Annotated in this window: 49 protein-coding genes and 1 pseudogene (1 of these 50 running past the window's edge); 23 read left to right on the top strand and 27 right to left on the bottom strand. The window is 62.2% G+C overall.

From position 1 onward, the window contains the following. From NTD82_RS29075 to rpsU, 4 genes are all read right to left on the bottom strand, one after another. On the bottom strand, nt 1–3,656 hold the 5' portion of the coding sequence (locus NTD82_RS29075) for a bifunctional diguanylate cyclase/phosphodiesterase (protein ID WP_262131219.1). Its footprint begins 88 nt before the window's first position; the window shows 3,656 of its 3,744 coding nt (coding positions 1–3,656); it begins with the start codon at nt 3,654–3,656; the stop codon falls past the left edge of the window. A gap of 124 nt (nt 3,657–3,780) precedes the next feature. Further along, nucleotides 3,781–5,631, bottom strand: coding sequence for an RNA polymerase sigma factor RpoD (rpoD, locus tag NTD82_RS29070; protein WP_095156168.1), 1,851 nt, complete (start codon nt 5,629–5,631; stop codon nt 3,781–3,783). A gap of 67 nt (nt 5,632–5,698) precedes the next feature. Continuing rightward, nucleotides 5,699–7,675, bottom strand: coding sequence for a DNA primase (gene dnaG, locus NTD82_RS29065; protein WP_262131218.1), 1,977 nt, complete (start codon nt 7,673–7,675; stop codon nt 5,699–5,701). Between the two features lie 324 nt (nt 7,676–7,999). Continuing rightward, on the bottom strand, nt 8,000–8,215 hold the full coding sequence (rpsU, locus tag NTD82_RS29060) for a 30S ribosomal protein S21 (protein WP_002551877.1): 216 nt from the start codon (nt 8,213–8,215) through the stop codon (nt 8,000–8,002). 201 nt (nt 8,216–8,416) lie between these two features. Between rpsU and tsaD the strand changes: the two genes are divergently transcribed. After that, nucleotides 8,417–9,442 carry a tRNA (adenosine(37)-N6)-threonylcarbamoyltransferase complex transferase subunit TsaD gene (tsaD, locus tag NTD82_RS29055; protein WP_095156166.1) on the top strand — a complete coding sequence of 342 codons (1,026 nt, stop codon included), beginning with the start codon at nt 8,417–8,419 and terminating at the stop codon, nt 9,440–9,442. Between the two features lie 26 nt (nt 9,443–9,468). Here tsaD and plsY read toward each other — a convergent pair whose 3' ends face one another. After that, complete coding sequence (gene plsY / locus NTD82_RS29050; RefSeq protein WP_262131217.1) at nt 9,469–10,038, bottom strand: glycerol-3-phosphate 1-O-acyltransferase PlsY; 570 nt, start codon at nt 10,036–10,038, stop codon at nt 9,469–9,471. A 74-nt stretch (nt 10,039–10,112) separates the two neighbouring features. Here plsY and folB point away from each other — a divergent pair, with 74 nt between their 5' ends. Beyond that, nucleotides 10,113–10,466, top strand: a complete 354-nt coding sequence (folB, locus tag NTD82_RS29045) for a dihydroneopterin aldolase (RefSeq protein ID WP_095156164.1) — start codon at nt 10,113–10,115, stop codon at nt 10,464–10,466. Further along, nucleotides 10,457–10,972 (top strand): 2-amino-4-hydroxy-6-hydroxymethyldihydropteridine diphosphokinase, encoded by a 516-nt coding sequence (folK, locus tag NTD82_RS29040; protein ID WP_262131216.1) that lies wholly within the window; start codon nt 10,457–10,459, stop codon nt 10,970–10,972. The genes folB and folK overlap by 10 nt, the downstream gene beginning before the upstream one ends. Nucleotides 10,973–10,987: 15 nt before the next feature. On the opposite strand, the gene NTD82_RS29035 is transcribed toward folK, so the two are convergent. The 11 genes from NTD82_RS29035 to NTD82_RS28985 form a co-directional block, all read right to left on the bottom strand. Next, nucleotides 10,988–12,217, bottom strand: coding sequence for a multifunctional CCA addition/repair protein (locus NTD82_RS29035; protein ID WP_262131215.1), 1,230 nt, complete (start codon nt 12,215–12,217; stop codon nt 10,988–10,990). A gap of 60 nt (nt 12,218–12,277) precedes the next feature. Continuing rightward, the gene (locus NTD82_RS29030) at nt 12,278–13,840 is read right to left on the bottom strand and encodes a SpoVR family protein (RefSeq protein ID WP_095156161.1); all 1,563 of its coding nucleotides are present in this window, start codon (nt 13,838–13,840) and stop codon (nt 12,278–12,280) included. Next, entirely contained in the window at nt 13,837–15,108 is a 1,272-nt protein-coding gene (locus tag NTD82_RS29025) for a YeaH/YhbH family protein (protein WP_095156160.1), read from the bottom strand. Before NTD82_RS29025 ends, NTD82_RS29030 begins: the two co-directional genes overlap by 4 nt. A gap of 136 nt (nt 15,109–15,244) precedes the next feature. Further along, nucleotides 15,245–17,167, bottom strand: a complete 1,923-nt coding sequence (locus NTD82_RS29020) for a PrkA family serine protein kinase (RefSeq protein WP_095156159.1) — start codon at nt 17,165–17,167, stop codon at nt 15,245–15,247. A gap of 281 nt (nt 17,168–17,448) precedes the next feature. After that, on the bottom strand, nt 17,449–17,778 hold the full coding sequence (glpE, locus tag NTD82_RS29015; protein ID WP_262131214.1) for a thiosulfate sulfurtransferase GlpE: 330 nt from the start codon (nt 17,776–17,778) through the stop codon (nt 17,449–17,451). 32 nt (nt 17,779–17,810) lie between these two features. Continuing rightward, nucleotides 17,811–18,668: a symmetrical bis(5'-nucleosyl)-tetraphosphatase gene (locus NTD82_RS29010; protein ID WP_095156157.1), complete on the bottom strand. Its 858-nt coding sequence runs from the start codon at nt 18,666–18,668 to the stop codon at nt 17,811–17,813. Next, nucleotides 18,668–19,048, bottom strand: coding sequence for a Co2+/Mg2+ efflux protein ApaG (gene apaG, locus NTD82_RS29005; RefSeq protein WP_095156156.1), 381 nt, complete (start codon nt 19,046–19,048; stop codon nt 18,668–18,670). The genes NTD82_RS29010 and apaG overlap by 1 nt, the downstream gene beginning before the upstream one ends. A 99-nt stretch (nt 19,049–19,147) precedes the next feature. Then, nucleotides 19,148–19,954, bottom strand: coding sequence for a 16S rRNA (adenine(1518)-N(6)/adenine(1519)-N(6))-dimethyltransferase RsmA (rsmA, locus tag NTD82_RS29000; RefSeq protein ID WP_262131213.1), 807 nt, complete (start codon nt 19,952–19,954; stop codon nt 19,148–19,150). Next, entirely contained in the window at nt 19,951–20,940 is a 990-nt protein-coding gene (gene pdxA / locus NTD82_RS28995) for a 4-hydroxythreonine-4-phosphate dehydrogenase PdxA (protein WP_095156154.1), read from the bottom strand. Before pdxA ends, rsmA begins: the two co-directional genes overlap by 4 nt. Next, entirely contained in the window at nt 20,937–22,253 is a 1,317-nt protein-coding gene (gene surA / locus NTD82_RS28990) for a peptidylprolyl isomerase SurA (protein WP_095156153.1), read from the bottom strand. Before surA ends, pdxA begins: the two co-directional genes overlap by 4 nt. Continuing rightward, complete coding sequence (locus NTD82_RS28985) at nt 22,234–25,038, bottom strand: LPS-assembly protein LptD (protein WP_262131212.1); 2,805 nt, start codon at nt 25,036–25,038, stop codon at nt 22,234–22,236. Before NTD82_RS28985 ends, surA begins: the two co-directional genes overlap by 20 nt. A gap of 285 nt (nt 25,039–25,323) precedes the next feature. Here NTD82_RS28985 and NTD82_RS28980 point away from each other — a divergent pair, with 285 nt between their 5' ends. From NTD82_RS28980 to NTD82_RS28970, 3 genes are read left to right on the top strand one after another with little or no spacing between them, the layout of a single operon-like run. After that, a complete protein-coding gene (locus NTD82_RS28980) occupies nt 25,324–26,349 on the top strand; it encodes an aminoglycoside phosphotransferase family protein (RefSeq protein WP_262131211.1) in 1,026 nt (341 codons plus the stop codon). After that, nucleotides 26,346–27,017, top strand: a complete 672-nt coding sequence (murU, locus tag NTD82_RS28975) for an N-acetylmuramate alpha-1-phosphate uridylyltransferase MurU (RefSeq protein ID WP_095156149.1) — start codon at nt 26,346–26,348, stop codon at nt 27,015–27,017. Before NTD82_RS28980 ends, murU begins: the two co-directional genes overlap by 4 nt. A 1-nt stretch (nt 27,018) precedes the next feature. Further along, nucleotides 27,019–27,780, top strand: a complete 762-nt coding sequence (locus NTD82_RS28970; RefSeq protein ID WP_095156148.1) for a DnaJ domain-containing protein — start codon at nt 27,019–27,021, stop codon at nt 27,778–27,780. On the opposite strand, the gene NTD82_RS28965 is transcribed toward NTD82_RS28970, so the two are convergent. Then, entirely contained in the window at nt 27,777–28,775 is a 999-nt protein-coding gene (locus NTD82_RS28965) for an alpha/beta hydrolase family protein (RefSeq protein WP_262131210.1), read from the bottom strand. The two genes, NTD82_RS28970 and NTD82_RS28965, sit on opposite strands and share 4 nt — an antisense overlap. A gap of 94 nt (nt 28,776–28,869) precedes the next feature. Between NTD82_RS28965 and NTD82_RS28960 the strand changes: the two genes are divergently transcribed. The 9 genes and pseudogenes from NTD82_RS28960 to trpE all read left to right on the top strand — a co-directional run bounded on the left by NTD82_RS28960 (nt 28,870) and on the right by trpE (nt 39,663). Then, nucleotides 28,870–31,254 (top strand): PAS domain S-box protein, encoded by a 2,385-nt coding sequence (locus NTD82_RS28960; RefSeq protein ID WP_262131209.1) that lies wholly within the window; start codon nt 28,870–28,872, stop codon nt 31,252–31,254. A 15-nt stretch (nt 31,255–31,269) separates the two neighbouring features. Further along, nucleotides 31,270–31,899, top strand: coding sequence for a response regulator transcription factor (locus NTD82_RS28955; RefSeq protein ID WP_262131208.1), 630 nt, complete (start codon nt 31,270–31,272; stop codon nt 31,897–31,899). Between the two features lie 244 nt (nt 31,900–32,143). Further along, nucleotides 32,144–33,268 carry an ABC transporter ATP-binding protein gene (locus tag NTD82_RS28950; RefSeq protein ID WP_262131207.1) on the top strand — a complete coding sequence of 375 codons (1,125 nt, stop codon included), beginning with the start codon at nt 32,144–32,146 and terminating at the stop codon, nt 33,266–33,268. Nucleotides 33,269–33,308: 40 nt separating this feature from the next. After that, nucleotides 33,309–34,343: an ABC transporter substrate-binding protein gene (locus NTD82_RS28945; protein WP_262131206.1), complete on the top strand. Its 1,035-nt coding sequence runs from the start codon at nt 33,309–33,311 to the stop codon at nt 34,341–34,343. Nucleotides 34,344–34,410: 67 nt separating this feature from the next. Next, nucleotides 34,411–35,658, top strand: a complete 1,248-nt coding sequence (locus tag NTD82_RS28940; protein WP_095156142.1) for an ABC transporter permease — start codon at nt 34,411–34,413, stop codon at nt 35,656–35,658. 11 nt (nt 35,659–35,669) lie between these two features. After that, a complete protein-coding gene (locus NTD82_RS28935) occupies nt 35,670–36,497 on the top strand; it encodes an ABC transporter permease (RefSeq protein ID WP_095156141.1) in 828 nt (275 codons plus the stop codon). Nucleotides 36,498–36,620: 123 nt separating this feature from the next. Beyond that, nucleotides 36,621–37,295, top strand: coding sequence for a ribulose-phosphate 3-epimerase (rpe, locus tag NTD82_RS28930; protein ID WP_095156140.1), 675 nt, complete (start codon nt 36,621–36,623; stop codon nt 37,293–37,295). Beyond that, nucleotides 37,292–38,109: pseudogene (locus tag NTD82_RS28925) on the top strand (phosphoglycolate phosphatase). Before rpe ends, NTD82_RS28925 begins: the two are co-directional and overlap by 4 nt. Before the next feature lie 72 nt (nt 38,110–38,181). After that, entirely contained in the window at nt 38,182–39,663 is a 1,482-nt protein-coding gene (trpE, locus tag NTD82_RS28920; protein WP_262131205.1) for an anthranilate synthase component I, read from the top strand. 79 nt (nt 39,664–39,742) lie between these two features. On the opposite strand, the gene estP is transcribed toward trpE, so the two are convergent. Next, on the bottom strand, nt 39,743–41,650 hold the full coding sequence (gene estP / locus NTD82_RS28915) for an esterase EstP (protein ID WP_262131204.1): 1,908 nt from the start codon (nt 41,648–41,650) through the stop codon (nt 39,743–39,745). 360 nt (nt 41,651–42,010) lie between these two features. Here estP and NTD82_RS28910 point away from each other — a divergent pair, with 360 nt between their 5' ends. The 4 genes from NTD82_RS28910 to NTD82_RS28895 are packed head-to-tail and all read left to right on the top strand — an operon-like array spanning nt 42,011 to nt 45,251. Beyond that, the gene (locus NTD82_RS28910; RefSeq protein ID WP_095156137.1) at nt 42,011–42,604 is read left to right on the top strand and encodes an aminodeoxychorismate/anthranilate synthase component II; all 594 of its coding nucleotides are present in this window, start codon (nt 42,011–42,013) and stop codon (nt 42,602–42,604) included. Between the two features lie 9 nt (nt 42,605–42,613). After that, nucleotides 42,614–43,663, top strand: coding sequence for an anthranilate phosphoribosyltransferase (gene trpD, locus NTD82_RS28905; RefSeq protein WP_095156136.1), 1,050 nt, complete (start codon nt 42,614–42,616; stop codon nt 43,661–43,663). Further along, nucleotides 43,660–44,493, top strand: coding sequence for an indole-3-glycerol phosphate synthase TrpC (gene trpC / locus NTD82_RS28900; RefSeq protein WP_095156135.1), 834 nt, complete (start codon nt 43,660–43,662; stop codon nt 44,491–44,493). Before trpD ends, trpC begins: the two co-directional genes overlap by 4 nt. Before the next feature lie 53 nt (nt 44,494–44,546). Beyond that, a complete protein-coding gene (locus NTD82_RS28895; protein WP_095156134.1) occupies nt 44,547–45,251 on the top strand; it encodes a biotin/lipoate A/B protein ligase family protein in 705 nt (234 codons plus the stop codon). Nucleotides 45,252–45,260: 9 nt separating this feature from the next. On the opposite strand, the gene crp is transcribed toward NTD82_RS28895, so the two are convergent. Beyond that, complete coding sequence (gene crp, locus NTD82_RS28890; RefSeq protein ID WP_095156133.1) at nt 45,261–45,905, bottom strand: cAMP-activated global transcriptional regulator CRP; 645 nt, start codon at nt 45,903–45,905, stop codon at nt 45,261–45,263. 191 nt (nt 45,906–46,096) lie between these two features. On the opposite strand from crp, the gene NTD82_RS28885 reads away from it, so the two are divergent. Continuing rightward, nucleotides 46,097–46,519 carry an OsmC family protein gene (locus NTD82_RS28885; RefSeq protein ID WP_262131203.1) on the top strand — a complete coding sequence of 141 codons (423 nt, stop codon included), beginning with the start codon at nt 46,097–46,099 and terminating at the stop codon, nt 46,517–46,519. 43 nt (nt 46,520–46,562) lie between these two features. Here the strand turns inward: NTD82_RS28885 and NTD82_RS28880 are convergent, their stop codons facing one another. The 6 genes from NTD82_RS28880 to hemJ all read right to left on the bottom strand — a co-directional run bounded on the left by NTD82_RS28880 (nt 46,563) and on the right by hemJ (nt 50,982). After that, nucleotides 46,563–47,603, bottom strand: a complete 1,041-nt coding sequence (locus NTD82_RS28880) for a DUF2157 domain-containing protein (protein ID WP_262131202.1) — start codon at nt 47,601–47,603, stop codon at nt 46,563–46,565. Between the two features lie 6 nt (nt 47,604–47,609). Beyond that, a complete protein-coding gene (gene coq7, locus NTD82_RS28875) occupies nt 47,610–48,257 on the bottom strand; it encodes a 2-polyprenyl-3-methyl-6-methoxy-1,4-benzoquinone monooxygenase (protein ID WP_262131201.1) in 648 nt (215 codons plus the stop codon). A 65-nt stretch (nt 48,258–48,322) separates the two neighbouring features. Further along, a complete protein-coding gene (locus NTD82_RS28870; protein WP_262131200.1) occupies nt 48,323–48,661 on the bottom strand; it encodes a histidine triad nucleotide-binding protein in 339 nt (112 codons plus the stop codon). A gap of 73 nt (nt 48,662–48,734) precedes the next feature. Then, nucleotides 48,735–49,508, bottom strand: a complete 774-nt coding sequence (locus NTD82_RS28865) for an SDR family NAD(P)-dependent oxidoreductase (protein ID WP_262131199.1) — start codon at nt 49,506–49,508, stop codon at nt 48,735–48,737. 61 nt (nt 49,509–49,569) lie between these two features. Continuing rightward, nucleotides 49,570–50,526: an NAD(P)H-dependent flavin oxidoreductase gene (locus NTD82_RS28860; RefSeq protein WP_262131198.1), complete on the bottom strand. Its 957-nt coding sequence runs from the start codon at nt 50,524–50,526 to the stop codon at nt 49,570–49,572. A 30-nt stretch (nt 50,527–50,556) separates the two neighbouring features. Beyond that, nucleotides 50,557–50,982: a protoporphyrinogen oxidase HemJ gene (gene hemJ / locus NTD82_RS28855; protein ID WP_095156127.1), complete on the bottom strand. Its 426-nt coding sequence runs from the start codon at nt 50,980–50,982 to the stop codon at nt 50,557–50,559. Nucleotides 50,983–51,122: 140 nt separating this feature from the next. Between hemJ and argC the strand changes: the two genes are divergently transcribed. Beyond that, the gene (gene argC, locus NTD82_RS28850) at nt 51,123–52,157 is read left to right on the top strand and encodes an N-acetyl-gamma-glutamyl-phosphate reductase (RefSeq protein WP_095156126.1); all 1,035 of its coding nucleotides are present in this window, start codon (nt 51,123–51,125) and stop codon (nt 52,155–52,157) included. Between the two features lie 144 nt (nt 52,158–52,301). Beyond that, nucleotides 52,302–52,652, top strand: coding sequence for an iron-sulfur cluster insertion protein ErpA (gene erpA, locus NTD82_RS28845; RefSeq protein ID WP_095156125.1), 351 nt, complete (start codon nt 52,302–52,304; stop codon nt 52,650–52,652). Nucleotides 52,653–52,708: 56 nt separating this feature from the next. Here erpA and NTD82_RS28840 read toward each other — a convergent pair whose 3' ends face one another. Further along, the gene (locus NTD82_RS28840; protein ID WP_262131197.1) at nt 52,709–53,800 is read right to left on the bottom strand and encodes an anhydro-N-acetylmuramic acid kinase; all 1,092 of its coding nucleotides are present in this window, start codon (nt 53,798–53,800) and stop codon (nt 52,709–52,711) included. Between the two features lie 3 nt (nt 53,801–53,803). After that, entirely contained in the window at nt 53,804–55,231 is a 1,428-nt protein-coding gene (locus tag NTD82_RS28835; RefSeq protein WP_262131196.1) for a peptidoglycan DD-metalloendopeptidase family protein, read from the bottom strand. 210 nt (nt 55,232–55,441) lie between these two features. On the opposite strand from NTD82_RS28835, the gene tyrS reads away from it, so the two are divergent. Then, nucleotides 55,442–56,641, top strand: a complete 1,200-nt coding sequence (tyrS, locus tag NTD82_RS28830; RefSeq protein ID WP_262131224.1) for a tyrosine--tRNA ligase — start codon at nt 55,442–55,444, stop codon at nt 56,639–56,641. The last annotated feature ends 58 nt before the right edge of the window (nt 56,642–56,699 follow it).

Raw genomic sequence — 56,699 nt, 5'->3', positions numbered from 1 at the left:
GGCAGGCTTACGATGTAGCCCTGGATCTGTTCGCAGCCTTCGGCGGCGAGGAATTCCTGCTGGGCCTGGGTCTCGACGCCCTCGGCAATGATGGTCAGTTGCATGCTGCGGCCGAGGGCAATGATGGCGCGGGCGATGGCGGCATCGTTGGGGTCGTCGGGCAGGCCGCGGATAAACGACTGGTCGATTTTGAGGATGTCCAGCGGCAGGCGCTTGAGGTAGCTGAGGGACGAATAACCGGTGCCGAAGTCGTCGATCGCCAGTTGCACGCCCAGGTGCTTGAGCTGGTGGAGGATGGCCAGGCCTTCCTCGGCCTGGCTCATGATGAAGTTCTCGGTGATCTCCAGTTGCAGGTCGCCGGCCTTGAGCTGGTAAGTCTTGAGCAGTTGCTCGATGCGCCGCACCAGCCCCGGCTGGCGCAACTGGGCGCCGGCAAGGTTGACCGAGAGCGGACCGAAGGCCTGGTAGTGGCGCTTCCATTCGTGCATCTGCTGGCAGGCACGCTCCAGCACCCAATCACCGAGCAGCAGGATCATGCCGTTCTCTTCCGCCAGCGGGATGAAGTGCTCGGGCGGGACCTCGCCGAAGGTCGGGTTGGTCCAGCGGATCAGGGCTTCGGCGCCCACCAGGGTGTGGCTCTTGAGGCTCAGTTTGGGCTGGAAATACAGGCTCAATTCGTTACGTTCGATGGCCCGGCGCAGCTCATGTTCAAGGGCGATACGCTCGCTGGCCTGGGCAGTGAGGTCACGGGTGTAGGACTCGACCCGGTTGCGCCCCTTGGCCTTGGAGCGGTACATCGCCGCGTCGGCGTTGCGGATCAGTGAGGCCACATCGGCGCCGTCCTGCGGGTACAGGCTGATGCCGATGCTGGCGCTGGAGAAGAACTCGTGGTCGCCGGCCTGGAACGGTGCGTTGAAGCAGGTCAGCACTTTCTGTGCGATGTGCTCGGCATCGCTGGCCTGATGCAGGCCGGGCAGCAGGATGATGAATTCATCGCCGCCAAGCCGGGCCACGGTGTCGATGTCGCGCACCTGTTCCTTCAGTCGATGGGCGATGGCCTTGAGCAGCAAGTCGCCTACCGGGTGGCCGAGGCTGTCGTTGATGTGCTTGAAACGGTCCAGGTCGAGGAACAACACCGCGCCCTGGCGGCTCGATGCTTGCGTGCAGTGCAGCGCCGCTTGCAGACGGTTCTCGAACAGCGTGCGGTTGGGCAGGCCGGTGAGTGGGTCGTGGTGGGCCTGGTAGTCGAGCTTGGCCTGGGCGTGCTTGAGGCTGGAGATATCGGCGAACACCGCAACGAAATGCGTGGTGCCCAGTTCCGGGTTGCGCACGGCGCTGATGGTCAGCCAGCCGGGGTAAAGCTCGCCGTTCTTGCGCCGGTTGAGGATCTCGCCCTGCCAGTGGCCTTCTGCGCTCAGTTGATGCCACATGGCGGCGTAGAAGGCGCTGTCGTGCTGGCCGGAGGCAAGCAGGCGCGGGGTCTGGCCGAGGACTTCGGCTTCGCTGTAGCCGGTGATTTCGCTGAACGCCCGGTTGACCGCACTGATGTGTTGCTCGGTGTCAGTGATGAGCACGCCTTCGGCGGTGTTTTCAAAGACGGTCGCCGCCAGTTGCAGTTTTTCCTGCATCTGCTGGCGGTCGGTGATGTCGCGGGCGATGGTCAGCATGCAGTCGATGCCGCCGATGGGCAGCGGCCGGGCCGACAGTTCGCACAGGCGGATCTGCCCGTCGCTGCGCCTCAGGTTGCAGGTGAAATCGCGGACGAAGCCATCCTTTTTCAGTAACTCCAGCATTTGCCGGCGTTCGTTCAGGTTGACCCAGATGCCCAGGTCGATGGCGGTGTGGTCGAGGGACGAATGGCTGTCGAAGCCGGTCAGGCGGCAAAAGCCTTCATTGACCTCCAATAGCAGCCCATCGCTCTGACGCGACAGCAGCATGCCGTCGGGAGAAGCGTGGAAGGCCTTGGCGAACTTCTCTTCGGAAATCTGCAGTTGCTGTTGGGTTTCCTTGAGCTGGCTGATGTCACGCACCGCCACCACCAGCGCCGGGGTGCTTTCCAGGTCGAAGGATTCTGCCGAAATCAGGCCGGTGAACAACTGGCCGTTACTGCGACGGAAGCTCATCTCCAGATTGCGCACGCTGCCCCGCTGCAGGCGTTCCAGCAGGCCGGCGCCAATGCCTTCGACGCCCCAGATGTTTAATTCGGTGGCGGTTCGGCCAACGACCTGGGAAGGGCTGAGGCCGATCTGTTCCACGAATGTTTCGTTGACCTCCAGCAGGCAGCCGTCGCTGAGTCGAGCGATGACCAGGATGTCGGGGCATTGATGGAAGACCGACGCGAACTTCTGTTCTGACAGGCGCAGCGCTTGCTCGGTGTATTTGGCCTCGCTGATGTCGATCATCAGGCCGCGCATTACCGGGCGATGGCCGTGTTCGATCAGGCTGACGATGTCGCGGATCCACAGGGTTCGGCCATCGGCGCGGATCACCCGGTAATCGAGGCTGTGATCGCGGCCGGCGGCGGTTTCCGCGTCGCAATAAGCCTGCGCCCAGAGCGCATCCTCTGGGTGCAGGATAGAGCGCCAGAAGCCGGGCTTCAGCCAGTGGCTGAGCGGGTAGCCAAGGAGGTCTTCGGCGTGGGGCGACACGTAGTTGTAGGTGAAGTCATTGGCGTCGGCTTCCCAGGCAATGGCCGACAGGCTCTCGACCAGGCCGCGATAGTGGTATTCGCTGCTGCGCAGTTCTTGTTCCAGCGCGATGCGCCTGGAAATCTCGGAGCTGAGGCGGCGGTTGACGCGCATGACGCCCGCCAGTATCGCCACCAGGAACAGCACACCGGGCAGGCCGTAGAGCAGCAGGTCGGGCCAGACGGTGCGCTGATCCAGGACGTTGCCGACCCAGCGCTGCTGGATGCTGTTGATTTCCTCGGGCGTCATGTCGGCGATGGCTTTGTCGAGGATGCCGACCAGCACTTTCTGGTCCTTCGGAGCGCCCATTGCCAGTTGATAGCGGTAAGGCGTTTCACCACTGACATAGAGGCCTTCGAGCTTGAGTTCGCGCAGGCTCCAGACGCTGGAGGCAAGGTCGCCGACTACGGCGTCCACTTCATCTGTGGCCAGGGCTTGCAGGGTCGAGCTGACGTTCGGCATCGCCACCAGGTTGAGGTCGGGGTGGTGGGTGCGCAGCAGTTCATGCGGTGCAGAGTTTTCCACCACGGCGATTTTCCGGCCGTAGAGGTCCTTTAAGTCCTTGGGTTGGGGGCCACCTTCATGGGACAGGATAACCATGGGGAAGTCGAGGTAAGGGCGGGTGAAGGACAGGTAGGCCTGGCGCTCCGGGGTGGACATGACACTCGGCAGCAGGTCGAGCTGGTTCTGTCGCGCGCGTTCGAGTAAAGCAGTCCAGGTGGTGGGCTCCGCCGGCTCGAAAGTGACATTCAGGCGGTCCTGAATCACAGAAATATAGTCGGCGGCCAATCCCTGGTAGCGGCCTTCCTGGTCCCGGTATTCGAACGGTGCCCAAGAAGCATCGGCGCCCAGGCGCAGTTTGGGGTGCGCACTGAGCCAGGCCTGCTCTTCTTCAGTCAGGGTCAAGGCGCCGGCCGTCGCGCTCCAGGCCAGCAGGAGCAATAACAGAAGGGCCGGCATTCTCGGCATAGCGGCCTCATCGATCTAATGGATAGAGTCGAGTGTAGACGGGCATTCCGTCCACAGGGCCGCTGCCGACAGCAGGATTTTCCGAGCGGAAAAGAAAAACCCCGGCGGGTGCCGGGATTTGTCATTACTCGTCGAGGAAGGAGCGCAGATGCTCGCTTCGCGTCGGGTGGCGCAGCTTGCGCAGCGCCTTGGCTTCAATCTGACGGATCCGTTCACGGGTCACGTCGAACTGTTTGCCGACCTCTTCGAGGGTGTGATCGGTGTTCATGTCGATACCGAAACGCATGCGCAGCACTTTGGCTTCGCGTGCGGTCAGGCCCGAAAGCACGTCACGGGTTGCTTCCTTGAGGCTTTCGACCGTGGCGACATCGATTGGCGACTGCATGGTCGAGTCTTCGATGAAGTCACCCAGATGCGAATCTTCGTCGTCGCCGATCGGGGTTTCCATGGAGATCGGCTCTTTGGCGATCTTCAGTACCTTGCGGATCTTGTCCTCAGGCATTTCCATGCGTTCGCCCAGCTCTTCCGGGGTCGGTTCGCGACCCATTTCCTGCAGCATCTGCCGGGAAATGCGGTTGAGCTTGTTGATCGTCTCGATCATGTGCACCGGAATACGGATGGTGCGGGCCTGATCGGCGATCGAACGGGTGATCGCCTGGCGAATCCACCAGGTGGCATAGGTCGAGAACTTGTAGCCGCGACGGTATTCGAACTTGTCCACCGCCTTCATCAGGCCGATGTTGCCTTCCTGGATCAGGTCGAGGAACTGCAGGCCGCGGTTGGTGTACTTCTTGGCGATCGAGATAACCAGACGCAGGTTGGCCTCGACCATTTCTTTCTTGGCACGACGAGCTTTGGCTTCACCGATCGACATGCGACGGTTGACGTCCTTGATCTCGGCGATGGTCAGACCGGTTTCGGCTTCGAGGTCGACCAACTTCTGCTGGCAACGCACGATGTCCGCGTCCAGACGACCCAGGGCTTCAGCCCATTTGGTGCTGCGCTTGGCGAGGTCGCCGCTCCAGGTCATGTCGACTTCGTTGCTCGGGAACAGACGCAGGAAGTCGGCGCGTGGCATGCGGGCGTCACGGACGCACAGTTGCATGATGGCGCGTTCCTGGGCACGCAGACGCTCAAGTGCACCGCGAACACGCTCGACCAGCACTTCGAACTGCTTCGGAACCAGCTTGATCGGCATGAACAGCTCGGCCAGTGCCAGCAGCTCGGCAACGCCTTGCTTGCTGCCGCGACCATGCTTCTTCAGGATCTTGGTGGTAGCTTCCAGTTGTTCGGCGACGGCACCGAAACGTTGGCGCGCGATTTCAGGATCGGGACCGCTTTCGGTCTCTTCCTCTTCTTCGGCACCTTCTTTCTCTTCGTCTTCGTCCTCGTCACCTTCGGCCTTGGCCGGGGCTTTCGGATCGACAGGCGGAGGCACTTCGGCCGGCGGTGCAATACCGTCGTCCGGGTCGATGTAGCCGCTCAGGACGTCGGACAGCCGACCGCCTTCTACGGTAACGCGATCATATTCGCCGAGGATGTATTCGACGGTACCGGGGAAGTGAGCGATAGCGCTCATTACTTCACGGATGCCTTCCTCGATCCGCTTGGCGATTTCAATTTCGCCTTCACGGGTCAGAAGCTCGACGGTCCCCATTTCGCGCATGTACATGCGCACTGGGTCGGTGGTGCGACCGATATCGGTTTCCACAGCCGCCAACGCTGCTGCGGCTTCTTCGGCTGCGGCTTCGTCGGTATCGGCTTCGGCCAACAAAAGGGCATCCGCATCCGGAGCACTCTCGAATACGTTGATCCCCATGTCGTTGATCATGCGGATGATGTCTTCCACCTGTTCCGGATCTGAAATATCCTCCGGCAGGTGGTCGTTGACCTCCGCGTAAGTCAGGTAGCCCTGCTCACGACCGCGGGTGATCAACTCTTTGATGCGAGACTGCTGTTGCGCTTTTCCGGACATAACACCCTATCCACTGAAGGTCTTGGCGGGCAAAAAACAAGCCGAGGATTATACCCGAGCATGGACCTCACGCGCCAGTTGAGGTCGGGGTTTGTGCGGGAACATTGCGACTCAGCAGGTCGCGCAGCTGATTTTTTTCCTCTGCGCTCAATTCGCTTTGACGTGCTTTTCTGAGCAGATGTTCCAGGCTGCGCTCGCGTTGGCGAGCGGACAAGCTAGTTATAGTGTCGAAAAACTGTTGTTCAAGGTTGTCGGCATCGATCAGCCATTCCTTTTCCGCGAGCGCCCGCAGCAGACGGCCTTGTTCAGTGCCGTGCCAGCGTGCGATCAACTGTAATGAGCGTAGCTCAGGTTTTTTTTGCAGCGCTTCGACCAGTGCTACCAGCAGTTGCGCGTGAAGATGTTCTTCGGCGGCAAAATGGCTGGTTTCCTCGACTTTCCTCGCCAGTTCCGGGTGATGCAGCAAGGTCCGCAGGGCGATGATGGTCGGTGGTTCGACCGAGGTCGGGACCCATGCCGGGTGGAATTCCTGGCGTTTGCCATTGCGATCCCACGGTTTGCCCTTCTTGCCCTGGCCGTCCCATTTCTTCTTCTGCTGCTGGCCGCCCTGGTTGGGCGTCCATTGCGGCTGGGGCTGGAAATGCTCCGGTTGGTGGAAGTCGCTGTAGTCCTGGCTGTAGTCCGGAATCGCATCGTAGTCGATGCCCGGGTCGTAGGCCGGCGGCGCCTCGCGCGGCGCGCTCTGGGCCAGTCGCTCGACCTGCTGGTTGTCCAGCCCGGTGATTTCCTTCAGGCGATTGCGCATCAGGGCGCGCAGGTTGGCGCCCGGCACTTTGTCGATCAGCGGTGCGGCGAGGGTGGCCATGTGGGCCTTGCCTTCGAGCGAGCGCGGATCGGCTTCCTCGGTCAGTTGCTGGAAGAAGTAGTCGGCCAGCGGCTGAGCGTGCTGGTTGATGCGGGCGCGGAAGGCATCGGTGCCTTCGGCGCGTATCAGGGTGTCCGGGTCTTCACCTTCGGGCAGGAACAGGAAGCGCGCCTTGCGGCCATCCTGCAGGCTCGACAGCGCTGCTTCCAGTGCACGCCAGGCGGCGTTGCGGCCGGCCTGGTCGCCGTCGAAGCAGAACAATACGCTGGGCACCACGCGGAACAGGCGTTTGAGGTGTTCCTCACTGGTCGCTGTGCCCAGGGTTGCGACGGCATTGCGCAGGCCTTGCTGGGCGAGGGCGATGACGTCCATATAGCCCTCGACGACGATGATCTCGTCGAGGTTGCGGTTGAATTTGCGTGCCTCGTACAGCCCGTACAGCTCCTGGCCCTTGTGAAAGACCGGGGTTTCCGGGGAGTTGAGGTATTTCGGCTTGTCGTCGCCGAGTACCCGGCCACCGAAGGCGATCACTCTGCCGCGACTGTCGCGGATCGGGAACATGACCCGGTCGCGGAAGCGGTCGTAGCGCTTGCCGGATTCGGCGTTCTCGATGAGCAGGCCGGCGTCGATCATGGCCTTTTGTTGCAGGGTGTCGCTGCCCAGATGCTTGAACAGGTTGTCCCAGCCGGGCGGGGCGAAACCGAGGCCAAAGTCGCGGGCGATTTCCCCGGACAGGCCGCGGCCCTTGAGGTAGTCCACCGCCGCTTTGCGGGTCGGGTGGCTTTTCAGGGCCTGGCGATAAAACTCGGCGGACGCGGTGAGCAACGGGTAGAGCGGCGAATCGGTCGGCTGGCGCGGCTTGTGTCCGCGACCGCTTTCTTCGCGGGGGATTTCCATCCCCGCAGCCTTGGCCAGTTCTTCGACAGCCTGGGGAAAGTCCAGGTTGTCGTGGTCCATGATGAAGCCGAGGGCGTTGCCGCCGGCGCCACAGCCAAAGCAGTAATAGAACTGCTTGTCGGGGCTGACGCTGAAGGACGGGGTCTTTTCCTTGTGGAACGGGCAGCAGGCGGTGAGGTTCTTGCCGGCTTTTTTCAGCTGGACGCGAGAACTCACCACATCGACGATGTCGGTGCGGTTCAGAAGGTCGTCAATGAAGCTTTGGGGAATCAACCCGGCCATGGCTCTCTCGTCGTCAGGCGATAACAAAGTCTATCGCTAATGCAGCGGGAACGACGGTGCATTCGAAGCAGGTGTCGAATGGCATGACGCAAAAACGGAAAGAAGGGTGTGCTCGTCTGCAGCCCGTAAGGGCTCGTCAGTGGTGACGTGCACGGCTGGCGTTGAGGCCAGTTCTGACGATTTAAGCAGGCTTGCCCGCGCTGATAAACAGTCTGGGCGTCTCTGGCATCACGACCTGGGTCGCTGCCGGAGTAAACAGCAGAACATCTGCCGGCAGCCCGGCTGTAGGCCGGGCAAGGCAGAAGCTTGCGACGAATGTCTGTATTAGTACAGACGAACGGCGCGGCGCTGTTCGCGCTGAACTTTCTTGGCGTGACGCTTAACAGCGGCTGCTGCTTTGCGCTTACGCTCAGAAGTTGGCTTCTCGTAAAATTCGCGGCTACGAACTTCAGCCAGTACACCGGCTTTTTCGCAGGAGCGCTTGAAACGACGCAGAGCTACGTCGAAGGGTTCATTCTCTTTAACTTTGACGGCTGGCATCCAGAGCTACCTTCATTCATTACCGGGGTCAACGAACTCGTGGCAGAAATGTGCACTGGAGTAACGTCGGTTTTAAGGGTTGCGGATGGTAACTCTTAGCTGGGCGGAATGCAAAGCCTCTGATCGAAAACCGCTGGTCGGCACCGGGAGCGGGGACTATCATGCGCGCCTTCGAATTCAGCCTCGACAAGGCAAACACCCATGCTAGTACTGGGATTGGAAACATCCTGCGATGAAACCGGCGTCGCGCTCTACGACAGCGAGCGAGGCCTGCTGGCCGACGCGTTATTCAGCCAGATCGACCTGCACCGCGTCTACGGCGGCGTGGTGCCCGAGCTCGCTTCGCGCGATCACGTCAAGCGCATGCTGCCGCTGATCCGCCAGGTTCTGGCCGAAGCCGATTGCGCGCCTACCGAGATCGATGCGATCGCCTACACGGCCGGCCCCGGCCTGGTCGGTGCGCTGCTGGTGGGCGCCTCTTGCGCCCAGGCCCTGGCCTTTGCCTGGGATATTCCGGCGTTGGGCGTCCACCATATGGAAGGTCATCTGCTGGCGCCGATGCTGGAAGAGCATCCTCCGGAATTCCCGTTCGTCGCCTTGCTGGTGTCGGGCGGCCATACGCAACTGGTGCGGGTCGATGGCATTGGCCGTTACGAGCTGCTCGGCGAGTCGCTGGACGACGCCGCAGGCGAGGCCTTCGACAAGACTGCCAAGCTGATCGGCCTGAATTATCCGGGCGGTCCTGAAATTGCGCGCCTGGCAACCCAGGGCGTTCCCGGCCGCTTCGTATTCCCGCGACCGATGACGGATCGCCCGGGTCTGGATTTCAGCTTCAGTGGTCTGAAAACCTTCGCCCTCAATACCTGGCAGCAGTGCAAGAGCGCTGGGGACGACGGCGAGCAAACCCGTTGCGACATCTCCCTGGCCTTCGAGAAGGCGGTGGTAGAGACTCTGACCATCAAGTGCCGTCGCGCATTGCAGCAGACCGGCCTGAAGCGCCTGGTGATCGCTGGCGGCGTAAGCGCCAACAAGGCGTTGCGCGCGTCCCTCGAGGATATGACTGCGGGACTCAAGGGCAATGTGTATTACGCCCGGCCGCAGTTCTGCACCGATAACGGCGCGATGATTGCCTATGCGGGATGCCAGCGCCTGGCGGCGGGCCAGAAGGAAAGCCTGGCGATCAGCGTGCAGGCACGCTGGCCGATGGAACAGTTGCAGGCGATCTGAAGGTGAATCCTGTTCATTCGGCGCGTTCAGAAATGCCGTTCGCGCCCGGCGAACAGGTCGCGTAGATTGCCGCGATGACGCCAGACGATGAGCAAGGTCAACAGGCTCATTGGCAACAACGCTTCAGGCTCGCGCCAGGCCAGCAGTGGCAGGGTGAGGGGTGTTGCGATCAGGGCGGCCAGCGAGCTGGTGCGGGTCAGGTAGAAGGTCAGCAGCCAACTGCTGATGGCCAGCAGGGCGGCCGGCGGGTAGAGGCCGAGCAGCATGCCGGCGGCGGTGGCGACACCCTTGCCGCCGCGGAAGCGGAAGTACACCGGGAACAGGTGGCCGATGACCGCGCTGACGCCGATCCAGGCCTGCTCTTGTTGGTCCAGGCCAGCCGAATGGGCGAGCAGTACGGGCAATAGCCCCTTGCACAGGTCGCCAAGCAGGGTCAGGATCGCCAGTTTCCGCCCTGCCAGACGCAACATGTTGGTGGCGCCGGCATTGCCTGAACCGCTCAGGCGCGGGTCCGGGCTACCGCTCAGGCGGCTGAGGACGATGGCGAAGGACAGAGAGCCGAGCAGGTAGGCGAATAACGCCAGTAACCAAAACATGCTAACTATTCCGGGCGAGGACGCCCTGATTCTAACGGCGCAAGTCGCCCTTGTCGTGCTGTGGAGAGAAGTGCTTGGACAGAGTGTTCATCGAGGGGCTGGAAGTCGACACCGTGATCGGTGCCTACGACTGGGAACGTGGCATTCGCCAGTGCCTGCGGCTGGACCTGCGGTTCGCCTGGGATAATCGCCCGGCGGCAGCGGGAGACGACCTCACCCTCGCCCTGGACTATGCCAGCGTCTCGGCGCGAATCCAGGCATTCGCCGAGCAGACGCAGTTCCAGTTGGTGGAAACCTTCGCCGAGCGTCTGGCCCAGGTGCTGATGGCCGAGTTCAACATTCCATGGCTGCACTTGAAGCTGACCAAGCCCGGCGCAGTGCCTGCGGCTTCGGGAGTTGGTGTGGAGATCGAGCGCGGATGCCTCTGATACGGGTCTACCTGGGCCTCGGCAGTAATGTCGAGCGCGAACGGCACCTCACTGCCGGCCTCGACGCACTGGCCGTTTTTCTCCAGCAGATGGAGTGTTCCGCCGTCTTCGAAAGTCAGGCGGTGGGCATCAAGAGCGGGCCGTTTTTCAATCTGGTGGTGAGCGGCCTGACCGATCTGCCGCTGATCGAACTGGATCGCCGGCTCAAGTTCATCGAGGCCGACAACGGCCGCTATGCGCCGGAGCGCAAAGGGCTGCCGCTGGACATCGATGTGCTGATGTACGGCGACCTTCACGGCAACTTCGACGGCCTGATCCTGCCCCGTGCCGAAATTCTGAAAAACGCTTTCGTTCTGTGGCCGCTATCACTGATAGCGCCGACGCTGCTGCATCCGGGCACCGGCAAGACCATGGCGCAGCTATGGAGCGAGGCGCAGATCGACCAGGTCCTCGCCCCCGTGCCGTTCCTCTGGAGCGACCGGCAGTTGACTCCGCAAGGGCTCTGATCGAGCGCCGCGAACTCAGTTCGCGGCGTTTTCCTTGTAGGCTTTCAGCGCATTCAGACGCGCTTTCTTCAGTGCTTCGCCCAGTGCCTGCCCGGTGTAGCCCTGCTGCACCAACGGCTGCACGGCCACTTCTCTCGCCGCCGCAGCCGCGCCGCGCAGATATTCCGCCTGTGGATAAGCACGATCCTCCAGCCCCAGCCGACCCCGCGCATCCATTTCGCAAGCGGCAATAAATTCTTCGAACCGCTGTGGGCGCCGATACACGTCGAAACGTTGCAGCAGCTCCAGCAAGGTCGAGGGCTTCAGTTCCAGGGCGCGATGGCCGTGGGTGTGGAACTCGCCTACCAGCAGCGCTAGCTCCTGGCAGTCGCGCGGTGCCTTGAAGCGCTGGTTGACCGCTTCGATCAATTTCAGGCCGCGATGTTCATGGGCGATATGTCGGGGCCATTCGGCTTCCGGCGTGGTGCCCTTGCCCAGGTCGTGGAGCAGGCAGGCCCAGCGCACGGTCAGTGGATGCTCATGCCGCGCGGCTTGTTCCAGCACCGCAAGCGTATGGGCGCCGGTATCGATTTCCGGGTGATGGGCGGCCGGCTGGGGCACGCCGAACAGGGCGTCCAGCTCGGGCATCAGTTGCTTGAGTGCGCCGCAGTCGCGCAGGACCTGAATGAATACCTGGGGGGCGTCTTCCATCATTGCGCGGGAAATTTCTTTCCAGCTGCGTTCTGCGGTGAGGGCCTGCAATTCACCTGATTCGCTCAACTGACGCATCAGTTCCAGGGTTTCAGGGGCCACCGTGAAACCGAGCCCGGCGAAGCGCGCGGCGAAGCGGGCCACGCGCAGGACTCGCAAAGGATCTTCGGCGAACGCGGGGGAAACATGGCGGAGAATGCGGTCTTCTAGGTCTTTCTGGCCGTTGTAGGGATCGGTCAGATTACCGTCGCTGTCTTCGGCCATGGCGTTGATGGTGAGGTCGCGGCGGATCAGGTCCTGCTCAAGGGTGACCTCCGGACTGGCATGGAACGTAAAGCCGCCGTAGCCAACGCCACTCTTGCGCTCGGTGCGGGCGAGGGCATATTCCTCGCCGCTCTTGGGGTGCAGGAACACCGGGAAATCGCTGCCTACCGGGCGAAAGCCCTGGGCCTGCATCTGTTCGACCGTGGCGCCAACCACCACCCAGTCGTTGTCGGTGACCGGCCTGCCGAGCAGGCGGTCGCGCACGGCGCCGCCGACTTTGTAAATCTGCATGAAAAACCTCCGTAGATGCCCCACAGGATAACCTGTGTGACATCACGGAGGCTGCCTGGGTTACAGGTGGACGACGGCGAGATCGAGGCGACCGTGGTCACCGTCTGAGTGCTCCCCCCGTGGCGGAACATGATGGGTTTTCATGATCTGCTCGCCCTGCAGGGTTTCGAGGTGAATATCGAAGCCCCAGAGACGGTGCAGGTGCTTGAGGACTTCTTCGGTGGAGTCGCCCAGTGGTTTGCGGTCGTGTTGTTGGTGGCGCAGGGTGAGCGAGCGATCGCCGCGGCGGTCGATGCTCCAGATCTGCACGTTGGGTTCGCGGTTGCCGAGGTTGTACTGGGCCGCCAGGGTTTCGCGAATGACGCGGTAACCGCTCTCGTCATGGATTGCCGGGACCAGCAGGTCGTCGCGCTGATCGTCATCCATGATGCTGAACAGTTTCAGATCACGAATGACCTTAGGCGAGAGGTACTGCAGGATGAAGCTCTCGTCCTTGAAGCTGCTCATGGCGAACTTGATGGCGGACAGCCAGTCGCTGCCGGCGATGTCGGGGAACCAGCGGCGGTCCTCTTCGGTTGGGTGCTCGCAGATGCGGCGAATGTCGGTGTACATGGCAAACCCCAGCGCATAAGGGTTGATGCCGCTGTAGTAGGGGCTGTCGAAGCCGGGCTGGAACACCACACTGGTGTGGGACTGGAGGAATTCCATCATGAAACCGTCAGTGACCAGGCCTTCGTCGTACAGGTCGTTCATCAGCGTGTAGTGCCAGAAGGTTGCCCAGCCTTCGTTCATTACCTGGGTTTGACGCTGTGGATAGAAATACTGGGCGATCTTGCGCACGATGCGCACGATCTCACGCTGCCAGGGCTCCAGCAGCGGCGCATGTTTCTCGATGAAGTAGAGAATGTTCTCCTGGGGCTCGGCAGGGAAGCGACCGGCGTCCTTGTCGCTGGACTTGTCAGCTCCTTTAGGGATGGTGCGCCACAGGTCGTTGATCTGCTTCTGCAGGTGTTCTTCGCGGTCTTTCTGCCGACGTCGCTCTTCTTCGGCGGAAATCGGGTAGGGCCGTTTGTAGCGGTCGACGCCGTAGTTCATCAGGGCGTGGCAGGAGTCCAGCAGGTCTTCCACGGCGTCGATGCCGTGGCGCTCCTCGCACTGGGTGATGTACTGCTTGGCGAACACCAGGTAATCGATGATCGAACTGGCGTCGGTCCAGGTGCGGAACAGGTAGTTGCCCTTGAAGAAGCTGTTGTGCCCGTAGCAGGCGTGAGCCACCACCAGGGCCTGCATGCAGATGGTGTTTTCCTCCATCAGGTAGGCGATGCAGGGGTCGGAGTTGATCACGATCTCGTAGGCCAGGCCCATTTGACCGCGGCTATAGGATTTTTCCGTGCTCAGGAAGTGCTTGCCGTAGGACCAGTGGTGATAACCCAGCGGCATGCCCACCGAGGCGTAGGCGTCCATCATCTGCTCGGCGGTGATCACTTCGATCTGGTTGGGATAAGTGTCCAGGGCGTAGCGCTCTGCCAGGCGGCTGATCTCGCGGTCATAAGCCTGGATGAGCTCGAACGTCCACTCGGACCCGGTGGAAATGGGATGGCGTTTCTGCTCTCTGGCGGTCATGTCACTAACCTGCGCTGGAAGAGTTCACGGAAGACCGGATAGATATCGCCGGCCGACACCAACTGTTGCTGGGCGAACGTGTCAGCAAAGGCTTCGCCGATACGTTCGTATTCGTACCAGAGGGCCTGATGTTCGCGGGGCGTGATTTCGACGTAAGTGTAGTACTGCACGAACGGCATGATCTGCTTGCTGAGGATCTCCCGGCAGATGGGCGAATCGTCGTTCCAGTTGTCACCGTCCGAAGCCTGGGCGGCGTAGATGTTCCACTCGCTGGCCGAATAGCGTTCGGCCATGATTTCCTGCATCAATTTCAGCGCGCTGGAGACGATGGTGCCGCCGGTTTCGCGTGAATAGAAAAACTCTTCTTCGTCCACTTCGCGGGCGCTGGTGTGATGGCGGATGAATACCACTTCGATGCGGTCGTAATTCCGCTTCAGGAACAGGTACAGCAGGATGAAGAAGCGCTTGGCGATGTCCTTGGTGGCCTGGGTCATGGAGCCGGAAACGTCCATGAGGCAGAACATCACGGCTTTGGAGCTCGGGTTCGGGTGTTTGACCAGCAGGTTGTACTTGAGGTCGAACGTGTCAAGGAAGGGGATGCGGTGGATACGGGCGCTCAGGCGCTCGATTTCCGCTTCGATTTCCTGAATGTCGCCGAAATTGTCGGGTTCTTCGCGTTTCAGCCGTTCCAGCTCTTCCCGTACCTCGCGCAGGCGCGCGCGGCTGCTGCCGGACAAGGCGATGCGCCGGGCATGGGCCGAACGCAGGGTGCGGATGATATTGATGCGCGACGGGTTGCCTTCGTTGCTGATGCCGGCGCGTACGGTCTTGAAGGTGTCGGTGCCGGTCAGGTGGCGTTTGACCAGGTTGGGCAGTTCCAGGTCTTCGAACATGAATTCGAGGAACTCTTCCTGGGTGATCTGGAAAACGAACTCATCCATGCCTTCGCCGGAATTGCCCGCCTTGCCACGGCCGCCGCCGCCCCCGCCGCCTTGTGGGCGCGGAATGTGCTCGCCAGCAGTGAATTCCTTGTTGCCAGGATGAACCACGGTCTGTTTGCCACCACGTCCGTGGTGAAGAACAGGTTCGTCGATATCGCGTCCGGGAATGCTGATCTGCTCGCCGTGTTCCATATCGGTAATGGAGCGGCGGCTTACGGCTTCCTCGACGGCTTTCTTGATGTGGTCACGGTAACGCCGCAGAAAGCGCTGGCGGTTGACCGTGCTCTTGTTCTTGCCGTTCAGGCGTCGGTCGATTACATAGCTCATGGGCCCCTCCGGTAATGCAGCCGCAAGCGTCAAGCTACGCGCTGCAAGTAAAAGCATCCGCCGCCACCATGAGCTGCGCGGTGTGCCTTGGGCACCCGCGACCAGCTCGTGGCTTGTGGCCTACTGCTTGCAGCTTTTACTGGGATTTTCTGACCCGCAGGTACCATTCCGAGAGCAGGCGAACCTGTTTGTCCGTGTAGCCGCGCTCCACCATCCGCGTAACGAAGTCGTTGTGTTTCTGTTGATCCTCTTTGCTGGCCTTGGCGTTGAAGCTGATGACGGGCAGAAGGTCCTCGGTGTTGGAGAACATTTTCTTCTCGATGACCACCCGCAGTTTTTCGTAGCTGAGCCAGGTCGGGTTCTTGCCGTTGTTGTTGGCCCGGGCGCGCAGCACGAAGTTGACGATCTCGTTGCGGAAATCCTTCGGATTGCTGATGCCGGCCGGCTTCTCGATTTTCTCCAGTTCTTCGTTGAGGGCGATGCGGTTGAGGATCTCGCCGGTTTCTGGATCGCGGTATTCCTGATCCTGAATCCAGAAGTCCGCGTACAGCACATAGCGGTCGAAGATGTTCTGGCCGTATTCGCTGTAAGACTCCAGGTAAGCGGTCTGGATTTCCTTGCCGATGAACTCGATGTAGCGCGGCGCCAGGTATTCCTTCAGGAAGCGCAGGTAGCGTTCGCGCACTTCGGCGGGGAATTGCTCCTGCTCAATCTGTTGTTCCAGCACGTACAGCAGGTGAACCGGGTTGGCCGCCACTTCATGAGGGTCGAAGTTGAACACCTTCGACAGGATCTTGAAGGCGAAGCGGGTCGACAGGCCGTTCATGCCTTCGTCCACGCCAGCGCTGTCGCGGTACTCCTGGATCGACTTGGCCTTTGGATCGGTGTCCTTGAGGTTTTCACCGTCATAGACGCGCATTTTCGAATAGATGTTCGAGTTTTCCGGCTCTTTGAGGCGCGAGAGAACGGTGAACTGGGCCAGCATTTTCAGGGTGTCGGGCGCGCAGTGCGCCTTGGCCAGGGAGCTGTTGAAGAGAAGTTTGTCGTAGATCTTGATCTCGTCGCTGACGCGCAGGCAATACGGCACCTTGACGATGTAGATCCGGTCGATGAACGCCTCGTTGTTCTTGTTGTTGCGGAAGCTGTGCCATTCCGATTCGTTGGAGTGGGCCAGCAGGATCCCGGAGTAAGGGATCGCCCCCAGGCCTTCGGTACTGTTGTAGTTGCCTTCCTGGGTCGCGGTCAGCAGCGGGTGCAGGACCTTGATCGGCGCCTTGAACATCTCGACGAATTCCATCAGGCCCTGGTTGGCCCGGCACAGCGCGCCCGAATAGCTGTAGGCATCGGCGTCGTTCTGCGGGAATTCCTCGAGCTTGCGGATATCCACCTTGCCCACGAGGGCCGAGATGTCCTGGTTGTTCTCGTCGCCCGGCTCGGTCTTGGCCACGGCGATCTGGTTGAGGATCGAAGGGTAGAGCTTGACCACCTTGAATTGGCTGATATCGCCGCCGAATTCGGCCAGGCGTTTGGTCGCCCAAGGCGACATGATGGTGCTCAGGTAGCGACGCGGGATGCCGAAGTCTTCTTCCAGAATCGCGCCATCCTCGGTGGCATTGAACAGCCCCAGTGGTGACTCGAAAACTGGCGAGCCCTTGATGGCGTAGAAGGGCACCTTCTCGATCAGTTGCTTGAGTTTTTCCGCCAGGGACGATTTACCGCCACCTACCGGGCCGAGCAGGTAAAGGATCTGTTTCTTCTCTTCCAGACCCTGTGCGGCATGGCGGAAGTAGGAAACGATCTGATCGATGCATTCCTCCATGCCATGGAAATCCTCGAAGGCCGGATAACGCCGGATGACCTTGTTGGAGAAGATTCGCGACAACCTGGAGTTGTTCGAGGTGTCGACCAGTTCCGGCTCCCCGATGGCCATGAGCAGGCGCTCAGCCGCCGAGGCGTATGCGCTGCGGTCGTTCTTGCAGAGCTCTAGATACTCCTGCAGCGAGAGCTCTTCCTGACGGGTGGACTCGAAGCGTTGTTGGAAGTGGCTAAAAATACTCATGACGTCACCTCGCTCGATACGTGGAGCCGACGCCGGATCAGTCAGCTGATGCTGGCATGCAATCGGGATGGACGATTGCTGTATACCCCCCAGAACACCTTGAAATCGCTACCGATGACCCGCACGCCGGTGTACCGGCTCTCCCCTTTTTGGATGGCCTGGGCTTAAGGATAGTTCGGAATCCGGGAGGTCAAGGACGGAAGGGCGATAAGTTCGCCATGACCGTTCGTCTGGTCGGGCGCGAGCCCGCACGGGACGCGGGCTGCGGGGAATTTAAAAAATTATTCGGACGTCCCTTGGCTGGTTTCCGCCGGGTAGATGCCGCGCCACAACTCGAAACCGCCGTCGAGGCTGTAGACCTCCGAGAAGCCCTGGCCAGCCAGGTACGCCGCCGCGTTCTGGCTCGAGTTGCCGTGGTAGCAGACCACCACGGTGGGGGCGTCCAGGTCGGCGTTGCGGATGAAGTCGGCAACCGACTGGTTGTCCAGGTGACGGGAGCCTGCGATGTGGCCAGTGGCGTAGCTTTGAGGGTCGCGAATGTCGACCACGACCGCACCTTGTTCACGCAGCGCCTGGGCCTGCTCGGGAGGGATGCGTTTGAATTCGCTCATGGGGCGGTTTCCTTCAACAGTGACGGGCCATTCTAGCCGTTTGTGTGGGGCGTGGCAGGTGGGGCCGAGGGGCCTTTGGGCTTGCAGTCGCAGCGCTGGATTTCGCCGCTGTCGACATTCATCAGGGTCATGGCGCCGCCCCACACGCAGCCGGTGTCCAGGGCGAAGACCCCAGGCGCATTGCAGCGGCCTTCAAGGGCCGCCCAGTGGCCGAAGATGATCTTCACGTGCCGCGAGCGGCGGTCCTTGTGGGCGAACCAGGGCTTGTAGCCGGGCGGGGCGGTGTCGGCGCCTTCCTTGCCCTTGAGGTCGAGCTTGCCGTCCACGGTGCAGAAGCGCATGCGGGTGAAGTAGTTGGTGATGACGCGCAGGCGGGTGACGCCGGTCAGGTCCTTGTTCCACTTGGCCGGTTCGTTACCGTACATGCCGTCCAGGTAAGGCTTGAGGCGGTTGTCGTCGCGCAATACCTCTTCGACCTCGGCGGCCAGGGCCAGGGCCTTGGCCAGGGTCCACTGCGGTGGAATGCCGGCGTGAACCATCACCGTGCCGCGGGCTTCGTCGAAATGCAGCAGCTTCTGCTGGCGCAGCCAGTCCATCAGCTCCGGTGCGTCCGGTGCGTCGAGCACTTCGCGCAGGGTATCGCTCTTTTTCAGTCGCTCAATGTTGTGCCAGGCCGCCAGCAGGTGCAGGTCGTGGTTACCCAGCACGCAGACCAGCGAGTCGCGCATCCCATAGAGGAAGCGCAAGGTTTCCAGGGACTGCGGGCCGCGGTTGACCAGATCGCCCACCAGCCACAGACGATCGACGGCGGGGTTGAAGTTGACCCGTTCGAGCAGGCACTTGAGCGGCTCCAGGCAACCCTGCAGATCGCCGACGGCATACGTCGCCATCAGTGCAGGGCCCCGGGAACGGCAAGGCGGAACGGCGCGATCACCGCTTCGAAGCGCACGCCGTCTTCGGCGAACATCTGGTAGCTACCTTGCATGGTGCCGACCTTGGCGGACAGCACCGCACCGCTGCTGTAGGTGTGGCTCTGGCCCGGTGCGATCAGTGGCTGCTGCCCCACCACGCCGTCTCCGCGAATCTCTTCCACCTTGCCGCTGCCATGGGTGATGACCCAGTGACGGGAGATCAGCTTGGCCGCCAGGGCGCCGTTGTTGCTCACCGTGATGGTATAGGCGAACGCAAACTGCTCGTTCTCGGGGTTGGACTGTTCCGGGAGGAAGCGGGTGACGACGCTGACGTCGACCTGATAGCGCGGTTCGGACATGCGAGGGGCCTTCAATACAAGCGGATGTTGCGAAGGAGTCAGTCTAGGCCATTGGCCGGTGCGCCGGCCAGCTTCGGAAGGAAGCTGGCCGGGCTTGTATTAATTGGCCGGCGCTTGCTCGGCCAGCTTGTCCGCCAGACGGACAAACGCGGCCAGGTCGAGCTGCTCGGGACGCAGGCTGCCGTCGACACCGGCGGCTTCGATGGCATCGCTGCTGAGCAGGGCCTTCAAGGTGTTGCGCAAGGTCTTGCGGCGCTGGTTGAAGGCTTCGCGAACGACGCGCTCCAGCAGCCGGTGGTCCTTGGCCGGATGAGGCAGGGTTTCGTGAGGCACCAGGCGTACGATCGCGGAGTCGACTTTCGGTGGCGGATTGAATGCGCCCGGGCCGACGTTGAACAGGTGCTCGACCCGGCAGTGGTACTGCACCATGATCGACAGGCGTCCCCAGTCGCCGCCGCCAGGGCCTGCGGCCAGGCGCTCGACTACTTCTTTCTGCAGCATGAAGTGCATGTCGCGGATCAGGCCGGCGTTGTTCAGCAGGTGGAAGATCAGCGGGGTGGAGATGTTGTACGGCAGGTTACCGACCACCCGCAGGGCGCGTGGTTCGGCGTCGAGTGTGGTGAAGTCGAACTTCAGCGCGTCGCCCTGGTGCAGGCGGAAGTTGCTGCGGTCGGCAAATTGCTGGTTGAGGATCGGCACCAGGTCCTTGTCCAGCTCCACCACGTCCAGTTGCGCGCCGCTGCTCAGCACGCCTTCGGTCAGGGCGCCCTGGCCAGGGCCGATCTCCAGGATGTGTTCGCCGGCCTTGGCATTGATGGCGCGCAGAATGCGATCGATCACGCCAGCGTCGTGCAGGAAATTCTGACCGAAGCGCTTGCGCGCCCGGTGTTGGTATTGCTCAGTCATAGTCGGGTCTCGGCCATCTGGTAGGCGGTTTCCAGTGCGACCTGCAGGCTGCCTGTGTCGATCTTGCCGGTACCGGCAAGGTCCAGAGCGGTACCGTGATCCACCGAAGTGCGGATGATCGGCAGGCCGAGGGTGACATTCAGTGCGGCGCCAAAGCCCTTGAACTTGAGCACGGGCAGGCCTTGGTCGTGGTACATCGCCAGCACTGCATCGCAGTGCTCCAGATATTTGGGGGTAAACAGTGTGTCGGCGGGCAGCGGACCGCGCAGGTCCATGCCTTCGCCACGCAGGCGTTCCAGCGTGGGCTCGATGATGTCGATTTCCTCGCGACCCAGATGGCCACCTTCGCCGGCATGCGGGTTGAGTCCGCAGACCAGGATGCGCGGAGCGGCGATACCGAACTTCTGTTGCAGGTCGGCATGCAGGATCCGCGTGACCCGCTCGAGGCGTTCGACAGTGATGGCGTCGGCCACATCGCGCAGGGGCAGATGGGTTGTCACCAGGGCAACGCGCAGGCCTCGGGTGGCGAGCATCATGACGACCTGGGCGGTGTTGGTCAGCTCGGCGAGGAATTCGGTGTGTCCGGAGAAAGCGATGCCGCTCTCGTTGATCACGCCCTTGTGTACCGGGGCGGTGATCATGCCGGCGAAGTGCCCGTCCAGGCAGCCCTGCCCGGCGCGGGTCAGGGTTTCCAGGACGAAGGCGGCGTTGGCCTTGTCCAGCGTGCCCGCGACTGCCTTGTTCGCCAGTGGCGTATCCCAAACGTACAGGCTGCCGGCTTTGGCGGGCTGATCGGGGAAGGCAGCGGGGCTGACTGGCAGCAGTTCGACAGCCACACCCAGTTGCGTGGCCCGCTCGGCGAGCAGGTCACGGCTGGTGATGGCAATCAGGGGATAAGGCTGGGCTTGCGAGGCGAGCAGCAGGCAAAGGTCAGGACCTATGCCGGCCGGCTCGCCGGGTGTGATGGCGAAGCGCTGAGGTTTCACTGGGCTGCCTGTTCGGCGCCAGGAAGCTTGATCTCGACGTAGGCTTCGTCGCGGATCTGACGCAGCCAGCTTTGCAGCTCTTCGTCGTACTTGCGGTTGCGCAGTACGGTCATGGCTTGTTGCTCGCGGGCCTGGGCAGTGCTGTCAGTGGCGCGACGGCCAAGGACTTCCAGTACGTGCCAGCCATATTGGGTCTGGAACGGCTTGGACACTACGCCTTGCTGGGCGTGGGCCATGACTTCGCGGAACTCGGGTACCAGGGCGTTCGGGTCGATCCAGTTGAGGTCGCCGCCGTTGAGCGCCGAGCCCGGGTCTTCCGAGAAGCTCTTCGCCAGTTCGGCAAAGTCTTCACCCGCCTGGATGCGATCGTACAGGCGCTGGGCCAGGACCTTGGTCTCGGCTTCGCTGCGGATTTCGCTTGGCTTGATCAGGATGTGGCGTACATGGACTTCATCACGCAGCTGGGTTTGGCCGCCGCGCTTTTCCTGCAGTTTCAGGATGATGAAGCCGCCTGGCGTACGGATCGGCTCGGTGACGTCACCAACTGCCATGGATCCGAGCATCTTGTCGAATGGAGGTGGCAACTGGGCCGCTTTGCGCCAGCCCATCTCGCCGCCTTCCAGCGCGGTTTCGCTAGCCGAGCGGGCGATTGCCAGCTGGGCGAAGTCGGCGCCTTGCTTGAGCTGCTGATAGATCTCGCCGGCCTGACGGGCAGCGGCCTGGATCGCGTTGGAACTGGCGCTTTCCGGGGTCGGGATCAGGATGTTGGCCAGACGGTATTCTTCCGACAGCTGCACCTTGCCCAGATCCGAGGCAAGGAAGTTCTTCACTTCCTGCTCGGACACCTGGATGCGCTCGGCAACCCGGCGCTGGCGTACGCGGCTGATGATCATCTCGCGACGGACCTGCTCGCGGGCGTCATCAAAGGACAGCCCGTCATGGGCCAGGGCAGCACGGAACTGCTCCAGGCTCATGTTGTTGCGCTGTGCAATGGTGCCGATGGCCTGGTTGAGTTCTTCATCGGTGATGCGGATACCGGAGCGTTCGCCGATCTGCAGTTGCAGGTTTTCGACGATCAGACGTTCCAGTACCTGCTGGTCGAGCACGCTGGTAGGCGGCACCGCGCCGCCCCGCTTGGCGATGGTCTGCTGGACTTCGTGGACGCGCTGGTCCAGTTGGCTCTGCATGACCACATCGTTGTCGACGATGGCGACGATCTTGTCCAGGGTCTGCACCGCGGCGTGCGCGGTGCTGCTCAACATCACGGCGCCCAGCACTAGCGGGCGCAGACAATCAATAAGCTTGGTCTTCACGTGTACGGTAACCTTGAATGCCTTGATCGAGGAACGACTCAACCTTGTTGCCCACTACACCACCGAGGCCTTTCAGCACGATCTGCAGGAAGACGCCGTGGTCGCCTTTTTCGTTTTGCGGAGTAGCCTGGCTGAAGTCATCGTAATCAACCCAGTAGCGGTTGATCAGACGCAGTTTCCAGCAGCAGTTGTCGTATTCGAAACCACCGAAGGCTTCCAGCGTGCGGTTGCGGTTGTAATCGTGCTGCCAGCGAGCAATGGCGGTCCACTGTGGAACGATCGGCCACATGACGGAGAAGTCATGTTGCTGGATCTTGTAGTAGTCCTTGACGTAGCTCGCGTCACCTGGAGACCCATAGTCGCCGCCGCCTACCTGCCAGCGACCGGTAGCGCTGTTGTAGCTGACGGTATCGTTACGGTAGCGGTAACCAAGGTTTACGACCTTGTTCAAGTTGCCTTCAGGTTGGTAGTGGAACATTGCGCTACCCGAGCGGGTGTTGCGGCTGTCCGGATCCCAGTTGAAGTCGGAGTTGAAGCGCCAGTCGCGATTGAAGCGGTACTCGTATTCCAGTGCGTAAGGCGATACATCCGACTGTGCGTCGGCTCTGGTACGGTAATCGATTCCTGGCAGCTGTACTTTGCGATCTTTGAAGTACAGTGCTTGGCCAATGCTGAAGCGTTGGCGTTCGAAGCCGTTTTCCTCGATCCAGCGATTGGTCACGCCCAGCGACAGTTTGTTCTCGTCACCAATTCGGTCACTACCGCTGAAGCGGTTGTCACGGAACAGCGAGGTATAATTGAACAACGACTCACTGGTATCGAAGATCGGGATATCAGTCTGATCTTTGTACGGAACATACAAGTAGTACAGGCGCGGCTCGAGCGTCTGATTGAAGTTCTTACCAAACCACTGGGTCTGACGGTCGAAGAATAGACCGCTATCCACACTGAATATCGGCACGCTACGGTCTTGAGAGCTGTTGAACGTTTCATCAGCAAGCAGGGTGCTTTTGCCACGCTGGTCCAAGTCCAGGTCGTACTTGGTATACATGTACTTAAGCGATGGGGTCAGGAAACCGTAGTTTGCGCTAAGGGGCAGACTGATAGTAGGGCTAAGGTTGAAGCGGGTACCATTGGCCCGTGCTAGCCCACTAACGTTCTGGTCAAGCCGCTGGCCAGGTGTGGTCCCTACACTTGTGTCCAGATTGCCATTTTTGTCACGCACCAGATCATTTTTCAGATTTCGTTCGAATCGAACTGCTTCTGTCTGATAAGCGAAGTTCAGCCCTCCCGGGTGGTGGGGCAGCATACCGTCGAAGGTGAGCTGCGGCAGTCGGTCATACGGTGTGATCTGGGAAATGGTTGCTAGCTCGTACGCCTGGACATTGAACCCGGCGGTATAGCTGTCTCCTCGATAGGTCAGCTTGCCTTGCTGGTTGAGGAAATCGGGACTCTCGACGCCGACCTGATCAGTTTCCAGATCCTGGAAATAGAACGGGTCGCTGATGTCGGTGTAGTCGACTTCCGCCATCAGGCGTTCGTCGAGGCCGCCCTTGTGCTGCCAGTTGACCATCCAGCGCTGGTCTTTGTAGTCGGTCTGCTTCTTACGGTCGTCGTCCTGATCATTCAACCACGCCCCCCCAAACTGCCCCTCGCTGGACTTGGTCAGGTAGCGGAATTCGCCTTCCATCAGCAAGCCGCGCTTGGCCATGTAGCGTGGGTACAAGGTGGCGTCGTAGTTCGGCGCCAGGTTGAAATAGTACGGCGTGACCAGCATGAAGCCGGTATCGCTGCTGGTGCTGAAGGACGGTGGCAGGAAGCCGGACTGGCGACGATCGTCGATCGGGAAGTAGATATATGGGGTGTAGAGCACCGGAATATCTTTGACCCGCAGGGTGACGTTGGTCGCGGTACCGAAACCGGTAGCCGGGTTAAGGGTGATGTTGTTACCCCGGAGCTGCCAGGCGTTGCTGTTCGGCTCACAGGTGGTATAGGTACCGTCCTTGAGGCGAATGATGGCGTTCTCGGCACGCTTGGCGTACAGCGCGTTACCGCGGATGCGCGATTTGTGCATCACGTATTCGGCGTTGTCGACCTTGGCTTCACCGGTATCGAGCTGGATGTCGGCGTGGTCGCCCACCACCAGCGAACCGTTGTCGCGAATCTTCACGTTGCCGCTCAGCTCGCCGCGGTTCTCCGCCTGATACAGGTTGGCCTCGTCGGCCTCGACCTGCATGCTGCCCTGGCGCATGACCACATCACCCGCGAGGGTGGCGATCTGCTGTTCCTGTTGGTAGCGGGAAACCTTGGCGCCAATGAAGGTTGGCGACTCGTCTTTAGGCGTGCTGTCGTTCATGCCCGGACGGGTGGGTTCGATATAGGCACCGGAGCAATATGGACCGGTCTCGGCGAGTTGCGCCGCGGTCAGCTTGTCGCGTGGAACCCAGTCCAGGTGACTGTAGTCGGCGCTGCGGGACTTCAGTCCACGACCTTTGCTCTCGGTCACCAGCGCGGTGCCGGTGCCTTTCGCTTCGGCAGTGCCTACGGCGACCTGCTCTGGCGTGGCATTGGCCGAACTGACGGCCGCACCGTCGTGCACCGGGCGCGGCGGAAGGGCGTTCACGCTGGTCTTGGGCTTGCAGTCCCAGCTACCGGAAGCGGAAACTTGGCAGTCGAACTGCTCGGCGGCCACCACGTACGACGTGGCCAGGGGTTGCAGTGCCAGCAAACCGCCGGTGACCAGCAACGGGAATTTTCTACGAAACGCGGGGGATTTCAATGCCATCTTATTAGTCCGGGCTTCCTGCGTGCCATCTGCCCGCGTGTGGGGCCGCACGCCTCTCGATGGTCTGAAAAAGATGCTGGATAATAAAGCATGACCCGCTTGGCGGCTAGGCTCTCTACGAAATGCGTCCCGGCTCGCTTGCGTTGCGTTGTAAATGCGCTCGGAATGCCCCTCTACAACCGGTAAAGTCGGGCGCGCCCGCGGCCTTCGTTGCCTGTTTTGGCCTTGCCTGGCCTTCGTTCGAATACATTTTTCCAGAGCCCTGGGCCGTTGGAGACCCTTGTAATGCCCGATCACGATGTACGTCTGCAGCACCTCAACGTCTGGCTCGATGAGCAACTTGCACGTCTTTTCCAACAGCAGGGCTGGGGTCCGGTTCCCGCCGGCAGCCTGACGGCCGCCAGCAGCGATGCGAGTTTCCGCCGCTACTTCCGCTGGCAGGCCGATGGCCGCAGCTTCATCGTGATGGACGCACCGCCGCCCCAGGAGAACTGCCGTCCTTTCGTCGATATCGCCCGCCTGCTGGCCAGTGCCAATGTCAATGTGCCGGTTATTCATGGTGAAGACCTGGAGCGCGGCTTCCTTTTGCTGAGCGACCTGGGCAACCAGACCTACCTCGATGTGATCGACACCGGCAATGCCGACGCCTTGTTCCACGACGCGATCGACGCACTGCTCGCCTTCCAGCACCTGCCCATGGACGCTCCGCTGCCGAGCTACGATGTGGCGCTGCTGCGCCGCGAGCTTGAGTTGTTCCCCGAGTGGTATGTCGGCCGCGAGCTCAACGTGACCCTCGATGAGCAGCAGGCCGCAGCCTGGCAGCGCATCAGCAGCCTGCTGATCGACAGTGCTTTGGCCCAGCCAAAGGTCCTGGTACATCGCGACTATATGCCGCGCAACCTGATGCGCAGTGTGCCGAACCCCGGCGTACTGGACTTCCAGGACGCCGTCTACGGTCCGGTCACCTATGACATCACCTGCCTGTTCAAGGACGCCTTCCTCAGTTGGCCGCAGCCGCAGGTGCTCGGCTGGCTGCGCGACTACTGGCAACGTGCCCAGGCCGAAGGCATCCCGGTGCAGGCGGATTTCGAGGACTTCCATCGCGCCAGCGACCTGATGGGCGTGCAGCGCCATCTGAAAGTGATCGGGATCTTCGCCCGTATCTGCCACCGCGACGGCAAGCCGCGTTACCTCGCCGACGTGCCGCGTTTCTTTGCCTATATAGATGAAGTGATTTCCCGGCGGCCGGAGTTGGCCGAACTGGGCGAATTGATCGTCAGTCTTCGCGCGGCTGCGGAGGCGCGTCCATGAAGGCGATGATCCTCGCGGCCGGCAAGGGCGAACGGATGCGCCCGCTGACCCTGCACACGCCAAAGCCGCTGGTGCCGGTGGCGGGCGTGCCGTTGATCGAATATCACCTGCGCGCGCTGGCGGCGGCAGGATTCACCGAAGTCGTCATCAACCATGCCTGGCTCGGCCAGCAGATCGAGGACCACCTCGGCGATGGTTCGCGGTGGGGGCTGAGCATCCGCTTCTCCGCCGAGGGCGAGCCGCTGGAAACCGGTGGTGGGATCTTCAAGGCCTTGCCGCTGCTGGGTGACGAGCCGTTCGTGCTGGTCAACGGTGATATCTGGACCGACTACGACTTCACCCGCCTGCGCCAGCCGCTGCAAGGGCAGGCGCATCTGGTGCTGGTGGACAATCCCGGGCATCACGGCGCCGGCGATTTCCGCCTGGATGCCGGAGAAGTGCGCGACGGTGAGGGTGCCAGCGATACCTTGACCTACAGCGGTATCGCCGTGATCCATCCGGCGCTGTTTGCCGGTTGCCAGGCGGGCGCTTTCAAATTGGCTCCACTGCTGCGTCACGCCATGGCTTCCGGCCAGGTCAGCGGCGAGCATTTCCGTGGGCACTGGGTGGATGTCGGGACGCTGGAGCGTCTTGCCGAAGTCGAGCACCTGCTCGCTGAGCAGCGCTGAGATGTTGTGGCCGAGCACAGTGATTGGTGCCGGAGCCGGCTTTGCCCTCGCCAGTATTCCTGGCGCGTTGCTGGGGGCGTTGCTCGGCCAGGCGATGGACCGCCGACTGCAATTGCACAGTTGGGCGCACCTGCGGGAAAAGCTGGGCGGGCGTCCGGTGCTGCGGGACGACGAAGTGCTGTTCGTGCTACTGGGGCGCCTTGCCAAAAGCGGCGGCCGGGTGCTCGAGGGGCATATTCAGCAGGCGCGCCACGAGATGCAGCGGCTTGAGATGGACACCGCCGGCCGCAAGAAGGCCATCGCCGCGTTCAATCGCGGCAAGGCCGGGCGCGAAAAAGTGGACGGGCACCTGCGCCGCCTGAAGGAACAGCCGCATGCTGCCGAAGGCGTATTGCGTGCCTGTTGTCGCATGGCCTGGGCCGAAGGCCGTGCCGGGCGCGAACAGAAGGAGCTGCTGGTGAACTGGGGGCAGCAACTGGGCTGGTCGGCGGCCAAGGTGCAGGCGCTGGCGGGTGACTACGAGCCGCGCAAAGCTGCGCTTGAGGGGGCGGGCAGTTATCCCGAGGCGTTGCGCTTGCTCGGTGTGACGGCGGAGGCCGAGCCCGGCCAGATCAAGCAAGCCTACCGACGCCTGCTGAGCCGCCATCATCCGGACAAGCTGCAGGGCAGCGGCGCCAGCCCGGCGCGGGTCCGCGAGGCGACCGAGCGCACGCGGGAACTGCATCAGGCCTACTCAATCATCCGCAAGCGCCACGGTTTTTAGTCCACCTGACTCGGGCTCAACCATCCGCGAATCCGCCTGAACAATTGCTCCTGCTCTGCAGTGCGGTTGCCGGGCATCGCGGTCAGCGCCACTTGCCGGTAGTTGCTGTCCTTGAGTCGCTTGCTGGCCTGCAGGCGTTGTCTTGCTGCCTGACGGGCCTGTTCCTGATCGCTGTAATAGAAGTCGGCGGTCGGCACTTTCAGCGACGGGGTCAGGCTGTCCAGGCTGTGTTCGGCCTTCGGCGGTGTCTGTGCGGCCACCAGCACCAGTTTCTGCACCTGGGCTGGCTGGCGTTCGCTCAGGTAACGGGTCGCCCAGTAGGCGCCGCTGCCATTTCCGATCACGACAATACTGCGCGCGTTCTGCTGCTGGGCGTAGGCCACGGCGGCGTCGAGGCGGGCGAAAATCCGTTCGGCGTCGGTGCTGTCACTGCTTGCACCGCCGCCCGCTACACCAGGTGCGTCAGGAGTTTCAGCTTCCGGCGCGGTGGCCTGGGCGATGTTGGCGTTGGCGTCGGCGGGCGTGTCTTTCGCCGGTGCGGCTTTGCTGGTGTCAGCGGCTTCCGGTGCAGGTGCGGGACTTTCGCTGCGGGCAACCGGGCTTTCGGTCAGCAGGTCGGGCAGCGACAGACTCAGGGTGCCCCACTCGGCATCGGGAAACTTGCGCCGCAGCGGGCCGACGGTCTTCGGCCAGTCGGCGGTTTCTCCCGCGCCGGCGAGAATTACCAGAACGCCATGGGGAGAAGGGCTATTGGCCGGCTTCCACAAGGCCAGGAAGTTATCGCTGCCGGCTTGCAGGGTTTGCTGTTCTTCCTTGGGCACCTGACGTTCCAGCGCCAGCGCGTCTTCCTGACTCCGCTCGGCCAGCGGCTGACGTTGAACTACGGCGGCGTCCTTCGTGGTTTCTGGCGTTTTGCCATCCTCGGCGAGCACGCTACACGGTAGTATCAAGGTCAGGCATAACGTAGGAAGCGTCGTGCGATAGAGTGAGAACATTGATCGATCCAGGCCAGAATGATACCGGCAGCCTAATGGTATTTGTCCGGAACGGCCACGCCTCGCGACCGTCCTTCTATTGACGAGATTCAAGATGATTCGTTTGTGCCGTCTGTGGGTTATCGGCTGTTTTTGCTTGCCCTTGATCGTCTGGGCCGCGCCCGCGCCGACTACGGTGCAGTTGGACCCGGCGCAACGGCAGTGGCTTGAGCAGCACCGCAGCCTGCGGGTCGGCATGGTGCTGCAAGCCCCCTTTGCCCAGTTCGACCGGCGTTTGCAGCAGCTGTCCGGGGTCAACGTCGAGCTGATGAACATGCTCGCCCGCAGCCTTGGCCTGGACCTGACTTGGCGCAATTTCTCCGATCAGGCCGAACTCGAACGGGCGCTGGCCGGCGGCGAGGTCGACCTGGCACCGGGCCTGACCCAGACGCCCGCAGGCCTACGCCTATGGTTGTTCAGCGATCCGTACATGCGCGTGCCGCAGCTGATCGTCGGTCCGCGCAGCGGTGCGGTGGCGGTGGATCTGGAGAAGATCGGCGACGTCGAACGGGTCGCCGTGCGCATGCCCAGCGCCGTGGCCGACTACCTGCGCGCCACCTATTCCAATCTCAACCTGCAAGGCGTGCCGGGCGAGCGCCAGGCCCTGCAACTGGTGGTCGGCGAGCAGGCGCGCTACGCGGTGGTGGATGAGGCGCAACTGAGCCGGCTGTCGCGGGAGAGCGAATTCAGCGAGCTGGCGGTGGTCGGCGATATCGGTTTCCCGCAGTTGCTCCGGGTTGCCTCGCGGCGCGACTGGCCGCTCTTGGCGGACATCCTCGAGCGCGGCCTGCAGGCCATTCCGGCCAAGGAACTGGAGCAGCTTCACGCGCGCTGGCTGCAGCCCAAATACCCGCGGTTGAGCGAGTCGCCGGGTTTCTGGCAAAACCTCGCGCTGCTGTTCGCCGCGCTGTTTTTCAGCGGGGTGGCCATCATCATTTGGCAGCGCCGCCAGCAGCATTTCCTTGAGCACAGCCTGCTGACCGCGCGGGAAGACCTGGCCCAGCGGTTGTCCCGCGAAGAGGAACTGCGCCTCAGCCAGTTCTCTCTCGATCAGAGCACGGTGGGCATTCTCTGGGTGCACTGGGACAGCCATGTGCGCTACGCCAACCACGCCGTGGAAACGATGCTCGGCTATCAGCCGGGGGCGATGGCGGAGCGACCGTTGATCGACTTCGATCCAGAGCTGCACATGGACCGCTGGCTGGACTTGTGGAAGCGCGCGCGGGCCAGCGATGAGTCCGCCCAGCGTTTCGAAACCCGCTGGCTGCGCGCCGATGGCAGCTTGCTGCCGGTGGACATGTCGCTGAGCTTCCTGCGCTTTCGTGATGCCGAGTACCTGGTGGTGTTCCTCACCGACGTGACCGAACGCCGCCGTGCCGAAGCCGCGCAGCGCGAAAGCGAGGCACGGCTCAAGGGTATCGCCGCCAACGTGCCGGGGCTGGTGTTCCGCCTGGAGCGCGATCCCGGCATCGACGAATTGGAATTTCCCTACATCAGTGAAGGCAGCGAGGCGCTGGTCGGCTACGCGCCGGCAGAAATCCAGCACCCGGACATGGGCCTGCGCAGCCTGGTCCACAGCGCCGACCGCGCCGACTATCACCGTGTCCAGGATCAGGCGCTGGCCAGCGACAGCGACTGGTCCTGGCAGGGGCGCATCCTCACCCGCCAGGGCGAACAGCGCTGGGCAGACATCAAGGCCAGTGCCCGCAAACTCAGCGGTGGCCGGGTGGTCTGGGACGGTATCGTCTGGGACATCACCCAGAGCAAGCAGGTCGAGCTGGAACTGGCCCGTTCCCAGGAGCAACTGCGGGAACTGGCTGCACACCTGGAAAGCGTGCGCGAGGAAGAAAAGGCGCGGATTGCCCGGGAAGTCCATGACGAGTTGGGGCAGATGCTCACAGTGTTGAAACTGGAGACATCAATGTGCGAACTGGCCTACGCCGACCTCGACCCAGGTCTGACGGAGCGGTTGGGCAGCATGAAGCGTCTGATCGCCCAACTGTTCCAGTTGGTCCGCGATGTGGCCACGGCCTTGCGGCCGCCGATTCTCGATGCGGGCATCGCTTCGGCGATCGAATGGCAGGCCCAGCGTTTCGAAGCGCGCACGCAGATTCCGTGTCTGGTGCAGGTCCCGGAAAACCTGCCGCCGCTCAGCGATGCCAAGGCTACCAGCCTGTTCCGCGTGTTGCAGGAGGCGCTGACCAATGTCATGCGCCATGCCCAGGCGCATACTGTCGAAATAACACTGCACCTCGACGGCCCCATGCTGTGCCTGATTATCAGCGACGATGGCCTTGGGTTCGTGCGGGACGACAGCCGTCCCACTTCCTTCGGGCTGGTGGGCATGCGCGAGCGGGTGTTGATGCTCGGTGGTGACATGCACCTTGAAAGCGAGCCGGGCGAGGGCACCAGCCTGCGCGTACGCATACCTCTGGATTGAGACAGGAGCGAAAAAGTGATTCGAGTTCTGGTTGCCGAAGACCACACCATCGTGCGCGAAGGCATCAAGCAACTGATTGGCCTGGCCAAGGACATGCAGGTGGTGGGCGAGGCGGGCAACGGCGAGCAGTTGCTGGAGACGCTGCGGCACACCGCCTGCGAAGTGGTCTTGCTGGATATTTCCATGCCCGGGGTTAATGGCCTGGAGGCGATACCGCGGATTCGCGCGTTGAACTCGCCGCCAGCGATCCTGGTGCTGTCGATGCACGACGAAGCGCAGATGGCGGCGCGGGCATTGAAAGTCGGTGCTGCAGGCTATGCCACCAAGGACAGCGACCCGGCGCTGTTGCTCACCGCCATTCGCCGCGTGGCGGGCGGCGGGCGCTATATCGACCCGGACCTGGCCGACCGCATGGTCTTCGAAGTCGGCCTCACGGATGCCCGGCCGCTGCATTCGCTGTTGTCGGAGCGCGAGTTCTCGGTGTTCGAGCGTTTGGCCCAGGGCGCCAACGTCAACGACATCGCCCAGCAGCTGGCGCTGAGCAACAAGACCATCAGCACCCACAAGGCGCGGCTGATGCAGAAGCTCAAGGTGACGTCGTTGGCGGAATTGGTGAAGTACGCGATGGAGCACAAGCTGCTCTGACTGTTCTGAAAGCGACAGGGATTGCGGTGTTCCCTTTCGCGAGCAAGCTCGCTCCTACCGGGGGGAGTGTGGGGGCGCGCTTGCTCGCGAAGGGGTGCATACCTAAAACCGCCATCTTTGTAGGGCAATCCCTACAGCCACCTTTCTAAACGGCTGATATCAATCTCTCAGCCTCCCCGATTTGCTCAGCCCCGACCCTTCTCTACGCTTGGATCACAGCAGTCATCCAATAAAAGGTGCGGGTATGAGTGAGGTCAATTCGAGCGCTGGAACCGGCGAAGTGCTGGTCAGCTTCCGTGGTGTGCAGAAGAGCTACGACGGCGAATCGCTGATCGTCAAAGACCTCAACCTGGACATTCGCAAGGGCGAGTTCCTGACCCTGCTCGGCCCGTCCGGTTCGGGCAAGACCACCAGCCTGATGATGCTGGCCGGTTTCGAGACGCCGACCGCTGGCGAGATCCAGCTGGCCGGCCGTTCGATCAACAACGTGCCGCCGCATAAACGCGACATCGGCATGGTCTTCCAGAACTACGCGCTGTTCCCGCACATGACCGTGGCCGAGAACCTGGCGTTCCCCCTCACCGTGCGCAACCTGAGCAAGACCGACGTCAGCGAGCGGGTCAAGCGGGTGCTGAACATGGTCCAGCTCGACACCTTTGCCCAGCGTTATCCGGGCCAGCTTTCCGGTGGTCAGCAGCAGCGCGTGGCCCTGGCCCGGGCGCTGGTGTTCGAGCCGCAACTGGTGCTGATGGACGAACCCCTCGGCGCACTGGACAAGCAACTGCGTGAACACATGCAGATGGAGATCAAACACCTGCACCAGCGCCTGGGCGTGACCGTGGTCTACGTGACCCACGACCAGGGCGAAGCGCTGACCATGTCCGACCGCGTAGCGGTATTCCACCAGGGCGAGATCCAGCAGATCGCCGACCCGCGCACCCTCTACGAAGAGCCGAAGAACACCTTCGTCGCCAACTTCATCGGCGAGAACAACCGCATCAACGGGCGCTTGCTCAGCCGTGACGGCGACCGCTGCCTGGTGTCCCTGGCCCGCGGCGAGAAGGTCGAGGCGCTGGCGGTCAACGTCGGTGAGCCAGGCGAGCCGGTGACCCTGTCGGTGCGTCCGGAACGCGTGCGCCTGAACGGCCACAGCGAAAGCTGCGTCAACCGTTTCTCTGGCCGGGTGGCCGAATTCATCTACCTGGGCGACCACGTGCGGGTACGCCTGGAAGTTTGCGGCAAGGCCGATTTCTTCGTGAAGCAGCCTATCGCCGAACTCGACCCGGCCCTGGCCGTGGGCGACGTGGTACCACTGGGCTGGGCGGTCGAGCACGGACGTGCACTCGACCCGCTCCTGGAAGCCCAATGAGGTTTGCGATACCAACCCCTGCAACGTGGAGAAAATAAGAATGCTCAAGCACTTGAAGTTGACCGCACTGACTCTGGGACTGTTCGCTGCGACCCAGGCGATGGCGGCAAGCGATCTGACCGTGATTTCCTTCGGCGGCGCCAACAAGGCGGCCCAGGTCAAGGCGTTCTACGAGCCGTGGGAAAAGGCGGGCAACGGCAAGATCGTCGCGGGTGAATACAACGGTGAGATGGCCAAGGTCAAAGCCATGGTCGACACCAAAAGCGTGTCCTGGAACCTGGTGGAAGTCGAATCGCCGGAACTGGCTCGCGGCTGCGACGAAGGCATGTTCGAAGAGCTGGATCCTGCGCTGTTCGGCGATGAGTCCGACTACGTTCCCGGCGCTATCCAGCCGTGCGGCGTAGGCTTCTTCGTCTGGTCCACGGTCATGGCCTACAACGCCGACAAACTGAAGACCGCGCCAACCAGCTGGAAAGACTTCTGGGACACCAAGACCTTCCCGGGCAAGCGCGGCCTGCGCAAGGGCGCCAAGTACACCCTGGAATTCGCCCTGATGGCCGATGGCGTCGCGCCGAAGGACGTCTACAAGGTGCTCGGCACCAAGGAAGGCCAGGACCGCGCCTTCAAGAAACTCGACGAACTGAAACCGAGCATCCAGTGGTGGGAAGCCGGCGCCCAGCCGCCGCAGTACCTGGCCTCGGGTGACGTGGTGATGAGCTCGGCCTACAACGGCCGGATCGCCGCGGTACAGAAAGAAAGCAACCTGAAAGTGGTGTGGAACGGCGGCATCTACGACTTCGACGCCTGGGCCATTCCGAAGGGCGCGAAAAACGCCGAAGAGGCGAAGAAGTTCATCGCTTACTCGGTCAAGCCTGAGCAGCAGAAGATCTACTCGGAAAACATCGCCTACGGTCCGGCCAACTCCAAGGCGGTCGCGCTGCTGTCCGACGAGATCAAGAAGGATATGCCGACCACCCCGGAAAACATCGCCAACCAGGTGCAGATCGACGTGGCGTTCTGGGCTGACAACAGCGAACAGTTGGAGCAACGCTTCAACGCCTGGGCGGCCAAGTAAGCCGTGCTGACAGGGCGCCGGTGCTGACACCGGCGCCCCCTGTTTCCAAGATTTTCCGGAGTTCGCTATGGCCATCGCAGTGCCCCTCAAAGAAGGCGCAGGTTCCAACCTCAAGCAGCGTCTGGCGCGTGCCGAGCGGGTCAACCGCTGGAAGGCGCAGGCGCTGATCGCGCCCCTGGCGCTGTTTCTGTTGCTGGTGTTTCTCGTGCCGATTGCCGCGCTGCTGTACAAGAGCGTCGGCAACCCCGAGGTCGTCAGTGGCCTGCCGCGCACCGTGGTCGCCGTGGCCGAGTGGGATGGCAAGAGCCTGCCGGGCGAGCCCGTGTACAAGGCGCTGAGCGAAGACCTCGCCGAATCGCGCAAGAACCAGACCCTGGGCGACCTGTCCAAGCGTCTGAACATGGAACTGGCCGGCTACCGCAGCCTCCTGGCGAAAACCGCCCGGGCCCTGCCGTTCAAGACCGAACCGGCTTCCTATAAAGATGCCATGCAAGAGCTGGACGAGCGCTGGGGCGACCCCGCCTACTGGCAGGCGATCCGCCGCAACACCAGCAGCGTGACCCCGTTCTATCTGCTGGCGGCCGTCGACCATCGCATCGACGACCTGGGCGAACTGGCCCCGGCCACCCCGGACCAGGCCATTTACCTGGACATCTTCACCCGTACCCTGTGGATGGGCTTCGTCATCACCGCCATCTGCCTGGTGCTGGCTTACCCATTGGCGTACCTGCTGGCCAACCTGCCGACCCGGCAGAGCAACCTGCTGATGATTCTGGTGCTGCTGCCCTTCTGGACGTCGATTCTGGTGCGGGTTGCCGCGTGGATCGTGCTGCTGCAATCGGGCGGACTGATCAACAGCGCGCTGATGGCGCTGGGGATCATCGACAAGCCGCTGGAACTGGTGTTCAACCGCACCGGCGTGTACATCTCGATGGTGCACATCCTGCTGCCGTTCATGATCCTGCCGATCTACAGCGTGATGAAAGGCATCTCGCCGACCTACATGCGGGCCGCGATCTCGTTGGGTTGCCATCCGTTCACCAGCTTCTGGCGCGTGTACTTCCCGCAGACCTACGCCGGTGTCGGCGCCGGTTGCCTGCTGGTGTTCATCATGGCCATTGGTTACTACATCACCCCGGCACTGCTGGGCAGCCCGAACGACCAGATGGTCAGCTACTTCGTGGCGTTCTACACCAACACCAGCATCAACTGGGGCATGGCGACCGCACTGGGCGGCCTGCTGTTGCTCGCCACTGTGCTGCTGTACCTGATCTATAGCTGGCTGGTCGGCTCCAGCCGCCTGCGTCTGAGCTGAGGAGCGAATTCATGCTGAGCCCCTACATGTCGCCCGTCGAGCGGGTCTGGTTCTACAGTTTGCGCATTCTCTGCGGCCTGATCCTGCTGTTCCTGGTGCTTCCGGTGCTGGTGATCATCCCGTTGTCGTTCAACTCCGGCAGCTTCCTGGTCTATCCGCTGCAAGGCTTCTCGTTGCAGTGGTATCACAACTTCTTCGCCTCGGATGAGTGGATGCGGGCGTTGACCAACAGCATCATCGTCGCCCCGGCGGCCACCGCACTGGCGATGGTCTTCGGCACCCTGGCCTCGATCGGCCTGACCCGCGGGGACTTTCCCGGCAAGTCGCTGATCATGGCCCTGGTGATTTCGCCGATGGTGGTGCCGGTGGTGATCATCGGTGTGGCCAGCTACCTGTTCTTCGCGCCGCTGGGGCTGGGCAACAGCTTCATTTCGCTGATTCTGGTGCACGCGGTGCTGGGTGTGCCGTTCGTCATCATCACGGTGTCGGCGACCCTGCAGGGCTTCAACCACAACCTGGTGCGGGCCGCCGCGAGCCTGGGTGCTTCGCCGGTGACTGCATTCCGCCGGGTGACCCTGCCGCTGATCGCGCCGGGGGTGATTTCGGGGGCACTGTTCGCCTTCGCCACCTCGTTCGATGAAGTGGTGGTGACCCTGTTCCTCGCCGGTCCCGAGCAGGCCACCCTGCCACGGCAGATGTTCAGCGGTATCCGTGAGAACCTCAGCCCGACCATCGCCGCTGCAGCGACCCTGCTGATTGCTTTCTCGGTCGTTCTGCTGCTGACCCTGGAATGGCTGCGCGGTCGCAGTGAGAAAATGCGTACGCAACAACCGGAATGATCTTTCCTGGGGCCGGCCAGCCGGCCCCGGACTGCATCCGTCGAGGTGTTTGACACCGGGCAGCCCCAGGCCGGTTGCGTGAGGTACAATGCGCGCCACCGTGAAATTGCCTACAGGTGCGCCATGCAGCCCTTCGCTATTGCCCCCTCGATTCTTTCCGCCGACTTCGCCCGCCTGGGCGAGGAAGTCGATAACGTGCTGGCCTCCGGCGCCGACATCGTTCACTTCGACGTGATGGACAACCACTACGTGCCCAACCTGACCATCGGCCCGATGGTCTGCTCGGCGCTGCGCAAGCACGGCGTGACCGCGCCGATCGATGTGCACCTGATGGTCAGCCCGGTCGACCGCATCATCGGCGACTTCATCGAGGCTGGCGCCACCTACATCACCTTCCACCCGGATGCCACCCTGCACGTCGATCGCTCGCTGCAACTGATCCGCGACGGCGGTTGCAAGGCCGGTCTGGTGTTCAACCCGGCTGCTGGTCTGGAAGCGCTGAAGTATGTGATGGACAAGGTCGACATGATCCTGCTGATGAGCGTCAACCCAGGCTTTGGCGGCCAGAAGTTCATCCCCGGCACCCTCGACAAGCTGCGTGAAGCCCGCGCGCTGATCGACGCCAGCGGTCGCGATATCCGCCTGGAAATCGACGGTGGCGTGAACGTCAACAACATCCGCGAGATCGCCGCCGCTGGCGCCGACACCTTCGTTGCGGGCTCGGCGATCTTCAACACGCCGAACTACAAGGAAGTCATCGACAAGATGCGCGCCGAACTGGCTCAGGCCCGCCCATGAGCGGTTTCGAGCAGCTGTTCCCCGGGAGTCTGCCCAGGCTGGTGATGTTCGATCTGGACGGTACCCTTATCGACTCCGTCCCGGACCTGGCGGTGGCGGTCGATCGTATGCTGCTCGAAATGAATCGCGCGCCGGCCGGCATCGACGCGGTGCGCGAGTGGGTTGGCAATGGTGCTCCGGTGCTGGTGCGCCGGGCGCTGGCCGGTGGCATCGACCATAGCGCGGTGAGCGACGACGAGGCCGAGCGCGGTCTGGAAATCTTCATGGAAGCCTATGCCGAGAGCCACGACCTGACGGTGACCTACCCCGGGGTGCACGACACCCTCAAGTGGCTGCACCAGCAGAAAGTGGAAATGGCGCTGATCACCAACAAGCCGGAGCGCTTCGTCGGCCCGCTGCTGGACCAGATGCAGATCGGTCGCTATTTCCGATGGATCATCGGCGGTGACACGCTGCCGCAGAAGAAGCCGGACCCGGCGGCGCTGCTGTTTGTCATGCAGATGGCTGGCGTGCAGGCGCACGACGCCCTGTTCGTCGGTGACTCGCGCAGTGACGTGCAGGCGGCGAAGGCTGCGGGCGTACAGTGCGTCGGCCTGACCTACGGCTACAACCATGGCCGGCCAATCAGCGACGAATCGCCCGCCCTGGTGATCGACGATTTGCGCGCCTTGCTCCCGGTTGCTTCGGTGCAGCCACTGAGCTAACGTTGGCGGACCTAAATTCCCCCCTTGGTAGAGATTCCATCGTGGTAGCACCCGGCAAACTCTGGATGAAAGTCATCAAGGCCCTGGCCCGTTGGCGTTGGCGCGCCTGACTCCTCTCCGGCCGGCTCTGATCCGGCACGTTTGCCATTCGACTTTTCTTGCCCTACTGCCACGAGGCAATCATGATCCGCGAAGAATTCCTGCGCCTGGCCGCTGCCGGCTATAACCGCATTCCCCTGGCCTGCGAAACCCTGGCCGACTTCGACACACCGCTGTCGATCTACCTGAAGCTCGCCGACCAACCCAACTCCTACCTGCTCGAATCGGTGCAGGGCGGCGAGAAGTGGGGCCGTTACTCGATCATCGGTCTGCCGTGCCGCACCGTGCTGAGGGTGTATGACCATCAGGTCCGGATCACCCACGACGGCGTCGAAATCGAGCGCCACGATGTGGAAGATCCGCTGGCCTTCGTCGAAGCCTTCAAAGAGCGCTACAAGGTGCCGACCATTCCTGGCCTGCCGCGCTTCAACGGCGGCCTGGTCGGTTACTTCGGCTATGACTGCGTGCGGTATGTCGAGAAGCGCCTGGGCAAGTGCCCGAACCCGGATCCGCTGGGCGTGCCGGATATCCTGCTGATGGTGTCCGACGCGGTGGTGGTCTTCGATAACCTCGCCGGCAAGATGCACGCCATCGTTCTCGCCGATCCGTCCCAGGACGATGCCTACGAGCAAGGTCAGGCGCGACTGCAGGACCTGCTCGAACAACTGCGTCAGCCGATCACCCCGCGCCGTGGCCTCGACTTCAGCGGTGCGCAGGCTGCCGAGCCTGAGTTCCGCTCCAGTTTCACTCAGGCTGACTACGAGCGCGCCGTCGATACCATCAAGGAATACATTCTCGCCGGCGACTGCATGCAGGTCGTGCCGTCGCAACGGATGTCCATCGACTTCAAGGCCGCGCCGATCGACCTGTACCGGGCGCTGCGCTGCTTCAACCCGACGCCGTACATGTACTTCTTCAACTTTGGCGATTTCCACGTGGTCGGCAGCTCGCCGGAAGTGCTGGTGCGGGTCGAAGACAATCTGGTCACCGTGCGTCCGATTGCGGGCACCCGTCCACGTGGCGCCAACGAGGAAGCCGACCGGGCACTTGAAGAAGACCTGCTGTCCGATGACAAGGAAATCGCCGAGCACCTGATGCTGATCGACCTGGGGCGCAACGACGCGGGTCGTGTGTCGGAAACCGGTTCGGTCAAGGTCACCGAGAAGATGGTCATCGAGCGTTATTCCAACGTGATGCACATCGTTTCCAACGTCACCGGCCAACTGAAGAGCGGTCTGACCGCGATGGACGCCCTGCGAGCCATCCTGCCGGCGGGCACCTTGTCCGGTGCGCCGAAGATTCGCGCGATGGAAATCATCGACGAACTGGAGCCGGTCAAGCGTGGCGTCTACGGTGGCGCGGTGGGTTATTTCGCCTGGAACGGCAACATGGACACCGCCATTGCGATTCGCACCGCGGTGATCAAGGACGGCGAGCTGCATGTGCAGGCCGGTGGCGGCATCGTCGCCGACTCGGTGCCGGCGCTGGAGTGGGAGGAAACCATCAACAAGCGTCGCGCAATGTTCCGCGCGGTGGCGCTGGCTGAGCAGACGCCGAAACAGTGATGCCTGATCGCGAGCAAGCTCGCTCTTACAGGAATGCACCAAACCCTGTAGGAGCGAGCTTGCTCGCGATAGGCCGCTGTCAGAACTCCAGGCTCAGCGCCAGATTGACCCCCTGCTGAGTCAGCTCATCGCTCTTGCGCCAGTTATAGCCGCCACGCAGCGCCAACCCCGGCGCCAGGCTCTGGCTCAACCCCACACTCACCCGGTTCAGATTGCTCTGCGGCGTATAGCCGGTCAGGGTGAAGTCGTTGGCCGGCAGGCTGTTGAGGTGCAGGGTCAGGTCCTGACGGTCGTCCTCGAACTCATGCTCATGGGCCACTTCGCCAAACAGCAGCGTTGCCGGCGCTACCCGGTATTTGCCCTGCAAGCCCACGCCCAGCCGCCGTGAGTCGCGTTTCTGATCGTCGAAGGTCAGTGCCGTGGCGCGCGCACCTTTTTCGCTGTAGCCATCCACCTTGACCCGGGCGTAATCGGCGCTAACGAACGGCGAAAGCTGCCAGTCGCTGCCCGGCGCGGCCAGCTCGAAGCCGAGGCGGGCGGAGACGGCAAGCAAGTCGCCATCGGTGTCACCTTTCTCGCTGCGGTTGTTCGGGCCGAGGGCGAAGGTACGCTCGAGGTCGTCGTAGTCCAGCCGGCCACCGGTCAGCGCCGCATCGGCCCACCAGCGGCCTTGATGGAACTGCGCGAAGGCGGTGGCGAGGTAGCTGTCGAGGCGGTAGTCGGAGTCCTGCGCGCCGGCTTCCAGTTTCTGCCGGTACACGCCGCCAGCGATGCCGACGCGCCAGGCTTCATCGAGGCGGTAGCTGCCACCAACGGTCAGGTTGTAGCCGCGACCGTCGGCGCTGGCGGAACTGCGCTGGCTGTCGAAGTCGAGGTTCTGGCCACCTGCCGCCACAATCGCCTGCCATTGCCCGACTGGCTGCCAGTCGGCCTGCCACTGATTGCGCAGTTCGTCCTGGTGGGCGCGCAATGTGCCGTGGGCCATCTCCGGTAGCAGCGTCAGTTCCCAGGGCGCGGAGAGGATCGAATAGCCGTAGTCGGCAATCATCCGTTGGCCGGCGATGGTCGGGTGCACCGAGTCGTTGAACAACAGCTTGGTCGGATCCGGGGTGGTGCCGTTGGCGCCATACACCGGATTCTGCACGCAGCCGTTGCCGCTGTAGCAGGTATTGATCAGGTTCTGATCGCTGGCCAGGCCGAACTGCACCGGTGAGGCGAGGGCCTCCTGAAACAGCAACGGGATGTTCAGCGGGATGATCTCTGCGTCGATCCGGGCGAGGCTGGCGACGAGTGTCTGGTTGAAGAAGGCGCTGAGCTGCGAACTCGGGCCTTGCAGCGGTGTGCCGTTGAGGGCAGGCGTCAGGCCGAGATCGGGCAGCAGCCAGACCATGATGTAACGTGCGCCCGCCTGTTGCAGGGCCTGGGCGCTGGCGGCCAGTTGGGTTGCCGACGTGGCGGCTCCGACGGGGGAGGTGATCAACCCCTGAAGGAAGTCGTTGCCGCCACCGGTCAGGTAATACAGGGCATTGGGATCAGCCAGTCGTCCGCCGGCAAGGTAGCCGGGCTTCTGCCGCAGTACCGTGCCCGCACCGGGGTTGCCGGGCGGGATCACCACCAGCGATTCGCCGGTGATGGATTGGAAGATCTGGTCGGTGCGATAGCCTCCGGTTGCCCAGTTGTTGCCGTCGGGGATACCGAGGGCTGCATTCACGGGCGAAGTGGAGGCATTCAGGTCACCGGGTGCGATTCCGAGGTAGCCACCCAGGATCATCGGCGACACGGGCGCAAAGCTGCCGTCGGCATTGCGGTTGGTGTAGCGCTGGCTGGTGCCTGGCGCCCCGGCTGAGTCGGGAAACTGCCCGGCATCGGCGAGGCTGTCGCCGAAAACGATCATGGTGGAGTAAGGCGAGGGGCTTGCAATAGCGGTGGAGCAGGCTGCGGCCAGCAGACATGCAGCGGATTGACGCAGATAACGGCACTTTCTCATCGCAAGAGTCCTTTTTTTGTCTTTGTTTTTGGTATTGCGTCCGAAGAAAGTAGCAAATACCCCGGATCCTGCCTTGTCGATATTGCACGCAATGTTTCCGTGAGCTACTGTGCCGAAACGTATGAACGAGACCTACCCCGTGTTGATCGTCAGCAAACTCTTGATGCGCGTTATCAAGGCCCACGCCCGTTGGCGTTGGCGCGCCTGACTTTATCTCCCGCCGGCCAGTGCCGGCCCGTTACGTTTTGCCTTTCCGAAATCGCTTCACGCCCCGCAACAGCGCACACCTGCTGTGCGTCGGGCAGCCCTGTATCGCGAAAGGCGGTTATTCAAAGTCAGTATTCAAGAGGTTGAACCCAGATGTTACTGATGATCGACAACTACGATTCCTTCACCTACAACGTCGTGCAGTACTTCGGCGAGTTGGGGGCGGAGGTCAAGGTCATTCGCAACGACGAACTGACCATCGCCCAGATCGAAGCCCTGCAGCCCGAGCGCATTGTCGTCTCTCCCGGTCCGTGCACCCCGACCGAAGCCGGTGTTTCCCTCGAAGCCATCAAGCATTTCGCCGGCAAGCTGCCGATCCTGGGCGTGTGCCTGGGCCACCAGTCCATCGGCCAGGCTTTCGGCGGTGAGGTGGTCCGTGCCCGCCAGGTCATGCACGGCAAGACCAGCCCTGTAGTACACGAGAACACAGGCGTGTTCACCGGCCTGAACAATCCGCTGACCGTGACCCGCTACCACTCGCTGGTGGTCAAGCGCGAAACCCTGCCTGATTGCCTCGAACTGACCGCCTGGACCGCTCTGGAAGACGGCTCGATCGATGAAATCATGGGCCTGCGTCACAAGACCCTGAACGTCGAAGGCGTACAGTTCCACCCCGAATCGATCCTCACTGAGCAGGGCCACGCGCTGTTCGCCAATTTCCTCAAGCAGACCGGCGGCCACCGCTAAGGATTGAATATGGATATCAAGAACGCGTTGGGTCGGATCGTCGATCAGCTGGACCTGTCCACCGAGGAAATGCGCGGTGTGATGCGCCAGATCATGACCGGTCAGTGCACCGAGGCGCAGATCGGCGCCTTCATGATGGGCATGCGCATGAAGAGCGAAAGCATCGACGAGATCGTCGGTGCCGTTTCGGTCATGCGCGAGCTGGCTGACAAGGTCGAGCTCAACAGCCTCGATGGCGTGGTCGACGTGGTTGGCACCGGCGGCGATGGCGCGAATATCTTCAACGTGTCCACCGCGTCGGCCTTCGTCGTTGCCGCCGCCGGTTGCACCGTGGCCAAGCACGGCAACCGCGCCGTTTCGGGCAAGAGCGGCAGCGCCGACCTGCTGGAAGCCGCCGGTATCTATCTGAACCTGACGCCGGTCCAGGTCGCTCGTTGCATCGACAGCGTGGGCATCGGCTTCATGTTCGCCCAGACTCACCACAGCGCCATGAAATATGCCGCCGGCCCGCGTCGCGACCTGGGTCTACGCACCCTGTTCAACATGCTCGGCCCGCTTACGAATCCGGCCGGGGTCAAGCATCAGGTGGTCGGCGTGTTCACCCAGGCACTGTGCCGTCCGCTGGCCGAAGTGCTGCAGCGTCTCGGCAGCAAGCACGTGTTGGTGGTGCACTCCAAGGACGGGCTGGACGAGTTCAGCCTGGCCGCGCCAACCTTTGTTGCCGAACTGAAGAACGGTGAGATCAGCGAATACTGGGTCGAGCCCGAAGACCTGGGCATGAAAAGCCAGAGCCTGCACGGCCTGTCGGTGAGCGGTCCGGAAGAATCGCTGGCGCTGATTCGCGATGCCATTGGCCGGCGCAAGACCGAAAACGGCCAGAAAGCTGCGGAAATGATCGTGCTCAACGCCGGTGCCGCGCTCTACGCCGCCGACCATGCCATGAGCCTCAAGCAGGGCGTCGAGCTTGCTCACGATGCGCTGCACACCGGCCTTGCCCGGGAAAAACTCGAAGAGCTGGGCGCCTTTACCGCGGTATTCAAGCAGGAGAACGAAGGATGAGTGTGCCGACGGTTCTGGAAAAGATCCTCGCCCGCAAGGTCGAGGAAGTCGCCGAGCGTAGCGCCCGGGTCAGCCTCGCCGAACTGGAACGTCTGGCGGCTGCCGCCGACGCGCCGCGCGGATTCGCCAACGCCCTGATCGAACAGGCCAAGCGCAAGCAGCCGGCGGTAATCGCCGAGATCAAGAAAGCCTCGCCGAGCAAGGGCGTGATCCGCGAGGACTTCGTGCCCGCCGATATCGCCGTCAGCTACGAGAAGGGTGGGGCGACCTGCCTGTCGGTGCTGACCGATGTTGACTACTTCCAGGGCGCCGACGTCTATCTGCAGCAGGCCCGTGCTGCGGTGCAACTGCCAGTGATCCGCAAGGACTTCATGATCGATCCGTACCAGATCGTCGAAGCCCGCGCCCTGGGCGCCGACTGCGTGCTGCTGATCGTCTCCGCTCTGGATGACGTGAAGATGGCCGAACTGGCGGCCACCGCCAAGAGCGTCGGCCTCGACGTGCTGGTGGAAGTGCACGACGGTGACGAGCTGGAGCGCGCGCTGAAGACCCTCGACACCCCGTTGGTCGGCGTCAACAACCGCAACCTGCACACCTTCGAAGTGAGCCTGGAAACCACCCTCGACCTGTTGCCACGCATCCCTCGCGATCGCCTGGCCATCACCGAGAGCGGCATCCTCAATCGCGCCGATGTCGAGCTGATGGAAATCAACGAGGTCTACTCGTTCCTGGTGGGCGAAGCCTTCATGCGTGCCGAACAGCCAGGGCTGGAGTTGCAGCGCCTGTTCTTCCCGGGACGCGTGGTGCAAGGCCTGAACGGGCTGGACTGATCCCTTCGAAAGCCGGCATTCATTGCCGGCTTTTTTCTTTCAGGATGATTGTCATGACTGAACAACCTGTTGCCGTCACCGTCGAGGCCGGGCTGCATGCCGAGCAGGATCTGCTGGCGGCCGTTTGCAAGGGCGAGCGTGATCACGGCGTGCTGTTCTGGCGCCCTACGGACCGGGCGCTGGTGATGCCACGGCGCATGAGCCGGCTGGAGGGCTTCGAGGCCGCTTGCGGCGAACTGGCGATTTCCGGCTGGCCGGTATTGTTGCGCGAGACGGGCGGCGAGCCGGTGCCGCAATCGCCAGCGGTGATCAACATCGCATTGGTGTATGTAGCGCCGCGCAGTGAAGGCGACAACGGACGCATCGAGAACGCTTACCTGCGTCTGTGCGAGCCGTTGTGCGAGGTGCTGCGTGAATGGGGCGGGGTGGCGTCGGTCGGTGAGATCGAAGGGGCGTTCTGCGACGGGCGTTACAACGTCAACCTCAATGGTCGCAAGTTGGTCGGCACGGCCCAGCGCTGGCGCCAGGGCCTGGGTGGCAAGCGACCGGTTGTGCTGGTGCATGGGGCGCTGTTACTGGATAACGAGCGCGAGTCGATGGTGGCGGCGGTCAACCGCTTCAATGAATGTTGTGAGCTGGAGCAGCGCTGTCTGGCCGACAGTCACATCGCCCTGCATGAAGTTGTGCCCGAAGCGCCGCTGCTGGAGCGGCTGGCCCAGGCTTACGCCCGGACCATCGAGGCTATTCCCAAGGATTGATCCAGGGGATCAGCGTGTGCCGAAGACCACCATGGTCTTGCCCTTCACGTTGACCAGGTTGCGTTCTTCCAGGTCCTTCAGAACGCGACCGACCATCTCCCGTGAGCACCCCACGATCCGACCGATTTCCTGGCGGGTGATCTTGATCTGCATGCCGTCCGGGTGAGTCATGGCGTCCGGCTGCTTGCACAGCTCCAGCAGGCAGCGGGCAACCCGTCCGGTGACATCGAAGAAGGCGAGATCGCCGACCTTGCGGGTGGTGTTGCGCAGGCGCTGGGCCATCTGGCTGCCCAGTGCATAGAGAATGTCCGGATCCTGGCGTGCCAGTTCGCGGAATTTCTCGTAGCTGATTTCCGCGACCTCGCATTCGGTCTTGGCCCGTACCCACGCACTGCGGTGTTGCTCCTTGCCCGCAGGCTCGAACAGGCCCAGTTCTCCGAAGAAATCACCGCTGTTGAGGTAGGCGATGATCATTTCCCTGCCCTCATCGTCCTCGATAAGGATCGTGACCGAGCCCTTGACGATGAACGACAGGGTATCGGCTGTGTCGCCAGCACTGAGGATGTTGGTTTTTGCTGCAAAACGACGACGCTGGCAATGAGCGAGCAACTTGTCGACGTTTTTGATCTTGGCTGGAAGTGCTGCGGCAACCATGGTTAAGCCCCGAAATACGCGGTCCGTGAGTATTCTTGTAGGTGGGATGGGTGCAAAACGCCATCAATTTGGCGCCAGTTTATCAGACCACCCTCTGTGTCGGCAGATTTGATCGAACGCTTAAGTCTTTTCGCCTGTGCGTGTAGGGACTAAGCTGGCAGCCATTTTTTCAAGCAAGGGGAGACCGGTTAATGAAGGCGCGTATCCAGTGGGCCGGTGAGGCCATGTTCCTCGGTGAATCGGGCAGCGGCCACGTCGTGGTAATGGACGGTCCGCCCGATGCCGGTGGTCGCAATCTCGGTGTCCGTCCGATGGAAATGCTGCTGTTGGGCCTGGGCGGCTGCAGCAATTTCGATGTGGTCAGCATCCTGAAGAAATCCCGCCAAGCCGTGGAAAGCTGCGAAGCCTTCCTGGAAGCCGAGCGGGCGGATGAAGACCCGAAGGTTTTCACCAAGATTCACCTGCGCTTTGTGGTCAAGGGGCGTGGTCTGAAGGAAGCGCAGGTCAAGCGCGCGGTGGAGCTGTCGGCGGAGAAGTACTGCTCGGCCTCGATCATGCTGGGCCGCGCGGGTGTGGACATCACCCACAGCTACGAGATCGTCGAGCTCGGCTGAGCCGTGGCATCTTCCACGGAGCCCAACAGCTCCGTGGCAAGGTTCAGCGACGCAACCCCGGCAACAACGCCATCACGCCCGTCGGAATGGCGGCGCGCAATGTCGCGCTCAAGCGCTCGCGATGCTTCTGATACAGCAGCCCCAGGCCAATCACGCCCAGGCCGATCACGCTCAATACCAGCGGGAACAGCAGCGAGTCGGCGAACACTTCATACGACAGATAACCCAGGTACGCCGCCACGCCCAGGGCGCCGAAGACCATGAACATCGGCCGGCGCAACAGCACGGCGATCAACATCAGCCCCAGGTTGATCAGGCAGTACAGGGCCTTGCCCACTTCACTGTCGCTGTTCATCGACGTCAGTCCTCCCCAGAACGCCAGCAGTCCGGCCAGGTAACCCCAGAAGGCGAAGTCCTGGCGGGTGCGGCCATCGATCAACAGGAACACCATCAGCAACCCCAGGCCGAACCAAAGCGACACCTGCTGGCGCTGATCCCAGTCGAACGGTGAGCCATAAAACCATTCCGTCAGGTCCATGGACATGAACCACAGCGCGAGGGCGATCGGCATGACGATGAACGGGAAAGGGATCAGCCGCAGCATCAGCAGGCCGGCGAACACCGTCGCCAACTCCATCAGCAGCCAGCCGCCTTGCACGTAGGTGTAGTAGTGGTGGTAGTTGGACTGGTTGTCGTCCAGTGGCCAGAAGCCGGCGAGGCGCTCGATGGCGAACACCGCCAGCGGCACAATGCTGACCGCCACTGCGGCGAGGACGCCTCCGGGAATGAGCTGGCCTCGGCGTTTCAACGCCAGGCCGCCCAGGGTCAGCAGCAGAATGTAGGCCAGGGCAACCGTCAGCAGCGCGCCGTCGCCGATACGCATCCAGGCTTCACTGAGCAGCCAGCCCATGGCGCCCATGATCAGCAGGGCGCCAAGGTAGAAGGCGACGTGGGCCAACTGGAAGCTGGCCTGTCGTGGCGTCTGCTGCTCCAGAAAGGACAGCAGCGCCTGTTTTTGCGCGGCGTCGAGGACGCCCGCGTCGACCGCGCGAGTCAGGTCACTGGCATCGAAGCGCCCGGTCATGGCGGATCAGATGCGGTAGGTGCTTTTGGTCATGACCTTGGCCATCAGGCTCATGCCAAATTTGACCGGGGCCGGGAAGCGGAAGCCGCCAGCGTTGAGCGCCGACTCGGCGTGGTGCTCTTCGTCGATACGCATCTGTTCGAGGATGGCGCGGGATTTCTCGTCTTCCGGCGGGATCTGCTCCAGATGCTCGTCCAGGTGCTTGCAGACCTGATGCTCGGTAGCGGCGACGAAACCCAGGCTGACTTTGTCGCTGATCAGCCCGGCAAAGGCGCCAATGCCGAAGGACATGCCGTAGAACAGCGGGTTGAGCACGCTCGGATGGCTGCCCAACTGACGGATGCGCTGTTCGCACCAGGCCAGGTGGTCGATTTCTTCATCGGCGGCTTGTTCCATGGCCTTGCGCACTTGCGGCAGCTTGGCGGTCAGGGCTTGGCCCTGATACAGCGCCTGGGCGCAGACTTCGCCGGTGTGGTTGATGCGCATGAGGCCAGCGATGTGGCGGGTCTGTTTCTCGTCGAGCTCGGACTCGGGCTGGACGATCGCCGGGGACGGGCGGGTAGGTTGGCCGCTGAAGGGCAGCAAGGTGCGCATGGCGGTGTCGGCCTGCAGCAACAAGCGGTCGAGCGGGGAATATTGACGTTCGGTAGCCATCGGGCACCTCCGCAAGAATGTGCCCGACAGTTTAACCCAATCGATGTGACAGGGCTTGCGCTGGATCAGCCCGGTGGCCAGTGCATTTGGCGCTGGCCGAGCACGTGCATGTGGATGTGGTAGACCGTCTGCCCGCCCATCTCGTTGCAGTTCATCACGACGCGGAAACCATCTTCGCAGCCCAGCTCCTTGGCCAGCCGCTGCGCGGTGAACAGGATGTGTCCGGCCAGGCCCTTGTCTTCCTCGGTGAGGTCATTGAGGGTGCGGATCGGCTTTTTCGGGATTACCAGGAAATGTACCGGGGCCTGGGGGGCGATATCGTGGAACGCCAGGACCTGGTCGTCTTCGTAGATGATCTTGGCCGGGATCTCCCGGTTGATGATCTTGGTGAAAATAGTTTCCACAACGCTTGCTCCATGGTGGTGGTCGGGCCTGAGTGTACTCAGCCCGCGCGCCGCCGCCCAGTAGCGATTCGATTCAGCGCGGGCAGTAGGCGCGGTTGATGGCCCCGGCCAGTTTGCGGCTCATCCAGCGTGTCAGCAGACGCGAACTGAAGGCCAGCCAGCGGTTGCGCCGGCCGGGAATGATGATCGCCTTGTTGCGGTCCAGCGCGCGAACTGTGTAGAGCGCCACTTCTTCGGGGCTCAGGCAGCGCTTGCCGGACTCGAGGCGCGGGATGCGCCGGTTGGGCGAGCGGACCGGGCCGGGGCAGAGGACCGAGACCTTGATGCCAGTTTGCTTCAGTTCCTCGCGCAACCCTTCGGAGAAGTGCAGCACGTACGCCTTGCTGGCGGCATAGCTGCTCATCCATGGGCCCGGCGCGAAGGCGGCCAGCGACGCGACATTGAGAATCTGCCCGCCGCCCTGCACGGCCATGGCATTGCCCATGGCATGGCACAGGCGGGTCAGGGCGATGATGTTCACTTCGATGAGGTCTTGCTCGTCGGCCCATTCCTGCGCGAGGAAATGACCGTAGGAGCGAATCCCGGCGCAATTGACCAGCAGGTCGATGTGCCGATCGCTTTCTTCGAGCTCCAGCAGGAAGCCCGACAAGCGCAGCGGCTCGCCGATATCGCAGGCGCGGAACAAGACTTCCACGCCGAAACGCTGGGTCAGCTCGATGGCGACGGGTTCCAGCAGGTCGCGCTGGCGTGCCACCAGGATCAGGTTGCGCCCCCGACGCGCCAATGCTTCGGCCAGTGCCAGGCCCAGACCGCTGGAGGCACCGGTGATCATGGCGTAACGGGTCATGCAGTTCTCCAATGGCGGGGGCGTTTGAAAGGGCGGCCTAGTCTACACAAAGGCCGCTCGCTCAGCGCGGCCAGTGCGTGCCGAGGCGCTGGGCGTTGGCCAGGGCCTGACGATATTCGGTGTCCAGGCGCTCGATCAGTGCCTGTGTCGGCAACTGCTCATCGATGCCGCCCACGCCTTGGCCGGCGGACCAGACGGTCTTCCAGGCCTTCGCTTCGTCGTGAATAGGTTTGAGCTGGATCTCGCCACCCTTGTTCAGGTTGGCCAGGTCGTAGCCGGCTTTCTCCAGGCTCTGGCGCATGAAGCTCGCCGGCACGCCAGACACCACTGGCGTATGAACGATATCGGCGGCCTTGGCTTGCAGCAGCATGTCCTTGTATTGCGCATGCGCCTGGCTTTCCTGGCTGGCAATGAAGTGGGTGCCGAGATAGGCCAGGTCGGCGCCCAGCAGTTGCGCGGCGAGAATTTCACGGCCTGTGTTCAGGCACCCGGCCAGCAACAAGGTCTTGTCGAAGAACTGGCGAATCTCGCTGACCAGGGCGAACGGGCTCCAGGTCCCGGCATGCCCGCCGGCGCCTGCCGCGACCGCGATCAGGCCATCGACCCCGGCCTGTGCAGCTTTCTCGGCATGGCGGCGGGTGGTGACATCGTGAAACACCAGGCCGCCGTAGCTGTGCACGGCATCCACGACTTCCTTGACCGCCCCGAGGCTGGTGATGACGATCGGCACCTTGTGCTCGATACACACCGCCAAATCCGCCTGCAGGCGCGGATTGCTCTGATGGACGATCAGGTTCACCGCGTAGGGAGCTGCGCGCTCAAGCCCGTCCAGCCCCGCCTCGATTTCTTCCAGCCAGGCCTTGAAACCGGCGGTTTCGCGCTGGTTCAGGGCCGGGAAACTGCCCACCACGCCATTGCGACAACAGGCGAGCACCAGTTGCGGGTTCGATATCAGAAACATCGGCGCCGCCACCACGGGCAGGCGCAGACGTTGTTCGAGCAGGGCAGGCAGTGACATGGCGGATTCTCGGGTCGGGGGTGGCTACTGTCAGAACGGTTTGACGACCACCAGAATTACAATGCCCAGCAGCATCAACACGGGCACTTCATTGAACCAGCGGAAGTAGGTGTGGCTGCGGGTGTTGTCGCCGCGGGCGAAGCGTTTCACGTTGGCGCCGCACATGTGATGGTAGCCGGTCAGCAGAATGACAAGGGTGAGCTTGGCGTGGAGCCAGCCCTGGCTGAGAAAGCCGGGGCTCAGGATCAGCATCCAGATCCCGAAGACGAAGGCGGCGATCATCGCCGGGCCCATGATGAAGCGGTAGAGCTTGCGTTCCATGACCACGAAGCGGTCGCGGCTGATGCTGTCTTTGCTCTGGGCGTGGTAGACGAACAGGCGGGGCAGGTAGAAAAGTCCTGCAAACCAGCAGACGACGCTGACGATGTGCAAGGCTTTGATCCATAGGTACAGCATGTTTTTTATTCCTTTCAGGTTCACGGTCGTCAGATAGTAGTAGTTCGGTGCCGCGCCCGTCATCTCAACGGTTGTAGGCGTAGTCGCTGGCCCCTATCATCGTCGGCTTTCCAGTCGGTTCGTTGATAGGGGGCAGGTATATGGTCAAGGTCGGTATCGTCGGCGGCACGGGTTACACCGGTGTCGAATTGCTGCGTCTGCTGGCACAGCATCCTCAGGCTGAAGTTGCAGTCATCACTTCTCGCTCCGAGGCGGGCCTGCCCGTGGCCGACATGTACCCGAACCTGCGAGGCCACTACGACGGCCTGGCGTTCAGCGTCCCGGATACCAAGACCCTCGCCGCCTGTGATGTGGTGTTCTTCGCCACCCCGCACGGCGTCGCCCACGCGCTGGCCGGTGAATTGCTGGCGGCGGGTACCAAGGTCATCGACCTGTCCGCCGACTTCCGCCTGCAGGACGCCGATGAATGGGCCAAATGGTACGGCCAGCCGCACGGTGCACCTGAGCTGCTCAAGGACGCGGTCTACGGCCTGCCGGAAGTTAATCGCGAGCAGATCCGCCAGGCGCGCCTGATTGCGGTGCCGGGTTGCTACCCCACTGCAACCCAGTTGGGCTTCCTGCCGCTGCTGGAAGCAGGCATCGCCGACACTTCGCGTCTGATCGCCGACTGCAAGTCGGGCGTGAGCGGTGCCGGCCGCGGTGCCAGCGTGGGTTCGCTGTTCTGCGAGGCGGGCGAAAGCATGAAGGCCTACGCGGTGAAAGGTCACCGTCACCTGCCTGAAATTCGCCAGGGCCTGCGCCGGGCGGCGGGTGGTGACGTCGGCCTGACCTTCGTTCCGCACCTGACCCCGATGATCCGCGGCATTCACTCGACGCTGTACGCGACGGTCGCCGATACCTCGGTGGACCTGCAGGCGCTGTTCGAGAAGCGCTACGCCGATGAGCCGTTCGTCGACGTGATGCCGGCCGGCAGCCACCCGGAAACCCGTAGCGTGCGTGGTGCCAACGTCTGCCGTATCGCCGTGCATCGTCCACAAGGCGGCGATCTGGTGGTGGTACTGTCGGTCATCGACAACCTGGTGAAGGGCGCTTCGGGCCAAGCGGTGCAGAACCTCAACATCCTCTTTGGCCTCGACGAGCGCCTGGGTCTGTCCCACGCCGGGCTGCTGCCTTAACGGCTACCACATCGGGCTGCGGGCGGGACTTATACCTTCCGCTTGTAGCCTGATGCCGCTTCTATAGTTGACCAATTTTCTAGGGGAAGCGGATAATGCGCGCCATCACGCATTATGGCGGCATAGCGCCGGGAGATATTCAGCATGAGCGTCGAATCCTTCACCCCTTCGGTTTTGCAGTTCACGCATAACGCCGCGCACAAGGTGAAGACCCTGGTAGACGAAGAGGGCAATGATCGTCTGAAGTTGCGAGTATTCGTGACGGGTGGCGGTTGCTCCGGCTTCCAGTATGGCTTCACTTTCGATGAAGATGTCGCTGAAGACGACACCATTGTCGAGCGCGAGGGCGTTGCCCTGGTGGTTGACCCGATGAGTTTCCAGTACCTGGCAGGTGCCGAAGTGGACTACCAGGAAGGTCTGGAAGGTTCGCGCTTCATCATCAAGAACCCGAACGCCACGACCACCTGTGGTTGCGGTTCCTCGTTCTCGATCTGATTTGCCGGGATGTTGCTGAACGCCGCGCTGATGCGCGGCGTTTTGCTTTTTGCGGTTTATGCCGGGTAGATGGCGCCCAATACCCGTAAGCCGCGGGCACCGGTGACGCTTGGGCGATTGCCGGCGATGCCTTCCAGGCAGCAATGGGCAAGCCAGGCGAAGGCCATGGCTTCGACCCAGTCGGGGTCGACACCGAAGTCTGCCGTGCTGCTGACCCGCGCGCCTGGCAGCAGGTTTTCCAATCGTGCCATCAACGTGCCGTTGTGGGCACCGCCGCCGCAAACCAGAAGGACCTGGGTGTCCTGCTGGGCTTTATTCAGCGAGTCGACGATGCTCAGGGCGGTCAACTCCAGCAGTGTCGCCTGGACGTCTTCATCTGCACACGGTGGCTGTGTGCTGAGCTGGTGGTGCAGCCAGGGCAGATTGAACAGCTCCCGGCCGGTGCTCTTCGGGCCCGTGCCCGCAAAGAACGGATCGCTGAGCAGGCTGCTGAGCAGACCTGGAAGTACCTTTCCGCTGGCAGCCCATGTGCCGTTGGCATCGTAGGCATGACCCAGTTTCTCGTTGATCCAGGCGTCGAGAAGTACGTTGCCCGGGCCGCAATCGAAACCGCTGACGGGCTTGTCCTGCTCGATCAGGCTCAGATTGCTGAAACCTCCGACATTGAGGACAGCAAGACGCTCGCCCTGATTGCTGAACAAGGCTTCATGGAAGGCCGGAACCAACGGTGCACCCTGACCGCCGGCAGCGACGTCGCGGCGGCGGAAGTCGCCAACGACGGTGATGCCGGTCAATTCGGCCAGCAAGGCCGGGTTGCCGATCTGAACAGTGAAGCCGCGTGCCGGCTCGTGCCGGATCGTCTGGCCGTGGCTGCCGATTGCGCGAATGTCCTCGGGGCGAAGTTGGCGGCTGTCGAGCAGATGCTTGATACCTTCCGCCGCTAGCCGCACCCACTCCGCCTCGGTCAGAGCGGCACGGGCGATCTCGTCCGGGCCGCTGGCGCAGAGGCCGAGCATGGCCAGGCGCAGCGATTCGGGCATGGGGATGTAGTGGGTAGCGAGCAGCGAGGTCCGCTGCTCCTGTTCGATCAAGGCGATGTCCAGGCCATCAAGGCTGGTGCCGGACATCACCCCCAGATAAAGCGCCATGGCTTAGCGCTTGTTCAAGGCCAGCATGGTGGCCTTTTCCTGGTCCATGCGCGCGATAAGCGGCTGGCTCAACTGCATGAAGCGCTGGCGCTCGGCCTTGGCGATCGGGTCGGCCATGGGCAGCTTCTGGCCCAGCGGGTCGACGTGCACACCGTTGACCTGGAACTCGTAGTGCAGGTGCGGTCCGGTGGACAGGCCGGTGGTGCCGATGTAGCCGATGACCTGGCCCTGCTTGACGGTGCCGCCGGTCTTCACGCCCTTGGCGAAGCCTTGCATGTGGCCGTACAGGGTCTGGTAGGTGTTGCCGTGCTGGATGATCACGGTGTTGCCGTAACCGCCACGGCGCCCGGCCAGCAGGACCTTGCCGTCGCCGGCGGCCTTGATCGGCGTGCCGCGCGGGGCTGCGTAGTCGACGCCTTTGTGGGCGCGGATCTTGTTCAGGATCGGATGCTTGCGGCCAGCGGAGAAGCGCGAGCTGATGCGGGCGAAGTCCACCGGAGTACGGATGAACGCCTTGCGCATGCTGTTGCCGTCGGCGGTGTAGTAGCTGGTGGTGCCGAGCTTGTTGGTGTAGCGCACGGCGCTGTAGCTCTTGCCACGGTTGGTGAAGCGCGCCGAGAGGATGTTGCCGTTGCCGACGACTTTGCCGTCGATGACCTTCTGTTCGTAGATCACATCAAATTCGTCGCCCTGGCGGATGTCCTGGGCGAAGTCGATGTCGTAGCCAAAGATGCTGGCCATGTCCATGGTCATGTTGTGAGACAGGCCGGCACGCTGCGCGGAGGCGGAGAGCGAACTCTTGATCACGCCGTGCACATACGCGGAGCGGACCACGGGTTTGGTCACTTCGCGGTTGAAGACAAAGCCGTTGGCGCTCTTGTTCAGGCGGATGGTTTCCAGGTCGCTCACCTTGCTGTGCAGGCTGGCCAGTTGACCGTCCTTGTCCAGTTCGATCTGCAGTACCTGGCCATGCTTGAGTTGGCTGAACTGCTTGGCCTGCTTGTTACTGGCCAGCACTTCGTGCACGACATTGGCGGGGAGGCCGACCTTGGAGAACAGCGTCGACAGGGTATCGCCGCGGGCCACGGTTACTTCGCGGTGGTTGGGCTGGTTGCTGGCGACTTCTTTTGCAGGCTCCGGCGCCGCGGTGGCGGGCTCGGTCTTGGCGGTTTCCTCGGTCGTTTGCGCGGAGTTGTCGATCTGCGCGAAGGGCGAGGTGCTGGTTTCCTCGGCGGCGATTGGCTGCTCAGGCTGATCCTTGAGCTGCTCCGCAGGGCTTTCCAGTTCGAGATTCAGGGTGGTCCGTTTGGCTTCCACTTCGCTGGACGGGAATACCAGCAAAGCCAGGCTAAGCAAGGCGGCGATGCCGCTTGCGGCCAACAGGTGGCTCTTCGGATAAAGCGGGGGCGCTTTAGGCGGTTCTTTGATCATGGATAAATAGACTTTGAAAAAGATGAAAAGGAAAAGATGAATGACATGATGAAGATGAAATAACTGTATAAAATATAACCAAATCCCCTTCAAAGCAAGCGCGCAGACGTCATGTACAGGGTTGCGGGTCACATCCGGCCCGGGAACTTGTATTTGGCGGTTGATCTTGTATGGTTGGGGCCCTTTGAATCTGAGCCTTGCGGGTCTGTTATGAAGTCGGTTGAAGAGCAGCTAGCGCTAATCAAGCGTGGTGCGGAAGAGGTATTGGTCGAGTCCGAACTGGTCGAGAAACTCAAGCGCGGTCAGCCGCTGCGTATCAAGGCGGGTTTCGACCCGACGGCGCCGGACCTGCACCTGGGGCACACGGTGCTTATCAACAAGCTGCGCCAGTTCCAGGATCTGGGTCACCAGGTGATCTTCCTGATCGGTGACTTCACCGGCATGATCGGCGACCCGAGCGGCAAGAGCGCCACCCGTCCACCGCTGACCCGCGAGCAGGTGCTGGACAACGCCGAGACCTATAAACAGCAGGTCTTCAAGATTCTCGATCCGGCCAAGACCGAGGTGGCGTTCAACTCCACCTGGATGGACAAGCTGACGCCGGCCGATTTCATTCGCCTGGCTTCGCAGTACACCGTAGCCCGGATGCTTGAACGCGACGACTTCGACAAGCGTTACACCACCAATCAGCCGATCGCCATCCACGAGTTCCTCTACCCGCTGGTGCAGGGCTATGACTCCGTGGCGCTGAAGGCGGACGTCGAGCTGGGTGGGACCGATCAGAAGTTCAACCTGCTGATGGGGCGTGAGCTGCAGCGCAGCTATGGTCAGGAAGCTCAGAACATCGTCACCATGCCATTGCTCGAAGGGCTCGATGGCGTGAAGAAGATGTCGAAGTCGCTGGGCAACTACGTCGGCATCCAGGAGGCACCGGGTGTGATGTACAGCAAGCTCGTGTCGATTCCGGACACCCTGATGTGGCGCTACTTCGAGCTGCTCAGCTTCCGCTCCATGGAAGAGATCGACGGTTTCCGTGCGGATGTGGCGGCAGGTGCCAACCCGCGCGACATCAAGATCAAGCTGGCTGAGGAAATCGTTGCTCGTTTCCATGGTGAAGAAGCGGCAGCCAATGCGCATCGCGCAGCCGGTAACCGGATGAAAGAGGGTGAGCTGCCTGAGGATCTGCCTGAGGTCGAGGTGTCGGCTGCTGAAGACATGCCGATCTCTGCGATCCTTAATAAGGCAGGTCTGGTGAAGAACTCGGCGGCTGCTCGTGATCTGCTGGCATCCGGTGGTGTGAGGGTCGATGGTGAAGTGGTCGATCGCGGTTTCGTATTTGCCCTGGGCGCGACGCATGTTTGCCAGGCAGGCAAGAAGGCGTTCGCTCGTATTACGTTGAAGGCTGAATAGAGGAAGGCGTTGTTCGTCCTCTTCTACATATAGAGGAGGGCGTAAGGTACTGATTTGA

The organism is Pseudomonas sp. 5P_5.1_Bac1 (genome assembly GCF_025466015.1).
Lineage (GTDB): Bacteria > Pseudomonadota > Gammaproteobacteria > Pseudomonadales > Pseudomonadaceae > Aquipseudomonas.
This window is presented reverse-complemented; position numbering and strand designations above follow the sequence as displayed.

Bases quoted from the DNA above. Each gene is read 5' to 3' on its own strand.
- NTD82_RS28935 (WP_095156141.1), top strand. From the start codon at position 35,670: ATGCTGAGCCCCTACATGTCGCCCGTCGAGCGGGTCTGGTTCTACAGT.
- glpE (WP_262131214.1), bottom strand. From the start codon at position 17,778: ATGAGCGAATTCAAACGCATCCCTCCCGAGCAGGCCCAGGCGCTGCGT.
- crp (WP_095156133.1), bottom strand. From the start codon at position 45,905: ATGGTTGCCGCAGCACTTCCAGCCAAGATCAAAAACGTCGACAAGTTG.
- NTD82_RS28960 (WP_262131209.1), top strand. From the start codon at position 28,870: ATGATTCGTTTGTGCCGTCTGTGGGTTATCGGCTGTTTTTGCTTGCCC.
- NTD82_RS28840 (WP_262131197.1), bottom strand. From the start codon at position 53,800: ATGGCGCTTTATCTGGGGGTGATGTCCGGCACCAGCCTTGATGGCCTG.
- dnaG (WP_262131218.1), bottom strand. From the start codon at position 7,675: ATGGCCGGGTTGATTCCCCAAAGCTTCATTGACGACCTTCTGAACCGC.
- trpE (WP_262131205.1), top strand. From the start codon at position 38,182: ATGATCCGCGAAGAATTCCTGCGCCTGGCCGCTGCCGGCTATAACCGC.
- NTD82_RS29025 (WP_095156160.1), bottom strand. From the start codon at position 15,108: ATGAGCTATGTAATCGACCGACGCCTGAACGGCAAGAACAAGAGCACG.
- tyrS (WP_262131224.1), top strand. From the start codon at position 55,442: ATGAAGTCGGTTGAAGAGCAGCTAGCGCTAATCAAGCGTGGTGCGGAA.
- NTD82_RS28985 (WP_262131212.1), bottom strand. From the start codon at position 25,038: ATGGCATTGAAATCCCCCGCGTTTCGTAGAAAATTCCCGTTGCTGGTC.
- NTD82_RS28940 (WP_095156142.1), top strand. From the start codon at position 34,411: ATGGCCATCGCAGTGCCCCTCAAAGAAGGCGCAGGTTCCAACCTCAAG.
- NTD82_RS28980 (WP_262131211.1), top strand. From the start codon at position 25,324: ATGCCCGATCACGATGTACGTCTGCAGCACCTCAACGTCTGGCTCGAT.
- rpe (WP_095156140.1), top strand. From the start codon at position 36,621: ATGCAGCCCTTCGCTATTGCCCCCTCGATTCTTTCCGCCGACTTCGCC.
- trpD (WP_095156136.1), top strand. From the start codon at position 42,614: ATGGATATCAAGAACGCGTTGGGTCGGATCGTCGATCAGCTGGACCTG.
- NTD82_RS28950 (WP_262131207.1), top strand. From the start codon at position 32,144: ATGAGTGAGGTCAATTCGAGCGCTGGAACCGGCGAAGTGCTGGTCAGC.
- estP (WP_262131204.1), bottom strand. From the start codon at position 41,650: ATGAGAAAGTGCCGTTATCTGCGTCAATCCGCTGCATGTCTGCTGGCC.
- murU (WP_095156149.1), top strand. From the start codon at position 26,346: ATGAAGGCGATGATCCTCGCGGCCGGCAAGGGCGAACGGATGCGCCCG.
- apaG (WP_095156156.1), bottom strand. From the start codon at position 19,048: ATGTCCGAACCGCGCTATCAGGTCGACGTCAGCGTCGTCACCCGCTTC.
- erpA (WP_095156125.1), top strand. From the start codon at position 52,302: ATGAGCGTCGAATCCTTCACCCCTTCGGTTTTGCAGTTCACGCATAAC.
- NTD82_RS28945 (WP_262131206.1), top strand. From the start codon at position 33,309: ATGCTCAAGCACTTGAAGTTGACCGCACTGACTCTGGGACTGTTCGCT.
- coq7 (WP_262131201.1), bottom strand. From the start codon at position 48,257: ATGGCTACCGAACGTCAATATTCCCCGCTCGACCGCTTGTTGCTGCAG.
- tsaD (WP_095156166.1), top strand. From the start codon at position 8,417: ATGCTAGTACTGGGATTGGAAACATCCTGCGATGAAACCGGCGTCGCG.
- NTD82_RS28970 (WP_095156148.1), top strand. From the start codon at position 27,019: ATGTTGTGGCCGAGCACAGTGATTGGTGCCGGAGCCGGCTTTGCCCTC.
- NTD82_RS28965 (WP_262131210.1), bottom strand. From the start codon at position 28,775: ATGTTCTCACTCTATCGCACGACGCTTCCTACGTTATGCCTGACCTTG.
- NTD82_RS29020 (WP_095156159.1), bottom strand. From the start codon at position 17,167: ATGAGTATTTTTAGCCACTTCCAACAACGCTTCGAGTCCACCCGTCAG.
- trpC (WP_095156135.1), top strand. From the start codon at position 43,660: ATGAGTGTGCCGACGGTTCTGGAAAAGATCCTCGCCCGCAAGGTCGAG.
- rpoD (WP_095156168.1), bottom strand. From the start codon at position 5,631: ATGTCCGGAAAAGCGCAACAGCAGTCTCGCATCAAAGAGTTGATCACC.
- NTD82_RS28885 (WP_262131203.1), top strand. From the start codon at position 46,097: ATGAAGGCGCGTATCCAGTGGGCCGGTGAGGCCATGTTCCTCGGTGAA.
- NTD82_RS29035 (WP_262131215.1), bottom strand. From the start codon at position 12,217: ATGCAGATTTACAAAGTCGGCGGCGCCGTGCGCGACCGCCTGCTCGGC.
- NTD82_RS28910 (WP_095156137.1), top strand. From the start codon at position 42,011: ATGTTACTGATGATCGACAACTACGATTCCTTCACCTACAACGTCGTG.
- plsY (WP_262131217.1), bottom strand. From the start codon at position 10,038: ATGTTTTGGTTACTGGCGTTATTCGCCTACCTGCTCGGCTCTCTGTCC.
- NTD82_RS28880 (WP_262131202.1), bottom strand. From the start codon at position 47,603: ATGACCGGGCGCTTCGATGCCAGTGACCTGACTCGCGCGGTCGACGCG.
- rsmA (WP_262131213.1), bottom strand. From the start codon at position 19,954: ATGACTGAGCAATACCAACACCGGGCGCGCAAGCGCTTCGGTCAGAAT.
- NTD82_RS28865 (WP_262131199.1), bottom strand. From the start codon at position 49,508: ATGACCCGTTACGCCATGATCACCGGTGCCTCCAGCGGTCTGGGCCTG.
- rpsU (WP_002551877.1), bottom strand. From the start codon at position 8,215: ATGCCAGCCGTCAAAGTTAAAGAGAATGAACCCTTCGACGTAGCTCTG.
- folK (WP_262131216.1), top strand. From the start codon at position 10,457: ATGCCTCTGATACGGGTCTACCTGGGCCTCGGCAGTAATGTCGAGCGC.
- NTD82_RS28895 (WP_095156134.1), top strand. From the start codon at position 44,547: ATGACTGAACAACCTGTTGCCGTCACCGTCGAGGCCGGGCTGCATGCC.
- NTD82_RS29010 (WP_095156157.1), bottom strand. From the start codon at position 18,668: ATGGCGACGTATGCCGTCGGCGATCTGCAGGGTTGCCTGGAGCCGCTC.
- NTD82_RS28835 (WP_262131196.1), bottom strand. From the start codon at position 55,231: ATGATCAAAGAACCGCCTAAAGCGCCCCCGCTTTATCCGAAGAGCCAC.
- NTD82_RS28860 (WP_262131198.1), bottom strand. From the start codon at position 50,526: ATGTCACTGCCTGCCCTGCTCGAACAACGTCTGCGCCTGCCCGTGGTG.
- argC (WP_095156126.1), top strand. From the start codon at position 51,123: ATGGTCAAGGTCGGTATCGTCGGCGGCACGGGTTACACCGGTGTCGAA.
- NTD82_RS29030 (WP_095156161.1), bottom strand. From the start codon at position 13,840: ATGACCGCCAGAGAGCAGAAACGCCATCCCATTTCCACCGGGTCCGAG.
- hemJ (WP_095156127.1), bottom strand. From the start codon at position 50,982: ATGCTGTACCTATGGATCAAAGCCTTGCACATCGTCAGCGTCGTCTGC.